Source organism: Methylobacterium nodulans ORS 2060 (assembly GCF_000022085.1).
Classification (GTDB): domain Bacteria; phylum Pseudomonadota; class Alphaproteobacteria; order Rhizobiales; family Beijerinckiaceae; genus Methylobacterium; species Methylobacterium nodulans.
In genome coordinates this window covers 4837542-4893523 of sequence record NC_011894.1, presented here as the reverse complement: position 1 = coordinate 4893523, position 55982 = coordinate 4837542, and the positions used below count along the sequence as shown (strand labels likewise).

The 55982-nt window shown below is 69.6% G+C and carries 52 protein-coding genes and 1 pseudogene (2 of these 53 cut by a window edge); 28 read left to right on the top strand and 25 right to left on the bottom strand.

Annotated features, from left to right (window positions below):
* On the bottom strand, positions 1-639 hold the 5' portion of the coding sequence (locus MNOD_RS22685; RefSeq protein WP_015931302.1) for a class II aldolase/adducin family protein. The gene continues 54 nt to the left of window position 1, outside the view; only the first 639 of its 693 coding nucleotides appear in the window; the start codon lies at positions 637-639; its stop codon lies off the left edge, out of view.
* A 440-nt stretch (positions 640-1079) separates the two neighbouring features.
* On the opposite strand from MNOD_RS22685, the gene MNOD_RS22680 reads away from it, so the two are divergent.
* From MNOD_RS22680 to asd, 4 genes are all read left to right on the top strand, one after another.
* Positions 1080-1769 (top strand): class I SAM-dependent methyltransferase, encoded by a 690-nt coding sequence (locus MNOD_RS22680; protein WP_015931301.1) that lies wholly within the window; start codon positions 1080-1082, stop codon positions 1767-1769.
* Between the two features lie 50 nt (positions 1770-1819).
* Positions 1820-2428: a hypothetical protein gene (locus tag MNOD_RS22675; protein WP_015931300.1), complete on the top strand. Its 609-nt coding sequence runs from the start codon at positions 1820-1822 to the stop codon at positions 2426-2428.
* Positions 2429-2526: 98 nt separating this feature from the next.
* Positions 2527-4248, top strand: coding sequence for an aminotransferase class III-fold pyridoxal phosphate-dependent enzyme (locus MNOD_RS22670; RefSeq protein WP_015931299.1), 1722 nt, complete (start codon positions 2527-2529; stop codon positions 4246-4248).
* 204 nt (positions 4249-4452) lie between these two features.
* Positions 4453-5328, top strand: a complete 876-nt coding sequence (gene asd, locus MNOD_RS22665; protein WP_015931298.1) for an archaetidylserine decarboxylase — start codon at positions 4453-4455, stop codon at positions 5326-5328.
* On the opposite strand, the gene MNOD_RS22660 is transcribed toward asd, so the two are convergent.
* The gene (locus MNOD_RS22660) at positions 5323-5934 is read right to left on the bottom strand and encodes a 2-dehydro-3-deoxy-6-phosphogalactonate aldolase (protein WP_043751877.1); all 612 of its coding nucleotides are present in this window, start codon (positions 5932-5934) and stop codon (positions 5323-5325) included. The two genes, asd and MNOD_RS22660, sit on opposite strands and share 6 nt — an antisense overlap.
* Before the next feature lie 2 nt (positions 5935-5936).
* On the bottom strand, positions 5937-6818 hold the full coding sequence (locus MNOD_RS22655; RefSeq protein ID WP_015931296.1) for a 2-dehydro-3-deoxygalactonokinase: 882 nt from the start codon (positions 6816-6818) through the stop codon (positions 5937-5939).
* A 297-nt stretch (positions 6819-7115) separates the two neighbouring features.
* Between MNOD_RS22655 and MNOD_RS22650 the strand changes: the two genes are divergently transcribed.
* Positions 7116-8522, top strand: a complete 1407-nt coding sequence (locus MNOD_RS22650; RefSeq protein WP_015931295.1) for an amidase — start codon at positions 7116-7118, stop codon at positions 8520-8522.
* A gap of 137 nt (positions 8523-8659) precedes the next feature.
* Here the strand turns inward: MNOD_RS22650 and MNOD_RS22645 are convergent, their stop codons facing one another.
* Positions 8660-9091: a low affinity iron permease family protein gene (locus MNOD_RS22645; RefSeq protein WP_015931294.1), complete on the bottom strand. Its 432-nt coding sequence runs from the start codon at positions 9089-9091 to the stop codon at positions 8660-8662.
* 285 nt (positions 9092-9376) lie between these two features.
* Here MNOD_RS22645 and mgtE point away from each other — a divergent pair, with 285 nt between their 5' ends.
* Positions 9377-10747: a magnesium transporter gene (gene mgtE / locus MNOD_RS22640; protein ID WP_015931293.1), complete on the top strand. Its 1371-nt coding sequence runs from the start codon at positions 9377-9379 to the stop codon at positions 10745-10747.
* A gap of 155 nt (positions 10748-10902) precedes the next feature.
* Positions 10903-11697 (top strand): annotated as a pseudogene (locus tag MNOD_RS43835) (IS481 family transposase); the annotation flags it as partial.
* 77 nt (positions 11698-11774) lie between these two features.
* On the opposite strand, the gene MNOD_RS49305 reads toward MNOD_RS43835, so the two are convergent.
* Both MNOD_RS49305 and MNOD_RS49300 read right to left on the bottom strand, forming a co-directional pair.
* Entirely contained in the window at positions 11775-12719 is a 945-nt protein-coding gene (locus tag MNOD_RS49305) for a hypothetical protein (protein ID WP_244424549.1), read from the bottom strand.
* Positions 12676-13833 carry a recombinase family protein gene (locus MNOD_RS49300; protein ID WP_015927093.1) on the bottom strand — a complete coding sequence of 386 codons (1158 nt, stop codon included), beginning with the start codon at positions 13831-13833 and terminating at the stop codon, positions 12676-12678. Before MNOD_RS49300 ends, MNOD_RS49305 begins: the two co-directional genes overlap by 44 nt.
* A 595-nt stretch (positions 13834-14428) precedes the next feature.
* Here MNOD_RS49300 and MNOD_RS22625 point away from each other — a divergent pair.
* Both MNOD_RS22625 and MNOD_RS22620 read left to right on the top strand, forming a co-directional pair.
* Positions 14429-14728 carry a hypothetical protein gene (locus MNOD_RS22625; RefSeq protein ID WP_050783263.1) on the top strand — a complete coding sequence of 100 codons (300 nt, stop codon included), beginning with the start codon at positions 14429-14431 and terminating at the stop codon, positions 14726-14728.
* A gap of 389 nt (positions 14729-15117) precedes the next feature.
* Complete coding sequence (locus tag MNOD_RS22620; RefSeq protein ID WP_012631098.1) at positions 15118-16065, top strand: IS110-like element ISMno7 family transposase; 948 nt, start codon at positions 15118-15120, stop codon at positions 16063-16065.
* 69 nt (positions 16066-16134) lie between these two features.
* On the opposite strand, the gene MNOD_RS22615 is transcribed toward MNOD_RS22620, so the two are convergent.
* The 5 genes from MNOD_RS22615 to MNOD_RS22595 form a co-directional block, all read right to left on the bottom strand.
* Positions 16135-17415 (bottom strand): O-acetylhomoserine aminocarboxypropyltransferase, encoded by a 1281-nt coding sequence (locus MNOD_RS22615; RefSeq protein ID WP_015931290.1) that lies wholly within the window; start codon positions 17413-17415, stop codon positions 16135-16137.
* A gap of 187 nt (positions 17416-17602) precedes the next feature.
* Positions 17603-18070: an arsenate-mycothiol transferase ArsC gene (locus MNOD_RS22610; protein ID WP_015931289.1), complete on the bottom strand. Its 468-nt coding sequence runs from the start codon at positions 18068-18070 to the stop codon at positions 17603-17605.
* 38 nt (positions 18071-18108) lie between these two features.
* The gene (locus tag MNOD_RS22605; RefSeq protein WP_015931288.1) at positions 18109-18597 is read right to left on the bottom strand and encodes a UPF0262 family protein; all 489 of its coding nucleotides are present in this window, start codon (positions 18595-18597) and stop codon (positions 18109-18111) included.
* A gap of 99 nt (positions 18598-18696) precedes the next feature.
* Entirely contained in the window at positions 18697-19992 is a 1296-nt protein-coding gene (hisD, locus tag MNOD_RS22600; protein WP_015931287.1) for a histidinol dehydrogenase, read from the bottom strand.
* Positions 19993-20358: 366 nt separating this feature from the next.
* Positions 20359-21285: a LysR family transcriptional regulator gene (locus tag MNOD_RS22595; RefSeq protein WP_015931286.1), complete on the bottom strand. Its 927-nt coding sequence runs from the start codon at positions 21283-21285 to the stop codon at positions 20359-20361.
* Positions 21286-21520: 235 nt separating this feature from the next.
* Between MNOD_RS22595 and MNOD_RS22590 the strand changes: the two genes are divergently transcribed.
* Together MNOD_RS22590 and MNOD_RS22585 are read left to right on the top strand one after the other, a co-directional pair.
* Entirely contained in the window at positions 21521-22909 is a 1389-nt protein-coding gene (locus MNOD_RS22590; protein ID WP_015931285.1) for a UbiD family decarboxylase, read from the top strand.
* A 6-nt stretch (positions 22910-22915) separates the two neighbouring features.
* Positions 22916-24637 carry a GMC family oxidoreductase gene (locus MNOD_RS22585; RefSeq protein ID WP_015931284.1) on the top strand — a complete coding sequence of 574 codons (1722 nt, stop codon included), beginning with the start codon at positions 22916-22918 and terminating at the stop codon, positions 24635-24637.
* Positions 24638-24662: 25 nt separating this feature from the next.
* Here MNOD_RS22585 and MNOD_RS22580 read toward each other — a convergent pair whose 3' ends face one another.
* From MNOD_RS22580 to MNOD_RS22560, 5 genes are all read right to left on the bottom strand, one after another.
* Complete coding sequence (locus MNOD_RS22580) at positions 24663-25475, bottom strand: MBL fold metallo-hydrolase (protein WP_015931283.1); 813 nt, start codon at positions 25473-25475, stop codon at positions 24663-24665.
* 167 nt (positions 25476-25642) lie between these two features.
* Entirely contained in the window at positions 25643-27334 is a 1692-nt protein-coding gene (locus tag MNOD_RS22575; protein WP_015931282.1) for a cation acetate symporter, read from the bottom strand.
* Entirely contained in the window at positions 27331-27639 is a 309-nt protein-coding gene (locus tag MNOD_RS22570; RefSeq protein ID WP_015931281.1) for a DUF485 domain-containing protein, read from the bottom strand. Before MNOD_RS22570 ends, MNOD_RS22575 begins: the two co-directional genes overlap by 4 nt.
* Before the next feature lie 83 nt (positions 27640-27722).
* The gene (gene acs / locus MNOD_RS22565; protein ID WP_015931280.1) at positions 27723-29672 is read right to left on the bottom strand and encodes an acetate--CoA ligase; all 1950 of its coding nucleotides are present in this window, start codon (positions 29670-29672) and stop codon (positions 27723-27725) included.
* Between the two features lie 130 nt (positions 29673-29802).
* Entirely contained in the window at positions 29803-30099 is a 297-nt protein-coding gene (locus MNOD_RS22560; RefSeq protein ID WP_157091532.1) for a hypothetical protein, read from the bottom strand.
* A 236-nt stretch (positions 30100-30335) separates the two neighbouring features.
* Here MNOD_RS22560 and MNOD_RS22555 point away from each other — a divergent pair, with 236 nt between their 5' ends.
* The 12 genes from MNOD_RS22555 to MNOD_RS22500 all read left to right on the top strand — a co-directional run bounded on the left by MNOD_RS22555 (position 30336) and on the right by MNOD_RS22500 (position 44252).
* Positions 30336-31517: an acetyl-CoA C-acetyltransferase gene (locus MNOD_RS22555; RefSeq protein WP_015931278.1), complete on the top strand. Its 1182-nt coding sequence runs from the start codon at positions 30336-30338 to the stop codon at positions 31515-31517.
* Between the two features lie 215 nt (positions 31518-31732).
* Entirely contained in the window at positions 31733-32461 is a 729-nt protein-coding gene (phbB, locus tag MNOD_RS22550; protein ID WP_015931277.1) for an acetoacetyl-CoA reductase, read from the top strand.
* A 62-nt stretch (positions 32462-32523) separates the two neighbouring features.
* On the top strand, positions 32524-33858 hold the full coding sequence (locus MNOD_RS22545; protein ID WP_015931276.1) for an MFS transporter: 1335 nt from the start codon (positions 32524-32526) through the stop codon (positions 33856-33858).
* Positions 33859-33993: 135 nt separating this feature from the next.
* Positions 33994-35058, top strand: a complete 1065-nt coding sequence (gene cyoA / locus MNOD_RS22540) for a ubiquinol oxidase subunit II (protein WP_244424809.1) — start codon at positions 33994-33996, stop codon at positions 35056-35058.
* 38 nt (positions 35059-35096) lie between these two features.
* Positions 35097-37100 (top strand): cytochrome o ubiquinol oxidase subunit I, encoded by a 2004-nt coding sequence (gene cyoB / locus MNOD_RS22535; protein ID WP_015931274.1) that lies wholly within the window; start codon positions 35097-35099, stop codon positions 37098-37100.
* Between the two features lie 10 nt (positions 37101-37110).
* Positions 37111-37734, top strand: a complete 624-nt coding sequence (cyoC, locus tag MNOD_RS22530; protein ID WP_085984994.1) for a cytochrome o ubiquinol oxidase subunit III — start codon at positions 37111-37113, stop codon at positions 37732-37734.
* Entirely contained in the window at positions 37731-38123 is a 393-nt protein-coding gene (cyoD, locus tag MNOD_RS22525; RefSeq protein WP_015931272.1) for a cytochrome o ubiquinol oxidase subunit IV, read from the top strand. Before cyoC ends, cyoD begins: the two co-directional genes overlap by 4 nt.
* A 28-nt stretch (positions 38124-38151) precedes the next feature.
* Positions 38152-39015, top strand: a complete 864-nt coding sequence (locus MNOD_RS22520; protein ID WP_015931271.1) for an SURF1 family protein — start codon at positions 38152-38154, stop codon at positions 39013-39015.
* A 74-nt stretch (positions 39016-39089) separates the two neighbouring features.
* Positions 39090-41045, top strand: a complete 1956-nt coding sequence (locus MNOD_RS22515; RefSeq protein WP_015931270.1) for a PHA/PHB synthase family protein — start codon at positions 39090-39092, stop codon at positions 41043-41045.
* Positions 41046-41666: 621 nt separating this feature from the next.
* A complete protein-coding gene (locus MNOD_RS22510) occupies positions 41667-42647 on the top strand; it encodes an IS110-like element ISMno29 family transposase (protein ID WP_015927424.1) in 981 nt (326 codons plus the stop codon).
* 293 nt (positions 42648-42940) lie between these two features.
* Entirely contained in the window at positions 42941-43363 is a 423-nt protein-coding gene (locus MNOD_RS22505; protein WP_015931269.1) for a DUF4186 domain-containing protein, read from the top strand.
* A gap of 247 nt (positions 43364-43610) precedes the next feature.
* Positions 43611-44252 (top strand): transglutaminase-like cysteine peptidase, encoded by a 642-nt coding sequence (locus tag MNOD_RS22500; RefSeq protein ID WP_015931268.1) that lies wholly within the window; start codon positions 43611-43613, stop codon positions 44250-44252.
* Here the strand turns inward: MNOD_RS22500 and MNOD_RS22495 are convergent.
* The 4 genes from MNOD_RS22495 to MNOD_RS22480 form a co-directional block, all read right to left on the bottom strand.
* Positions 44236-44505, bottom strand: coding sequence for a hypothetical protein (locus MNOD_RS22495; RefSeq protein WP_015931267.1), 270 nt, complete (start codon positions 44503-44505; stop codon positions 44236-44238). The genes MNOD_RS22500 and MNOD_RS22495 overlap by 17 nt on opposite strands.
* A 206-nt stretch (positions 44506-44711) precedes the next feature.
* A complete protein-coding gene (arfB, locus tag MNOD_RS22490) occupies positions 44712-45137 on the bottom strand; it encodes an alternative ribosome rescue aminoacyl-tRNA hydrolase ArfB (protein ID WP_015931266.1) in 426 nt (141 codons plus the stop codon).
* Positions 45138-45223: 86 nt separating this feature from the next.
* A complete protein-coding gene (locus tag MNOD_RS22485) occupies positions 45224-46339 on the bottom strand; it encodes an alkene reductase (RefSeq protein WP_015931265.1) in 1116 nt (371 codons plus the stop codon).
* Positions 46340-46498: 159 nt separating this feature from the next.
* Positions 46499-46999, bottom strand: coding sequence for a MarR family winged helix-turn-helix transcriptional regulator (locus tag MNOD_RS22480; RefSeq protein WP_015931264.1), 501 nt, complete (start codon positions 46997-46999; stop codon positions 46499-46501).
* Positions 47000-47232: 233 nt separating this feature from the next.
* Between MNOD_RS22480 and MNOD_RS22475 the strand changes: the two genes are divergently transcribed.
* On the top strand, positions 47233-47658 hold the full coding sequence (locus tag MNOD_RS22475; protein ID WP_015931263.1) for an organic hydroperoxide resistance protein: 426 nt from the start codon (positions 47233-47235) through the stop codon (positions 47656-47658).
* Between the two features lie 156 nt (positions 47659-47814).
* On the opposite strand, the gene rdgB is transcribed toward MNOD_RS22475, so the two are convergent.
* The 3 genes from rdgB to MNOD_RS22460 form a co-directional block, all read right to left on the bottom strand.
* The gene (rdgB, locus tag MNOD_RS22470) at positions 47815-48447 is read right to left on the bottom strand and encodes an RdgB/HAM1 family non-canonical purine NTP pyrophosphatase (RefSeq protein WP_015931262.1); all 633 of its coding nucleotides are present in this window, start codon (positions 48445-48447) and stop codon (positions 47815-47817) included.
* A 7-nt stretch (positions 48448-48454) separates the two neighbouring features.
* Positions 48455-49168 carry a ribonuclease PH gene (gene rph, locus MNOD_RS22465; protein WP_015931261.1) on the bottom strand — a complete coding sequence of 238 codons (714 nt, stop codon included), beginning with the start codon at positions 49166-49168 and terminating at the stop codon, positions 48455-48457.
* Between the two features lie 111 nt (positions 49169-49279).
* Positions 49280-49567 (bottom strand): hypothetical protein, encoded by a 288-nt coding sequence (locus tag MNOD_RS22460; RefSeq protein WP_015931260.1) that lies wholly within the window; start codon positions 49565-49567, stop codon positions 49280-49282.
* Between the two features lie 180 nt (positions 49568-49747).
* On the opposite strand from MNOD_RS22460, the gene hrcA reads away from it, so the two are divergent.
* Genes hrcA through pdeM form a run of 3 tightly spaced genes read left to right on the top strand, consistent with a single transcriptional unit; the run spans position 49748 to position 54150 of the window.
* On the top strand, positions 49748-50851 hold the full coding sequence (gene hrcA / locus MNOD_RS22455; protein ID WP_015931259.1) for a heat-inducible transcriptional repressor HrcA: 1104 nt from the start codon (positions 49748-49750) through the stop codon (positions 50849-50851).
* A gap of 44 nt (positions 50852-50895) precedes the next feature.
* Positions 50896-53388: a ligase-associated DNA damage response DEXH box helicase gene (locus tag MNOD_RS22450; RefSeq protein WP_043751868.1), complete on the top strand. Its 2493-nt coding sequence runs from the start codon at positions 50896-50898 to the stop codon at positions 53386-53388.
* A gap of 48 nt (positions 53389-53436) precedes the next feature.
* Entirely contained in the window at positions 53437-54150 is a 714-nt protein-coding gene (gene pdeM, locus MNOD_RS22445) for a ligase-associated DNA damage response endonuclease PdeM (RefSeq protein ID WP_015931257.1), read from the top strand.
* Positions 54151-54438: 288 nt separating this feature from the next.
* Here the strand turns inward: pdeM and nth are convergent, their stop codons facing one another.
* Entirely contained in the window at positions 54439-55185 is a 747-nt protein-coding gene (gene nth, locus MNOD_RS22440) for an endonuclease III (protein ID WP_015931256.1), read from the bottom strand.
* A 20-nt stretch (positions 55186-55205) separates the two neighbouring features.
* Here nth and MNOD_RS22435 point away from each other — a divergent pair, with 20 nt between their 5' ends.
* A complete protein-coding gene (locus MNOD_RS22435; RefSeq protein ID WP_015931255.1) occupies positions 55206-55742 on the top strand; it encodes a DUF2244 domain-containing protein in 537 nt (178 codons plus the stop codon).
* A 27-nt stretch (positions 55743-55769) separates the two neighbouring features.
* Here MNOD_RS22435 and recD2 read toward each other — a convergent pair whose 3' ends face one another.
* Positions 55770-55982, bottom strand: the final stretch of a protein-coding gene (gene recD2 / locus MNOD_RS22430; protein WP_015931254.1) for an SF1B family DNA helicase RecD2. Its footprint extends 1995 nt past the window's final position; 213 of the gene's 2208 nt are visible here — the last part of the coding sequence; its start codon lies beyond the right edge, outside the window — the gene reads right to left on this strand; it ends in the stop codon at positions 55770-55772.

The following is a 55982-nucleotide window of genomic DNA, read 5'->3' as shown; positions in this document are numbered from 1 at the left end:
GCTGGCGAACCCCTTCAGCACCTCGTCGATCTCCGCGCGCGACAGGATGACGGGCCCGCCTTCCAGCTGCAGGCTGTAGAAATACTGCTTGGCCAGCGCTTCGAGCTCGACGGCGCGCCACATCGCCTTCTCCAGGCTCTCGCCGATCGCGATGATGCCGTGGTTGGCGAGCAGGCAGGCCGTGCGGCCCTCCAGGGCCTTGAGCGCCTCGCGCGACAGGGCCTCGGTTCCATAGAGCGCGTAGCCGGAGCAGCGCACGTCGTGGCCGCCGAACGCCGCCACCATGTAGTGACAGGCCGGGATCGACCGGCGGGTGATGGCGATCGTCGTCGCGAAGGTCGGATGGGCGTGAACCACTGCCTGGGCGTCCGGGCGGCTGCGCAGGATGTCACGATGGAAGCGCCACTCGGTGGAGGGCTTGAGCGGTCCCTCCCAGGCCGTCCCATCGCCGTCGAGGGGCATCGCCGCGATCATCGCGGGCGTCATCCGGTCGTAGGGCGTGGCGCTCGGCGTCAGCAGCATCCGGTCGCCATGGCGGGCGGAGATGTTGCCGGCCGTGCCCTGGTTCAGGCCATTGCGGTTCATCTCCCGGCACAGCTCGACGATCGTCTCCCGCAGCCGGCACTCGCGCTCGTCCATGCTCTCCCCTCCCGAAAGAGCCGTGGCTTATCACGGGGCCGGCGACACGGTCACCCGGGCGTGGCCGCCGCGACACGCCGCAAGGCTTTTCCGATCTCGGTAGTGAAGTTGAGCTGGCTCATCGCACAGGATCCGGCATGGTCCTGGCGTGGACGGCGCCGGCCGAGACGATAGAGAGCCGGCTTTGTCATAGTATCGTCATTGAATGGGGCGGACGGATTCGTGTCTCTGCCGCCGCAGGGGCGTGAACATCCGATGAAACGCCGCGGCTGTCGTATGACGGCATGAAGTCGTCATGTTTCTGTTAAGGACACCCTCTACCGCTCGCTTCGCACGAGAGGGGAAATGCCGGGGAGATCGGGCGCCGTCTGGGAGCGCCCCGTGGCCCCGCATCCGCCCGCCCCGCGGCAGTCCCCTGTCCGATCCGGAGAGCCGAAGCGATGTCCTCCATGCCCAACAGCCGCGCCGCCACGGCGGGCGCCCTGCCGGAGCGCGATCTCGACACCGATGCGGTCGCGAAGGCCTATGGCCGCTGGGCGCCCGTCTACGACATGGTGTTCGGGCGGGTCTTCGCGCGCGGGCGCAGCCTCGCGATCGAAGCCGCCGAGCGGGTCGGCGGACGGGTGCTGGAGGTGGGCGTGGGCACCGGCATCTCGCTGCCCGCCTACCGCCGCTCGACCCGCCTGTTCGGCGTCGACATCTCCGAGCCGATGCTGGCGAAGGCCCGGGAGCGCGTCCGGGCCCTGCGCCTCCAGAACGTCGAAGGTCTCGCGGTGATGGATGCCGAGCACCTCGATTTCCCGGACGGCGCCTTCGACGTCATCGTCGCGCAATACGTGGTGACGGCGGTCCCGAACCCGGAAGCCGCCCTCGACGAGTTCGCGCGCGTGGTCCGGCCCGGCGGTGAGATCGTGATCACCACGCGCATCGGCGCGGAAGGCGGCCTGCGCGGCTTGTTGGAGAAGCTGTTCTCGCCGGTGGCCAACCGCCTCGGCTGGCGGACGGAATTCTCATGGGCCCGCTACGCGAGCTGGGCCGAGCGCTCCGGCACCGTGACGATCATCGAGCGCCGCCCGCTGCCGCCGCTCGGCCATTTCTGCCTCCTCCGCATGAGGAAGGCCGCTCGCTGACGGCCGCGTCCCGGCCCCGACGACAACCCCCCTGACAGGAGACAGATTTGATGAGCAGCTTTCTCGAAGCGCTGCGGATTCAGCGCTGGGACGACCACCGCTACTATCATCACAGCCGGATCAACCAAGCCCTCCACCTGGTGAGCGCGGTGAGCTTCCTCGTCGCCTATGCGCTCGCCTTCAAGGACCCGGCGATCGCCGCGCTGATCGGCTGGCTCGTGGCGATGACAAGCCGTCAGGCGGGCCACCTCTTCTTCGAGCCGAAGGGCTACGACGAGGTCAACCAAGCCACGCATGAATACAAGGAAGAGATCAAGGTCGGCTACAATCTCCAGCGCAAGATCGTGCTGCTGGCGATCTGGGCGCTCTCGCCGCTGCCCCTCTACTTCGACCCGACCTTCTTCGGCCTGTTCGATGCCTATCAGACGCCGGCCGACCTGATCCGCCATGTCGGCCTGATCTGGCTGGTGCTGGCGACCGGCGGTCTCCTGTTCCGCACCGTCCAGCTGTTCTTCGTGCGGGACGTGCAGACCGGCCTCGTCTGGGCCGCGAAGATCCTCACCGACCCCTTCCACGACATCAAGCTGTACCACAAGGCGCCGCTCTACCTGCTCCAGGGCGAGCTGATCGATCGCGGCATGGCGCACAAGCACCGCTGAACCGGCGCGTCACGCTGCCCCCTCTCCCTGACGGGAGAGGGGTGCCGCACGCCGGGATGATCCCTGGACCCGTCCGACCTCATAGGCCCGCCGCCCCGATGAACATGCATTGGTCGCTCCTTGCTCTCGCTCCTTTCGGTGCGGCGGCCGCGGCCGGCGCGGCCGTCAGGCTCCGTCGCCGCCTCCAGCTCTCGCGCGCCAAGCATCGCTCGCTCACCGGCCATTCACGGATGGCCCGGCGCGTCGCCGGGCTGATCCCGTTCTACGAATACGGACCGGACCGCTACTTCCGCGCGGACGGCGCCCCCGAGGCGGTCGCCGCCCGGCGCCGCGCCGGGTTCGAGCGCCTCGCCGGGCTCTACCGCGAGCGCTTCGCCGAGACCCGGCGCCTCACCGCCGCGGTGCGGGACGGGCTCTCCGACCTGCAATTCACCAGCCTCTACCGGGTGCCCTTCCAGTTCGCCCGCCTGGCGCGCGAGCATCTCGGCGCCGGCGCCTTCCTGCGGGCCTCGGCAGGCGTCACGGTCACGGATCTCGACGGCAACGTCTTCTACGACGTCGCGGGATCCTACGGGGTCAACCTGTTCGGATACGACGCCTACAAGGGCTTTCTGGAGCGCGGTGCCGAGACGGTCCGCGAGTTCGGGCCGGTGCTCGGCGCCTACCACCCGGTCGTGGCGCGCAACGTGGAGCGCCTGCGCGCGGTCTCCGGCCTCGACGAGGTGTCGTTCCACATGTCGGGCACCGAGGCGGTGATGCAGGCGGTGCGCCTCGCCCGCTACCACACGCGCCGCTCCCATCTCGTGCGCTTCTGCGGCGCCTATCACGGCTGGTGGGGCGACGTGCAGCCCGGCATCGGCAATCCGCTGCCGGCGCGCGACACCTACACGCTGTCGGACATGTCGGAGGCGACGCTCCAGGTCCTGCGCAGCCGCCGGGACATCGCCTGCATTCTCGTCAACCCGCTCCAGGCGCTGCACCCGAATGCCGGTGCTCCGGCCGATTCCGCCCTCGTCGACAGCGCCCGCAGCGCCGGCTTCGACCGCGCCGCGACCACGGCCTGGCTGCGCCGGCTCCGGGAGGTCTGCACGGAGCACGGCATCGTGCTGATCTTCGATGAGGTCTTCGTCGGCTTCCGCCTCGCGCCGGGCGGGGCGCAGGAGTATTTCGGCGTGACGGCCGACATGGTGACCTACGGCAAGACCGTCGGCGGCGGGCTGCCGATCGGCGTGCTGTGCGGCCGGCGCGACCTGATGCGGCGCTACCGCGACGACCGCCCGGTCGACATCTGCTTCGCCCGCGGGACCTTCAACTCGCACCCCTACGTGATGGGCGCGATGGAGGCCTTCTTCGCGCATCTGGAGCGCCCCGAGACGAAGGCGCTCTACGAGGGGCTCGATGCGCGCTGGCGCGCCCGGGCGGAGGACCTCAACCGCCGGCTCGCGGCCGAGGGCCTGCCGGTCCGCATCGCCGGGCTGTCGACGATCTGGACCGTCCTCTATACGCGCCCGTCGCGATACAATTGGATGCTGCAATACTACTTGCGCGCGGAAGGGCTCGCCCTGTCCTGGGTCGGCACCGGCCGGCTGATCTTCAGCCTCAACTACACGGATGCGGATTTCGCCGCCGTGGCGGAGCGCTTCGTGGCGGCCGCGCGGACCATGGAGGCGGATGGCTGGTGGCACCCGCTGCCTCAGACCGACCGTCAGATCCGCCGCGGCGTGCTGAAGGAACTTTTCGCGGTGCGCCGGGCCGAATGGTTCGGGCGGCGGGCGCCGCGCCCGGACAGGGAACTGTCCGACGCGCCTCTGGGCGCCTAATACGGCATCCGATTGATCCGTTCGGAGACAGGCGGGCGCGGGAACCCCTCTCCCGTGCGGGAGAGGGGTTCCCCGCGCCCTCTTGTCTCCAAACGGATCAACCGGAAGCCGTATGACGCAACCTCGGCTTTCGCCCCCTCACCGGTCCGGACGGAGCGCCGGATCCCACCCCAGACGGACACGCTCCGGGAACCGTATCGCGGGATGACGACACTCCGGTCCGCCCTTGCCCGTATCGCCGCGCAGGAAGACCTCAACTTCCTGCTCACGAACCGCATCCCCCGCCGCCTCGCCACTCGGTTCATCGGCTGGTTCAGCCGGATCGAGAACCCGCTCGTGCGCGATGTCTCCATCGGGATCTGGCGCCTGTTCTCCGATCTCGACCTGTCGGAGGCGAAGACGACGCGGTTCCGCAGCATGCACGATTGCTTCATCCGCGAGCTCAAGGACGGCGCCCGGCCGATCGCGGCGGACCCGTCGGTGCTGGTGAGCCCCTGCGATGCGATCGTCGGTGCGAACGGCCGCATCGAGGGCACGCGGGTGTTCCAGGTGAAGGGCTTCCCCTACAGCCTCGCCGACCTCGTTCCGGATGCCGCCACGGTCGCGCAGTTCCGCGACGGGAGCTACGTCACGCTCCGGCTCACGGCCGGGATGTATCACCGCTTCCACGCGCCGCACGACTGCCGCGTGGAATCCGTGACCTATATCGCGGGCGATACCTGGAACGTGAACCCGATCGCCCTGAAGCGGATCGAGGCCCTGTTCTGCAAGAACGAGCGCGCGGTCGTCCGCACGCGGCTTGCCGCGACCGGACATGCGGTGGCACTCGTCCCGGTCGCCGCGATCCTGGTCGCGAGCCTGCGCTTCCGCTTCCTCGACATCGGGCTCGATCTGCGCCTGAAGGGGCCGTGCACCCTCCCCTGCGATGCGGCCCTGGCGAAGGGTCAGGAGATGGGCTGGTTCCAGCACGGCTCCACCATCATCGTGCTGGCCCCGAAAGGGTTCTCGCTCTGCGACACGGTCCGGGAGGGACACCGCATCCGCTTGGGCGAGCCGCTGATGCGGCTGCCGGACCTATAGGGCGGCGACGAGCGCGCGGGCCTTGGCGGCGACCGCGTCGGGCGTGTCGCCCGCCTTGTAGAGGGAGGAGCCGCACCCATACCCGGCCGCGCCCGCCGCCCGCCACGCGGCGAGATTGCCCGCATCGACGCCGCCGACCGGCAGGAGCGGCACCTCGCCGGGCAGGACCGCCCGCAAGGCCCGCAGCGTCGCCGGCCCGCCGGCCTCTGCGGGAAACAGCTTGAGCGCGTCGGCACCCGCATCGATGAGCGCGAAAGCCTCGGCCGGGGTGAAGAAGCCCGGCATCGTGACCATGCCGCGCGCCTTGGCCGCGCGCACGAGATCGGGCGCCGCGTGGGGCGTGACCAGGAGGCGCCCGCCCGCCTCCGCCACGGCCGTCACCTCCTCGGTCCGCCGGATCGTCCCGGCGCCGATCAGCGCGCGATCGCCGAAGCGGGCGGCGAGCCGTCCCACGCTGGCGATCGGATCGGGCGAGTTGAGCGGCACCTCGATGATCACGATACCGGCCGCCACCAGCACCTCGGCCACGGCCTCGACCTCGTCCGGCCGCACGCCGCGCAGGATCGCCACCAGAGGGCAGCGCCCGAGCCAGTCCATCACGCCCATGCTCACGCCCATGCGAGTCCCTCCCCGATCAGGGCCAATCCGCGCGCCGCCGCGTCCGCATCGCCGGAGCGGGCCGCGCCGCCGCGGGCCGCGATCGCCCGTGCATAGAGCGTCATCAGCGGGCCTGCGCCGATGAGGTCGACCGTGCCGCCCCCGGGCGGCAGGTTCTCGCGCACGTCGTGCCCGATCAGCAGCCCCGACAGATAGCTCGCTCCCTCCGCCGGAGAGAGACGCCCGAACAGGCCGAGCGCACGCGTGCCGAACAGGTGATGCAGGAGTCCGCCGGCATCCTGCGCCCGCCGAACGCCGGCATCGAATGCCTCCCCGGGGACAGGCTCACCCTCCATCATGCGGCCGAGGATGGTGTGTCCGCGCAGGGCCGCATAGGCCTCGCCGGTCAGGCCGGTGGTGAATCCGCAGATGCGTCCGTCGCGCACCCGCACCCATTTGCTGTGGCTGCCGGGAAGGCAGAGCAGGCCCTCGCGGCGACCGGCGAGCGCGCCGAAGACCTGCACCTCCTCGCCGCGCATCACTTCGGGGATCCCGGCCTCGTCGGCGGCACTCAGCCCGGGAACGATCCGCACCGTCACGCCGGGCTCGAAGGGCACCGTCTCCAGCCCGGCCCGGAGATCGTCGATCCCCGCGGGACAGGGCCGATAGGCCACCTCCCGCCAGCCCTGCCGGCTGCCCACCATGCCGGAGAGCAGCACGCGCCGCTCGCCCGCATCGATCCAGTCGCCGACGAGCGCGCGCAGGGCCGCGGCGAAGGTCATCGGCGGGACATGCAGGATGCCGCTCCCCGTCTCCCGGCTTTCCCGGATCGCCCCCGCCGGATCGAGCCGGTAGGCCCGGGCGCTGCTCGTTCCCCAATCGATCGCGATCATGACCCGAACCCTGCCCGGCCGGGATCCACGACGCAATGGGGCATCGGCCCGGATCGGGCGACCTGCCTGCTCCGGCCGGCAAGGCCCATGATGCGCCCGATCGAGCGACCCGCAGGAGATCGCGGCCGCCACCCGCAGCGCGCATGAGCGGCTCGTCGACAATCCGCCCTGGCTGTGTATCGTTCACGAACTCGATGCGCGGGCAATGTTGCCCAAGGTGAAGGGCTTCGTGTCGCCCCAGTCCTGGTTCGTCGACCTCACCCTTCTCAGCCTGCAAGAGCGCGGGACCGCCCCTCGATGACCGACTTTCTTCCGACGGAGACCGATCCCACCCTCATGTCCGCCGCGAGCCTCGCGCGGGCGATCGCCGCGCGGCGCCTTTCGCCGGTCGCTGCGGTGGATGCATTCCTGTCGCGCATCGCGCGCCTGGACCCGGCCCTGCACGCCTTCGTGGAGGTTTACGGCCCGGATGCGCGTCTCGCCGCGGAGGGGGCCGACCGGGCGATCCGCTCGGGTCATGCCGTGGGGCCGCTCCACGGCGTGCCGGTGGCGGTCAAGGATCTCATCGACATTGAGGGCCGGATCACCACCGGCGGGTCGATGACGATGCGCAACCGGCGCGCCACCGCGACCGCCACGATCGTCAGGCGCCTGATCGCACAAGGCATGATCCTGCTCGGCAAGACCCATACGGTGGAGTTCGCCTTCGGCGGCTGGGGCACCAACCAGCGGATGGGAACGCCGCGCAACCCCTGGGATCCGGCTCATCCGCGCACGCCGGGCGGGTCGAGCAGCGGCTCGGGCGTGGCGGTGGCGAGCCGGCTGGCTCCCTGGGCGATCGGCACCGACACGGGCGGCTCGGTTCGCCTGCCGGCCTCGTTCTGCGGCATCACCGGCCTCAAGGTGACGGTGGGGCGGGTCAGCACCCACGGCGTGCTGCCCCTCTCCACCACCCTCGACACGCCCGGCCCGATGGCGCGCAGCGTCGAGGACGTGGCGCTCCTGTTCAACGTCATCCAGGGTCCGGATCCGCTGGACCCTATCACCCGCGGCATCGCGCCGGTCGACCCGATGCCCGTTCTGGAGCGCGGCGTGCGCGGCCTGAGGCTCGGGCGGATGCCCGCGGCAGAGCGCGAGGGCTGCGCCGCCGACGTGCTGGCGGCCTATGACCGCGCCCTCGAGCTGCTCGACCGCGCGGGCGCCGAGATCGTCGATATCCAGCTGCCCTTCCGTTTCGTGGATTTCGTCAACGCCGCGGCGATCCTCCAGGCCGAAGCCTATTTCCACAACGGTGCGATCGCCGAGGACTTCGCCGCTCCGCTCGACGAGGACGTGCGCGCCCGGATCCTCTCCGGCGCTGCGGTCTCGGCCCGCGACTACCTGCGCACGCGACGCCTGCAGCAGGACATGAGACGGGCCTTCGACCGGGCCATGTCCGGACTCGACGCGCTCCTGACGCCGACCACCGAGACGGCGGCGATCCGCCTCGACGCGGTGGATCAGGCGGTGATGCCCTCGCGCTTCACGCGATTCGGAAATTTCCTGGAACTCTGCGCCCTCGCCCTGCCGAACGGCTTCTCGGCGGAGGGGTTGCCGCTCTCCCTGCAGGTCGTCTGCCGCGGCGGCGACGAGCCGATGGCGCTGCGGATCGGGCAGGCCTACCAGCAGGCGACGGACTGGCACACGCGCCTGCCGCCGGTGTGAGGGCCGGCTCCGCGCGGGGGCCTGGAGCAGGATCCGTTCATGGTGGAACGGATCTGCTCCAGGCTTTTGATTGTGCCGCATTGTCTGCGACGAACCGGCATCCACTTCGTCGGAAAATGCTCTCGCCGCGAGCCTCCTCAGCGGCCTGCGGCGCTCGCCGCCGCACGCTCGGCCTTCACGTTGGCGGCCTCCTGCGCGGCATCCGCCGCCCGGGCGGCGCGGGCCCGCGCCTCGCAGCACGCCCGCAGCGAATCGAGCTCCTCCTCGGTCAGATGCTCGATGCCGATATAGACGTTCTGCGCTGCGCTCGCGCGGATCAGCTCGTCGAGCTTGGCCTGAATCGCCGCGCCGTCCCGGTTCTGGGTGTTCTGGATCAGGAACACCATCAGGAAGGTGATGATCGTGGTGCCGGTGTTGATGATGAGCTGCCACGTATCCGAGTAGTGGAAAAATGGGCCGCTCACGGCCCAGAGCACGATGACGATCAGGCTCAGCGCGAAGGTCGCGGGCTTTCCGGCCGCCCGGGCAACCGACGCGGCGAAATCCGAGAAGCTGCGACCGGGTGCCATCCGAGGCTCCTCTCTGAGGCGGGATTGCAGCACCCGCTCGCCCTCTCACAATCACTCACCTGAGCGGTGGTTCCGGGCCCTTGACGGCGCGCGCGCGCGGGCGCAGGGAGCGGGCCGCTCGCGGTCGCTCCGGCGCTGCGACCCCCATCTCGGGACACCCACCCCCCATGCCGAGCGACAGTCACAGTCGACCGCCCGTGCCGTTCCCCGCCGTCGATTGACCGCTCGCGCCTGAGCGGCTCACCGCGACCGGCCGGGAACGGCAGGTCGACAGGAAGGTGAGCCATGATCGAGACCCTGCCCCTCGACGCGATGGTCGATCCGGCCGCGCTGGCGGCGCGCCTCGCCGACGAGAGCGCCGCCGACATCGTGGAATCCCTGAACGAGGAGGCGCCCGAGGTCGCGGCGGCCATCCTGCTGAGTCTGCCCTCCGAGCGGGCGATCGAGGTGCTGGACCAGCCCGAACTCGCCTGCGCCGCGGACATCATCGAGATGCTGCCGCGCGACCGCGTGGCCTCGTATCTCTCGGGCATGTCGGCCGACCGGGTCACCGACCTGTTCAAGGAGATCGAGGAGCCGGGCCGCTCCGACCTCCGCGCGCGCCTCGACGCGGAGACCCGCGGCGCCGTCGACCGGCTCATCGCCTATCCGGAGGAGAGCGTCGGCTCGATCATGACGACCGAGTTCGTCGCCGTGCCGGCGACCTGGACGGTGCGGCAGACGCTGGATCACATCCGCGTCGTCGAGCGCACGCGCGAGACCGTCTACTCGATCTTCGTCCTCGATCCCCGCACGCGCGCCCTCACCAAGGCCGTGCCCCTGCGCCGCCTGCTGTCGGGAGATCCCGGCGATTCCATCCTCTCGGTGGCGCCCACCCGCCGTCCGGTGGTGCTGACGGCGGATGCGAGCCGCGACGAGGCGGCGCGGCTGATCTCGAAATACGACCTCCTGGCGATCCCGGTCGTCGACGAGGCGAACCACGTCATCGGCATCGTCACCGTCGACGACGTGATCGACGCCATGATCGAGCGCCAGACCGAGCAGGTGCAGCGCTTCGGCGGCATGGAGGCTCTCGACGAACCCTACATGGACATCGGGTTCTGGCAGATGATCCGCAAGCGCGCCGGTTGGCTCTGCGTGCTGTTCCTGTCCGAGATGCTCACCGCGAGCGCCATGCAGGGCTTCGAGGGGGAACTCGAGCGGGCGATCGTGCTGACGCTGTTCATCCCGCTGATCATGAGCTCGGGCGGGAATTCCGGCTCGCAGGCGACCTCGCTGCTCATCCGGGCGCTCGCCCTGCATCAGGTGCAGCTGCGCGACTGGTGGCGGGTGGCCCTGCGCGAGGTCCCGGCCGGGATCACGCTCGGCGCGATCCTCGGCTTCATCGGCATCGTGCGGATCGTGGTCTGGCAGAAGACGGGCCTCTACGATTACGGCGAACACTGGATGCTCGTCGCCGCGACGGTCGGCACCGCGCTGATCGGCATCGTGCTGTTCGGCTCGCTCGCCGGCTCGATGCTGCCCTTCCTCCTCCAGCGCCTGGGCTTCGACCCGGCCACGGCCTCCGCGCCCTTCGTGGCGACACTCGTCGACGTGTCGGGGCTGGTGATCTACTTCACGGTGGCGCTGGTCATCCTGAAGGGCACGCTGCTCTGAGGGCCTGCGGGGCCGGGCACGGGGCGGTCGTCTCCCGGATGATCCATTCGACGACAAGAGGGCGCGGGATCCCCTCTCCCGTGCGGGTGTATAGACCGGAGACAAGGGTTACAGGTGTTCGGAGACATGGGTGACACAATGGCCAAGAGCAATCGATGCGGGAGCGTGTCGTGCCTTGGCAAGAGGTGTCAGTCATAGACAACCGCGCCGAGTTCGTGGGTCTGGCCCAGCAGGAGGCGGCGAACGTGGCGGCGCTGTGCCGCCGCTTCGGGATCAGCCGCAAGACTGGCTACAAGTGGCTGGGCCGGGCGCGGAGTGGCGCGGGCTTGGACGACCGCTCGCGGCGCCCGCACGCCAGCCCGGCCCGCACGTCCCCCGAGATGGAGGAGGCGGTGCTGGAACTGCGCACGGCTCATCCGAGTTGGGGTGGGCGCAAGCTGCGCCGACGGCTGCAGGATCAGGGCCAGGAGGTGGTCCCGGCCGCCTCGACGATCACCGCCGTGCTGGCGCGCCACGCCCGGCTGGGCCAACCCGATGCCCCCAGCATCCCGTTCACCCGCTTCGAGCACCCCCGGCCCAACGCTCTCTGGCAGATGGACTTCAAGGGCCACTTCGCCCATGCCGGCGGCCGCTGCCACCCTCTCACCGTGCTGGACGACCACAGCCGCTACGCGCTCTGCCTGGCGGCCTGTGCCGACGAGGTCACCGCGACCGTGCAGGGGCAGCTGAGTGCCACGTTCCGGCGCTACGGCCTGCCCGAGCGGATCAACCTGGACAACGGCAGCCCCTGGGGCAACGGACCGGGCCAGCGCTACACGCCTCTCACCGTGTGGCTGCTGCGGCTGGGCATCCACATCAGCCACAGCCGGCCCTACCATCCGCAGACCAACGGCAAGGACGAGCGCTTCCATCGCACCCTCAAGCGCGACGTGCTGCATGGCGCGTTCTACGCCAGCCTGGCGGCCTGCCAGCGGGCGTTCGATCGCTTCCGGCTGATCTACAATTGCTCATCAGAACGCACATCTCGCTATGCTGTTGATGCGAAGAGGCTTTGCTGCGCCGGATCCGGTACCGCGGGGTGTTTGCTGCGGTTCAGCGTCCCCTGCGCGAGGGCCCGGGCGGCCGGGCTGTCGAGAGCGGCTCGGCTGAACACCCAGGGTCCGTCTGCGAGAGGATGCACCGCATCGACCTCGCCCCGTTCCGCCGCCAGACGAAGCGTGCGCGCGGCCACCCCGACGAGGGCGGCTGCCTGGCTCAGGTTCAGCCAGGGCTCCTCTCCCTCTGCGCCCGCGCGGAACACCGGAATGCGGTAGTGCGAGCGCAGCGCCGTGACGCGCTCGCGCGTGAAGCGGTTGCCGTGCCCTGTCCTCACGCCGTTGCGATTGAGCACGCCCGCGATCACGTCGTCACGCGCGATCAGCGCCAGCGCGCGCACGGCCTCAACCACGTCGGCGGGCGTGCTGGTGCGCTGGCCGCGCCGGCGGCGTGGCAGGCGGTGCTCGGTGTGGGCGCCGCCCACCCAGTGCAGCGTCAGCACGATCTCGGCCCGCGCCTCGTCGAGGTCAGCAACGGCCTCGTGGAGGACAGTGCGCACGATCCGCTTCTTGAGCCGGGCATCCGTTGTCGGTGCCGACCAGATACCGCGCAGGTCCGCGGCCAGCGTCTCGAGCGCCGCAGGAGCGAGGGCGGGCCGCGGAGTGGCCGCTTCGTGCTCGGCGATGCGCGCCTCGCAAGCGCCCACTCGGGCCAGAGCCCGGTTCCAACGCGCCTCGAGTTCGCCGGTCACCAGGCGGTTCTCGGGATCAGCGGCATCGTACTGCCGGAAGGCGCGGTCGGCCGCGAAGCGTGCCGCCTCCAGGTCGCGCACCATGGCCGCGCGGGCCTCGTCGCGCCGCGTGTTCGCCTGTGCCTCGGCCGCTCGCGCCGCCTCAACCGCGGCCGGCTGCACGACAGACAGGAGCGCTGACTCCACCACGTCGTCGACGCGCAGGCCCCCAAAGGCGATGCAGTTCGGCTCGCCGTAGTCGATCCGCCCGCGCACGCAGGCGTAGCGCGGGATCTGTCCCTTGGCCCCCGTGTACTGCACGTTCAGCTTGCGCCCGCAGCGGCCGCAGCCCCGAGAGCAGCGCCGCGCCGAGCTTGGGCGCGCCGCGGGAACTTGCCGGGACGTTCTCGCTCACCATCGCCCGGATCGCCTCCGCCCGCTCCCACGCCACGTAACCTTCATGCGCGCCAGGCTTCAACGCCAGCCATTCCGAACGAGGCGTGCGCCGCGCCCGCGCCTTGGCTCCGGCCGCGTCGTAGCTGGCGGTGACGCGGCTGCGACCGTAGGCGTAGGCGCCGCCATAGGCGGGATTGGCAATGAACGCGCGAAGCGTCGAGTAGCGGGGGCGGCGCCAGACGACCGGACCGGCGTTGACGCGGGTCGGCAGATCGAGCCCGTGCTCCAGGAACCAGAGCAGCGCCTGACGCACGCTGCCGAGTTCGGCCACCTTGTCGATGGCAAGCCGGATCGCCGCCTGCACGCGCCGATCAGGATCCATCTCGAGCCGGGCTCCGACCTTGATGAAGCCCACGGGGGCCGCGACCACGAGCTCGCCGCGGTGGGCCTTCTCGTAGCGCGCCGCCAGCGAGCGCTGGCGCAGAAGGTCGAGCTCGTACTCGTTGAGGCTGCCCTTGAGCCCCAGGAGCAGGCGGTCGTTGCCGAGGCGAGGCGCGTAGATCGTCTCCTGATCAACAAGCAGGGTATCGACGACGCGGCACATCTCCACGAGCTGCTGCCAGTCGCGGCTGTTGCGGGCAAAGCGCGAGACCTCACGGGCGGCGACCGCGCCGACCTTGCCCAGGCACACCTCGGCGACCATGCGCTCGAAGCCGGCGCGGGGCGTCCCGCCGGCGGCCGAGCAGCCGAGGTCCTCGTCGATCACCTCGATCTCAGCAAAGCCGAGCCCCGCAAGCCGCTCGCGCATGGCGTACTGCAGCGCCTGGCTCTCACGGTTGTGCTGGACCTGATGCGCCGAGGACTGGCGGACGTAGAGCACGGCTTTGCGGGCCCGGTGCTGCGGGCCGATCTTCTCAGCGCTCATCGGGGCTGCCTCCGGCTCGGGCGCCCGGCTGCGGATCGGCGCCGCGGGCGTGCGCGACGAGCAGGTGGGTCAGGAGACGGGTGAGGGTCTGCTGGGTCGCCTCCGGCAGGTCGCCTCAGGCCGGCGGCGCTGTCGGGGTCGATGGCCCGCTCGTTAAACCGAGTTCGAGTTGCGGGTCCGACCGGCGCGGTCGGCGCGGAGGATGAGGCATGACGATCTCCCGGGGACTCGGGCGATGCTAGCCGGGCTCGGCTCGGGGCGCGGTGCTGGCCGCCCGTCGCAGCGGCGAGGAGGGCGTGCAAGCTCATCAGCGCGGACATGGCCGCGACCGGCTGCGCCGTCGCCTGCATCGTGCGGCACGCAACGGGATCGAGCATCCAGACCGGGAGTTCCTGAGGGCGGACGATGGGCGCGTCCGCGAGCGAGCAGCGCGCCGCCGCGCCGGTCGTGCGCTCGATCACCTCGTGGACGCAGACGGCGCGCCCGGCCCACGGGTGCCACGCGTAGACCACGACGACCTCGTCGCCCGCGCCGGTACTATGGGTCTTGTGGTGAGAGGTTGTACAACAGCGAGCGCCCGCACGAGGCCTTAGGCTTGGCGGTGCCGGCCAGCCGCTACCAGATCAGCCGGCGCGCTTATCCGGCCGAGCTGCCGGCGATCGAGTACGATCCGACCGATCAGGTGCGGCGCGTGCAGCGGGACGGCTGGATCAGCGTGCGCGGCCAGCTCGTGCGAGTGCCCAAGGCGTTCGTCGGCCAGCCGCTGGCCCTGCGGCCCACTCAGACCGATGGTCGGGTCGACCTTGTGTTCATCACCCACAGGGTGGGGCAGATCGACCTGACACAGCCAACACTCAGGGTGCAACCTGTCACCCATGTCTCCGAACACCTGTAACCCTTGTCTCCGGTCCGTACAGCGGGAGAGGGGTAGGGGTGAGGGTCCCGGACCGTGCCGCCATGAATCACTGAGCGTGGTGCTGGCAGCGGGACGGTTCAGGATACTTGCTGAAGCCTGAGGTCCCTCACCCCTGCCCCTCTCCCGCACGGGAGAGGGGTTCCCCGCGCGCACTCGTCTCGAAAAGATCAACCGGAAGCCGGATTACGCGCAGCCTTGTATCTCTGAGTTGCCCGCTGGAGCGATGCCAGCGAGGCTACAAGGTGAGGGTCAGCCCGCGTTCGCCTTGGGCTTGCAAGCCCGCGACAGAGCATGGTGCGGCCCTCACCTTCACAGTCCCGAACCCGGACAGCCGCTCGGGCCCGAGCCCGCATTTGCAAGGTAGGGTCATGGACGAACACCGCACCATCTTCGTCGGCATCGACGTATCCAAGGACCGCCTCGACGTTCATCTGAGACCCTCGGACGAGGCGTTGCATGTCCCACGGGACGCGAAAGGGCTGGATACCCTCGCTCGCCGTCTTGGCCGCCTCCCTGTCGCTCTCGTCGTCCTTGAAGCCACAGGCGGCTTCGAGGCGAGCGTGGCTGCAGCGTTGGCAGCGGTCGGGCTGCCGCTCTGCATCGTCAACCCACGCCAGATCCGCGATTTCGCCAGAGCCATGGGTCGTCTGGCGAAGACCGACACGCTCGACGCTGAGGTCATTGCCCTCTTCGCTGAACGCATCAGACCACCGGCCAGGCCCCTGCCGGAGCCGGAGAGAAGCCATTTTGCCGAGCTTGTGAGCCGGCGGCGGCAGATCATCGGGATGATCGGTATGGAGACGAACCGTCGCGATCAAGCCGTGGACAAGCAACTGATCCGGCGAGTCGACCGGCACATCGCCTTCTTGGAGCGGGAGCTCGTGGAGCTCGACCGCGACATCGACCGAGCCATCAAGGCCTCTCCGGTCTGGTGCGAGACCGAGGCGTTGCTCAAGTCCGTCCCCGGGATCGGTGACGTCACCGCGCGCACGCTTCTGGCTCAGTTGCCTGAGCTCGGCACCATTGGCCGCCACCAGCTTGCAGCACTCGTCGGCATCGCTCCGATCAACCGCGACTCGGGCCTGATGCGAGGCCGCCGGTCCATCGCGGGCGGGCGAACGTCAGTGCGGGGCGTGCTGTACATGGCCGCTCTGACCGCGATCCGGCGAGGCTCTCCCTTCCGGCCCTTTTATGAGCGGCTCACTCAGCGCGGTCGGCCGAGGAAGGTCGCCCTCGTGGCCGTAATGCGAAAGCTCCTGGTGACGCTCAACGCCATCGTCCGCGAACGCACGCCCTGGCGGCCACTCGCCGCTTGACCTTCAACACAGCCGCTCTGTCGCGCGGCCCCTCGGGCAACCTCCGTCGGGCCCTTGCCGGGCGGAGACCTACCCGGCGAGCGCCTGATCCAGGTCGGCGATGAGGTCCGCCGGATCCTCGATCCCGATCGACAGCCGCACGACCTCCGGGCCCGCGCCGGCCCGCACCTTCTGCTCGTCGGTGAGCTGCCGGTGCGTGGTCGAGGCCGGGTGGATCACCAGGGAGCGCGTGTCGCCGATATTGGCGAGGTGCGAGAACAGCTTCAGGTTCGAGACGAGCTTCACGCCGGCCTCGTAGCCGCCCTTGAGGCCGAAGGTGAACACGGCCCCCGCCCCGAGCGGGCAATAGCGCTTGTGGAGGGCGTGATAGCGGTCGGTCTCCAGGCCCGGATAGCTCACCCAGGACACCTCCGGGTGACGCTCCAGGTGCTGGGCGACCACGCGGGCATTGTCCGAGTGGCGCTGCATGCGCAGCGGCAGCGTCTCGATGCCGTTCAGGATCAGGAACGCGTTGAAGGGCGACAGCGCCGGGCCGAGATCGCGCAGGCCGAGGACGCGCACGGCGATCGCGAAGCCGAAATTCCCGAAGGTCTCGGACAGGACCATGCCGCCGTATTCGGGCCGCGGCTTCGAGAGCATCGGATAGCGGTCGTCGCCGGCCCAGGCGAAGGTGCCGCCGTCCACGATCAGGCCGCCGATCGAATTCCCGTGCCCGCCCAGGAACTTCGTGGCCGAATGCACGACGATGTCGGCGCCGTGCTCGAAGGGCCGGATCAGGTACGGGGTCGCCATCGTGTTGTCGACGATAAACGGGATGTTGTGCCGCTTGGCCACCGCCGCGATCGCCGCGAGGTCGGTGATGACGCCGCCCGGATTGGCGATCGATTCCACGAAGATCGCCTTGGTCCGCGGCGTGATCGCCGCCTCGAAGGAGGCCGGGTCGTCGGTGTCGGCCCAGGCCACGCTCCAGCCGAAGTTCTTGTAGGAGTGGTTGAACTGGTTGATGGAGCCGCCGTAGAGCTTGTTGGCCGCGATGAACTCGTCGCCCGGCTGCAGCAGGGCGTGCATCACCAGGAACTGGGCCGCGTGACCCGAGGCCACGGCGAGCGCCGCAGTGCCGCCTTCGAGCGCCGCCACCCGCTCCTCCAGCACCGCATTCGTCGGGTTGCCGATCCGGCTGTAGATGTTGCCGAAGGCCTGAAGCCCGAACAGCGAGGCGGCGTGGTCGACATCGTCGAAGACGAAGGAGGTCGTCTGGTAGATCGGCGTCGCGCGCGCGCCCGTGGCAGCGTCCGGCGCAGCCCCGGCATGGATCGCAAGGGTGTCGAAGCCGGGCAGGCGGTCGGTCATGAGGCGGCTCCTCGACGGGATTTTCCGTGCTCTCTAGAGGCTTCCGGGCGCTTCGGGAGCCACCCGGCAACCTCTAAGTCATTGATTGATCGGATGTCCGGACGGAGAACCGGGATCCACTTCTCCTGGACATCCTCTAGGACCCCGGCCCGGCGGGGGTCAAGGGTGGGCGGTGCCGGGGTCCGCTCTACTTCAGCCGCCGCCGGATCCGCGCGGCGAGGAGATCCCGCACGTCCCGGTAGGCGTCGAGCCGCTGCTCCCGGGAGCCCTGGACCAATGTCGGGTCCGGGGTCGGCCAATACTCGACCTCGGCCGCGAGCGTCCGGGTGAGCTCCAGGGCCGCGTGGTGGGCTTGCGGTGAGAGCGAGATGATCAGGTCGAAGTTGAGCCCCTCCCACTCCTCCAGCTCCTGGAGCGTCCGCGGCCGGTGCCGGTGGGCGTCGATGCCGATCTCATCGAGGGCCGCGATCATGAAGGGATCGACCGGCTCGCCCGAGCGCACCCCGGCCGACTGCACGTAGACGGACCGGCCGAAATAGTGGCGGGCCAGGGCCTCCGCGGCGGCCGACCGCACGGCGTTGAAGTTGCAGACGAACAGTACCGACTGCACCCGTCGTCCGGGCTTGCCGGCCGGGTTGCCCGGAGCCTCGGTCACGGGCCGCTCCCATCCGCGGCCACGCCAGCCATGGGATCTCAGCCCTTCCAGTGCAGGGCGAAGATCAGCGTGAACAGGCGCCTTGCCGTGTCGTGATCGATCTCGACCTTGCCTTCCAGTCGCAGCTTGAGCAGTTCGGACGCCTCGTTATGGACGCCGCGCCGGCCCATGTCGATCGCCTCGATCTGGCTCGGCGAGGCGGTGCGGATCGCCTTGAAGTAGCTGTCGCAGATCATCTCGTAGTCGCGGATGACGCGGCGGAACGGCGTCAGCGACAGGAGATGCGTCATCACGGGCTCGCCATCGGCGGTCGAGATCGCGAAGGCGAGCTTGTTCTCGACGAGGCCGAGCTTGAGGGCGTAGGGACCGCCGTCGTGGCTGGCGACCGCGAAGGTGTTGGCCTCCAGGATGTCGTAGATCGCGATGGCGCGCTCGTGCTCCTGGTCCGGGTTGCCGCGCCCGATCGAATCCTCGTCGAGCGTCACCGCGACGAGACGCCTGCGCGAATCGGGAGCGTCGCTCGACATTCTTTCATCCCCAGATGGTCGGCGTGCGCGGAACGGGCCGCGGCGTGGCGCTACCAGACGCGAGAGCGTGCGGCAGCGCAAGCCGGACCGTTGTGCAGGTCAAAGGTTGAGACGGATCGCCACCGAGCGGGCGTGGCCGTCGAGCCCTTCCGCTCGACCGAGCGCCACGGCGGCGGGGCCGAGGGCCCGCAGCGCTTCGGGGGAGCAGGACAGAAGCGAGGTCCGCTTCATGAAGTCGAGCACCCCGAGGCCCGAGGAGAACCGGGCCGAGCGCGCGGTCGGGAGCACGTGGTTGGGCCCGCCCACATAGTCGCCGATGGCTTCGGGGGTGTGCGCGCCGAGGAAGATCGCGCCGGCATTGCGCACCCGCGCGCTCAGCGCCTCCGCGTCCCGCGCCTCGATCTCCAGATGTTCCGGGGCGAGCCGGTCGACCAGCGGGATCGCGTCCGCAAGGCGCGCCACCCGGAGGATCGCCCCGTAATCCCGCCAGCTCGCCCGGGCGATCGCGACCCGCGGCAGGGTGGAGAGCTGCCCCTCGACGGCCACTGCCACGGCCGCCGCGAGAGTGTCGCTGTCGGTGATCAGGATCGCCTGCGCGGCCGGATCGTGCTCGGCCTGGGCGAGCAGGTCTGCGGCGACCCAGTCCGGATTGGCGCTGTCGTCGGCCAGGATCAGCACCTCGGAGGGGCCGGCGATCATGTCGATGCCGACCTGCCCGAACACCCGGCGCTTGGCCGCCGCCACGTAGGCGTTGCCGGGGCCGACGATCTTGGCGACGGGGGAGATGGTGGCCGTGCCGTAGGCGAGCGCGGCCACGGCCTGCGCGCCGCCGATGCGGAAGATCTCGTCGACGCCCGCGAGGCGGGCCGCGGCGAGCACCAGCGGGTTCGTGACCCCGCCCGGCATCGGCACCACCATGGCGAGCCGCTTCACGCCCGCGACCTTGGCGGGGATCGCGTTCATCAGCACGGAGGACGGATAGCTCGCGGTGCCGCCCGGAACGTAGAGGCCGACGGATTCGAGGGCCGTCCAGCGCCAGCCGAGGGTGACCCCGAGCGCGTCCGTCTCGCGGTGGTCGGCGGGCAGCTGCGCCCGGTGGTATGTCTCGATGCGCTCACGGGCGAGATGGAGCGCGTCGAGCGCCTCCCGGGGGGCCGCCGCCACGGCGGCATCCACCTCCTCGGGGGTGACCCGCAGCGCCGCGGCCGTGAACTCCGCTCCGTAGCCGTCGAAGCGGCGGGTATACGCGACGAGTGCCTCGTCGCCCCGCTCCACCACGGCGGCGATGATCCCCCGCACCGTCTCGTCGACGTCCTCCGCCACCTCCCGCTTGACGGAGAGGAGCCGGGCGAAGTCGGCGTCGAAGGCGGGATCGCGGGAATCGAGGCGCAGCATCAGGATGTCCGGGAGCGGGAACCGGTGTCGCGACCGCCCGATGGCAGAGAATCCGGAATCTGTCCAGGCGAAGCGGATTCCGGTTCTCCGGCCCCGGTGCTCCGTCCGGACCGCCAGCCCATCAAGGGTTTAGAGCCTCCCGGGGGCTTCGGAAAGCGCCTGCCCACGCGCAGGAGCGGGATCTCTTCGTCTGACCTCGCTCTCAGCAGGTTTCGGAAAGTGCCCGCGATTTTCCGGCAAGAACCTGCGATAGACCAAAAGCCTAGAGCCGGTCCCGACCTGACTGCATCGGGCCGGCGGCTCTCAAGCCTTTGATGTGACGCGCTCCCTTGCGCCGAACCGGCGTCCACTTCGGCGGGGAGCGCTCTAGCTGCCCGTGACGATGTGGGCCTGAAGCGCCGCCGCCGCTGCGGACAGCTCCTCGGACAGGATCTCGATGAACCGCGTGGCCGCGGGCGTGAGCGGGTTCTTGGGATGATGGATGATGACGAGCTGGCGGGTGATGCGCGGGGAGACGATCCGGTAGGCCCGCAGCGAGCCCGCGGCGAGCTGCCGGCTCACGGCGAGGCTGGGCAGGACCGTGAAGCGCGCCGAGCGCGCGACGAAATCGGCGATCGCGGACGGCAGGTCGAGCTCGATCTGCGGGTTGAGGGTGATGTCTTCCGCGCCGACCCGCCGGTCCAGTTCGAGGCGCAGGCCGTGCCGGGCCGAGGGCAGGACGAGGTCGAGGTCGACAAGGTCGCGCATGCGCACCGGGACCGGGATCGGCAGCGGCGTGTCGCTCCTGCCGACCACCACCATCTCCTCGTCGAGGAGGGGCTCCATCATCAGGCCGAGGCGGCGGTTCGGCTTGTTGATCACCGCGAGGTCGAGGCTGCCGTTGCCGACGCCCTCGATGAAGGTGCTGGAATAGCCGTCCGCCAGCGACAGCTCGACCTGCGGGTAGGCGGCGGAGAAGCGCGCGAGCACGCTCGGCACCACGCTCATCGAGAGCGACGACAGGATGCCCGCGGTGACACGGCCCGACACGCTCTGCGCGAGCCGTGCCATCGTGGCCCGGGCTTCGGCGAGGTCGCGCAGGATCGGCTGCACCAGCCGGTGCAGGACGCGGCCCGCCGCGGTCGGCACCATCGCCTTCGGCTGCCGGTCGAACAGGCGCTGGTCGAGTTCACGCTCGAGCTTGGCGATCTGCATGCTGAGCGCCGGCTGCACCACGTTCATCCGCTGTGCCGCGCGCGTCACGCTGCCCTCCTCGAACAGGGCGACGAAGTAGGAGATCTGGCGCAAATCCACGGACTGGGATCTCGGCTTCCAACAGCTCTCGGGGCCGGTATCCCCGTCCCGCGCGCGACGAACCGGCATCCCGCCGGCGGGATGCCGGTTCGTTCACAGGATCATACTGGCGCGGCGGCGGCAATTCAGAGTGGCTGATCGGCTCCATCAGCAATCATTATTTCTGTCGCCGGCTCCGGCGGCCTAACCAAACGGGGAAGACGGCGCCCGTAAGCGCCGCGACCGGGAGGATACGATGAGCGCGCCGACCCCAGCCCGATCCCTCCGCGACTGGCTCGCCCGCCTCGCCGAGAGCGGACGGCTCAGCGTGACGCGGCCCAACATCGGCCTGAAGCACGAGGCGGCCGCGGTGGCCAACCGCCTCGACGGGCGCAGCGCCAGCCTGTTTCCCCGCCCCGGCGGGCAGGACGGCACCATCGTCTCGGGCCTCGTCTCCAGCCGGGCCTGGATGGCCGAGGCGCTCGGGACGACCGAGGACCGCCTCGTGGCCCATTTCCAGCGCGCCTGCGCGGAGCCGCTCGCCTGGCGCGAGCAGGAGACCGGGCCGGCCCAGACGGTCGTGCACCGCGAGGGCATTGATCTCCTCCGGCTCCTGCCGGTGCCGACGCTCAACGAGCACGATAGCGGCCCCTACATCTCGGCCGGGCTGATGATCTCGCGCGATCCCGGGACCGGCGCGCAGAACGTCGCCATCCTGCGCTGCCAGATCAGCGGGCCGGACCGCATCGGCGTGCTCGTCCTGCCCCGCCACACCGACCATTTCTACCGCCGGGCCGAGGCTGCAGGCCGGGGCCTTGAGGTCGCGCTCGTGGTGGGCGTCGACCCGGCCTGCCTCCTCGCCTCCCAGGCGATCGTGCCGCTCGGCCAGGACGAGCTGGAGATCGCCGGCGCGCTCACGGGGGGCCCCCTCGACGTGGTGAAATGCCTGACGAACGAGGTGCGCGTGCCGGCCGAGGCGGAGATCGTGATCGAGGGGCGGATCCTGCCCGAGCTGCGCGAGCCGGAGGGGCCGTTCGGGGAGTTTCCGCAATATTACGGCGAGCGGGCCGAGCGCCACGTCATGCAGGTCGATGCCGTGACCCATCGCGAGCGGCCGATCTTCCACATGATCGTCGGTGGCGGCCTGGAGCACCTCCTGCTCGGGGCGATCCCGCGCGAGGCCACGATCCTGGCCACCCTCCGGCGCAGCTTCCCGAACGTCGAGGACGTCCATCTCTCGCTCGGCGGGGTCGGCCGCTACCACCTCTACGTGAAGCTGCGAAAGACCCAGGAGGGCGAGGCCAAGAACGTCCTGCTCGGCGCCTTTGCGGCGCATTACGACATCAAGCACGCGGTCGTGGTCGATACGGATGTCGACATCCACGATCCGAAGGAGGTCGAGTGGGCCGTCGCCACGCGCTTCCAGGCCGACCGCGACCTCGTGGTGGTCGCGCATGCGCAGGGTTCGAAGCTCGACCCCTCCACGCGCGAGGGCGTCGGCGCCAAGATGGGGCTCGACGCCACGGCGCCCCTCGATGCGCCGCCGATGAAGTTCAAGCGCATCGGCGTGCCGGGACAGGCCGAGGTCGATCTCTCGGCGGTGATCGTGCCGGACGCGGATTGGCGCGCCGCGGTGGGCGGCTGAACCGTCATGAGCGATCTGCCCTCGGCCGTCGACGTGCTGATCGTCGGCGGCGGCTCGGCCGGCTGCGTCATGGCCAACCGCCTCTCGGCCGATCCCGGCCGGCGCGTGCTGCTCGTCGAGGCGGGCCAGGATACGCCGCCCGGGCAGGTGCCGGCCGAGATCCTCGACAGCTACCCGATGCCGCTGTTCTTCGGCGATACCTATATCTGGCCGGGGCTCGACGCCGCCGTGACGCGCGGTGCGGACGGGCGGGTGCGGCGCCGGGCCTACGAGCAGGGCCGCGTGATGGGCGGCTCGTCGAGCATCAACGTCCAGGCTGCCAATCGCGGCCTCCCGCGCGACTACGATGCCTGGGCGGCGGCGGGCGCGGCCGGCTGGGCCTGGGAGGACGTCCTCCCGTATTTCCGCAGGCTCGAGACCGACCTCGACTGCGACGGCCCGCTGCACGGCCGGAACGGTCCCGTGCCGATCCGGCGCATCCTCGAACCGTCATGGCCGCCCTTCGCGCAGGCGGTGGCGCGGGCCTTCGACGCCACCGGCCTGCCCCGGCGTCTCGATCAGAACGGCGAGTTCGAGGACGGCATCTTCCCGCCTGCCTTCTCGAACCGGGACGACGCCCGGGTCTCGGCCGCCGCGGCCTATCTCGATGCCCGCACCCGGGCGCGACGGAACCTCGCCATTACGGCGCGGACCGAGGTGGCCGCCCTCGTGCTCGACGGGCGCCGCGTCGCGGGCGCCCTGCTGCGCCTTCCCGACGGGGGCCTGCAGCGGGTCGCGGCGCGGCGGGTCGTGGTCTGCGCGGGCGCGCTGCAATCGCCGGCCCTGCTCCTGCGGGCCGGGATCGGTCCGGCCGAGCACCTGCGCGCCTGCGGCATCACCGTGGTGGCCGACCGGCCCGGCGTCGGCGAGAACCTGCGCGATCACCCGGCGCTGACGATCGCGCAATACCTGCCCCGCCCCTTGCGGCTCCCGCTGAGCTACCGCCGGGCGAGCTTCGTCGCCCTGCGCTCATCCTCCGGCCTCCCCGGCTGCAGCGCCTCGGACATGTACCTCACCGCCTCCGCCCGCGGCGGCTGGCACGCGCTCGGCGCGAGCCTCGCCCTGTACTTCCTGTGGGTGAACCAGCCGCATTCGGTCGGGCGGCTGCGCCTGAACCCGGCCGATCCCTCCGGCTTACCGGATATCGATCTCGGCCTTCTCTCCGACCCGCGCGACCTCGACCGGCTGGCGGCTTCCCTGCGCGACCTGATCGGGCTTGCGGTCTCGCCCCACCTCAATCCCGACCCCGCGGCGATCTTTCCGGCGAGCTTCACCCCCGCGATCAAGCGGCTCAGCCGGGTCAACGCCCGCAACCGGCGCATCACCGCGCTGCTGGCGCGCCTCCTCGACGGCCCCGCCCCGCTGCGCCGGCTGATGCTGCGCCTCGTCTCCGGCGGCGTTGCGCTCGGCCGGATCGCGAGCGACGACGCGGCCCTGCGCGACTTCGTGCGCGACGCGGTCTTCGGCGTCTGGCACGCGAGCGGCACCTGCCGCATGGGGGATCCGGACGACGCGCGCGCGGTGGTGGACCCGAGCGGCCAAGTGATCGGCGTGGAGGGACTGACGGTCGCCGACGCCTCGGTGATGCCGAGCCTGCCGAGCGCCAACACCAACGTTCCGACGATCATGATCGCCGAGAAGATCGCCGATGCCCTCGCGTCGCCGCTGCGGGGCGACGATCCGACCTGACCTGCATCGGCCCCGGGAGCCGCGATCAGGGCTGCTCCTCGGCCAGCAGCTCCCGGTAGCGATCCGCGGAGCGGAGCACGGCAGCACGCCCGTCCCTCTCGATATGAAGGCCGAAGGCACCGTAGACGCGCTCGAAGCGCCGGCCGTCGAGCCGCGACGCGATCCGCGCCACGGTTCGGCCGGAGAGCGGAAACCGGTTCGGGTAGCTCCAGAGGAAGGACACGGTCCTGCGGTCCGCCCCGACCTGAAGGATGTCGCCGGCCATGAGCGCGCCCCGCCGGTCGGCGCCGGCCTGCCAATGCAGCACGGTCCCGCCGGGGAAATGGCCGCCGAGCCGGATCAGGGTCAGGCCCGTCCCGACGGCGCGTTCGTCCTCCTCCCAGAACAGGAGCCGGTGGTCGGGCCGCATCACCCATTCACGGTCGCGCGCGTGAAGATAGACGGGGGCGTCGAAGGCCGCCGCCCAGTCCTGCATGGTCGTGTAGTAGTGCGGGTGCGAGATCGCGATCGACGAAAGCCCGCCGAGCGCCCTGACGAGCGCGACGGTGGCGTCGTCGAGGAGCGCGAGGCAGTCCCAGAGCATGTTGCCGTGAGGCGTCCGGATGAGGAAGGCGCGCTGCCCGATGCCGAAGGACGGGACCGTCCTGATCTCGAACAGGTCCGGTTCGCGCTGCCGCCAGGCATTGCTGTGGGTGGCGGACAGGGCGTCGGGTGTCGTCCAGGACTGGCCGGTCGCCGGCACGTATTGCCGTTCCTCGTCGCAGATCGGGCAGCGCTCCGGCGGAATCGGCGCGTCGGGGAAGCTCGTCCCGCAGGTGACGCAGATCTGGATCGGCATCGAACCCTCCTGTCGATCACGGCGTGGTCGCCGCGGCGCCCTGGATCGATTGATCTATCGGGTGCACGCGATGTTCCGCCGGAAACGACCGAAGAGGCGATTTGTCGTGCCGATGATATCAACGGCCCGAGCTGCTGACGCAGCGGGGCCGTCGATCCATTGCGAAGTCAATGGGCGTGAGCGGCGGCGGCGCCGATGCCGGTCTCGGAGCGGACATACTGCGCCTCGAAGCTGTCGCGCTCCCGGCGCGCCCGGGCGCTGGCATCGAGCGACGACACCGCCCAGATCGCCAGGAAGGCCACGGGCATCGAGAACAGCGCCGGGTTGTCGTACGGAAACAGCGCCGTCGCAAACCCCAGCGTCGCCACCCACACCGCCTTCGACAGCACCACCATCACCACCGCGCTCACCAGCCCGATCAGCCCGCCCACCAGCGCCCCGGTCGTGGTCGTCCCCTTCCACAGGATCGACATCGCCAGAACCGGGAAGTTGCAGCTCGCCGCCACCGCGAAGGCCAGCCCCACCATGAAGGCCACGTTCTGGTTCTCGAACACGTAGCCCAGCCCGATCGCCACCAGCCCGATCGCCACCGCCGCCAGCTTCGACAGCCGCACCTCCTGCTGCTCCGAGGTCCGGCCCCGCGCCAGCACCTGCGCGTAGAGGTCGTGGCTCACCGCCGAGGCCCCCGCCAGCGTCAGGCCCGCCACCACCGCCAGGATGGTCGCAAACGCCACCGCCGAGATGAAGCCCAGAAACAGCGCCCCGCCGGTGGCGTTGGCCAGGTGGATCGCCGCCATGTTGGTCCCGCCGATCAGCCCCGCCACCCGGTCGTAGGCCCCCTCCGGCCCCGGCTTGAAGTAGCCCGGATCGCTCATCAGGAAGGTGATCGCCCCAAACCCGATGATGAAGGTCAGGATGTAGAAATAGGCGATCAGGCCGGTGGCGTAGAACACCGACTTGCGCGCCGCCCGCGCATCCGCCACCGTGAAGAACCGCATCAGGATGTGCGGCAGCCCGGCGGTGCCGAACATCAGCCCCAGGCCCAGCGAGAGGGCCGAGATCGGGTCGCTGACCAGCCCGCCCGGCGCCATGATGGCGTCGTGCTGGGGATGCTCCTGCACCGCGGCCGCAAACAGCGCCTCCGGGTTGAAGCCGTAGCGCCACAGCACCGCCGCCGCCATGAAGCTGGCCCCCGCCAACAGCAGGCAGGCCTTGATGATCTGCACCCAGGTCGTCGCCTTCATGCCGCCGAAGGCCACGTAGACGATCATCAGCAGCCCGACCAGCACCACCGCATAGAGGTAGTCGAGCCCAAACAGCAGCTGGATCAGCTTGCCCGCGCCCACCATCTGGGCGATCAGGTAGAAGGCCACCACCACCAGCGTGCCGGTGGCCGACAGCAGGCGGATCCGGGTCTGGTCGAGCCGGAACGAGGCCACGTCCGCGAAGGTGAACTTGCCCAGGTTGCGCAGGCGCTCGGCGATCAGGAACAGCACGATCGGCCAGCCGACCAGGAAGCCGATCGAGTAGATCAGCCCGTCGAAGCCCGAGGCGAAGACCAGGCCCGAGATGCCCAGAAACGAGGCCGCCGACATGTAGTCGCCCGCGATGGCGAGCGCGTTCTGGCCGGCCGAGATGCCGCCGCCGGCGGCGTAGAAATCCGCCGCCGAGCGGGTCTGGGCGGCGGCCCGGTAGGTGATGCCGAGCGTGCCGAGCACGAACAGCAGGAACATGCCGATCGCCGTCCAGTTCAGGCCCTGCTTCTGCACGGCGCCGAGATCCGGCCCGGCCGCCGCGGCGGCGGTGGCGGCGAGCGCCGCCAGGAGGAGAAGAAGGAGGGGCAGGCCGCGGCGGATCATCGGGCGAGGTCCCGGGCGAGGGCGCGGGTGAGGTCGTCGAAGCGGCCGTTGGCGCGCTGCACATACAGACCGGTGAGCCCGAAGGCCGCCAGGATCACGCCGAGGCCGAGCAGGATGCCGAGCGAGGTCACGCCCGCGCCGATCTTCAGGGCGAGAAAGCCCTTGGCGAAGGCCACCAGCAGGATGAAGCCGAGATAGATCCCCAGCATCACGCCGGAGAGCACCCAGCCGAACCGCGTCCGCTGCTCCACCAGCTCGCGGAACTTCGGGTTGTGCAGGATGCGCGCAGTGTCCAGGCCGGACATCGGGGTTCCTCCCTGTGGTGGGCGGCGCGGGCCGGGCCCGCCCGCGCGGCTGCCGACCCCCCGCCTGAGGCGGGGCGCAAGGCTCAGCCGGCGCGGTTCTGCCGGTTCTCGATCAGGTCGTCGACCACCGCCGGATCCGCCAGGGTCGAGGTGTCGCCGAGCGCGGCAAAATCGTCCTCGGCGATCTTGCGCAGGATGCGGCGCATGATCTTGCCCGAGCGGGTCTTGGGCAGGCCGGGGGCGAACTGGATCAGGTCGGGCGAGGCGATCGGGCCGATCTCCCGGCGCACCCAGGCGACCAGCTCCTTGCGCAGCGCCTCCGAGGGCTCCACCCCCTGCATCAGCGTCACGTAGGCGTAGATGCCCTGGCCCTTGAGGCTGTGGGGATAGCCCACCACCGCCGCCTCCGAGACCTGCGGATGCGCCACCAGGGCGGATTCGACCTCCGCCGTGCCCATCCGGTGGCCCGAGACGTTGATGACGTCGTCCACCCGGCCGGTGATCCAGTAGTCGCCATCCTCATCCCGCCGGCAGCCGTCGCCCGAGAAGTAGCGGCCCGGGAAGGTCGAGAAATAGGTCTGCACGAAGCGCGCATGGTCGCCCCAGACGGTGCGCATCTGGCCGGGCCAGGACTCGTCCAGGCAGAGATTGCCCTCGCAAGCACCCTCCAGCACCCGGTTGTCGCCGTCGACCACCACCGGCTTGACGCCGAAGAACGGCCGGGTGGCCGAGCCGGGCTTGAGCGGGGTGGCGCCGGGCAGCGGGCTGATCAGGATGCCGCCGGTCTCGGTCTGCCACCAGGTGTCGACGATCGGGCAGCGCTCCTCGCCGACCACCCGGTAGTACCATTCCCAGGCCTCCGGGTTGATCGGCTCGCCGACCGAGCCGAGGATGCGCAGGGAGGCGCGCGAGGTCCGCTGCACCGGCTCCGCGCCGGCGCTCATCAGCGAGCGGATGGCGGTCGGGGCGGTGTAGAAGATGCTGACCTGGTGCTTGTCGACCACCTCCCAGAACCGGGCGACCGACGGATAGGTCGGGATGCCCTCGAACATCAGGGTGGTGGCGCCGTTGGCGAGCGGCCCGTAGACGATGTAGCTGTGCCCGGTGACCCAGCCGACATCGGCGGTGCACCAGTAGACGTCGCCCTCGTGGTAGTCGAAGACGTACTGGTGGGTCATGGCGGCATAGACCAGATAGCCGCCGGTGGTGTGGACCACGCCCTTGGGCTGGCCGGTCGAGCCGGAGGTGTAGAGCAGGAAGAGCGGATGCTCGGCCTCGACATGGGCGGCCGGGCACTCCTCGGTGACCTCGCGGGCGGCGGCGTCGTAGTAGACGTCGCGCCCCGGCTCCATGGCGACGGCGCCGCCGGTGCGGCGCACCACGATGACATGGTCGACGCTGTCGGCGGGCAGGCGGGCGATGGCCGCATCGACATTGGCCTTGAGCGGGACCGTGCGGCCGCCGCGCAGGCCCTCGTCGGCGGTGATGATCAGGCGCGAGGCGCAGCCCTGGATGCGGCCGGCGAGGGAATCCGGGGAGAAGCCGCCGAACACCACCGAATGGATGGCGCCGAGCCGGGCGCAGGCCAGCATGGCGACGGCGGCTTCGGGGATCATGGGCAGGTAGATGGTGACGCGGTCGCCCTTGGCGACGCCGCGGTTGCGCAGGACGTTGGCCATGCGGCCGACCTGGGCGTGCAGCTCGCGGTAGGTGATGCGGCGGGTGTCGGCGGGATCGTCGCCCTCCCAGATGATGGCGACCTGGTCGCCGCGGCTGGCGAGGTGGCGGTCGATGCAGTTGTGGGCGACGTTGGTGATGCCGTCGGCAAACCAGCGGATGGAGACGTTGTCGGGTCCGAAGCTGGTCTCCTTGACCCTGGTATAGGGCTTGAACCAGTCGATCCGCTTGCCGTGCTCGCGCCAGAACCCCTCCGGATCGTTGATCGAGGCGTCGTACCACGCCTTGTACTTGGCTTCGTCAATGTGAGCCCGCGCACGCACCGCGTCCGGCACCGCGACGATCCGATGGTTCATGGCGCTCTCCCGTTGCTTGTTCTTCCCATTGCCCGATCACAATGCGATACGAGCCGGATCTCATTTTTTGTTGCCGTGATTTTCAAGTTCAGCCTCACATAGAGCGTAGTCCTTTGCAGCGGGCCGTTGTTCACGCGAGGATGTGACAATGGTCCATGGGATGAGCGACAAGGTCGATGCGCATGTCCGACGCCGATTGGGAATACTCAAGCGCTGATCCGCACCGGCCGCAAGCCGCATCGCCGGCCGCAGCAAGAAATGCAAAGCCCTGATCTTGGATAAATGAAACAATGACCCGTTTCATATCACAGAGCTGCACTTTCACGAGCATTGCACGCATCCACATGCCAAAACGCAGGAATTTGCGAGCTGCCGATGAGGCGTTTCTATTCTCTGAAAAGTGGCCGATCCAGCCAGCCTCAGTCATATTCAGCGGTCCAGCCGAACCATGCGGGCGCACGACAATTCTACCTGCCCGGCCTGTAAGCACCGAACAAGCCGCCGCCTTCTACAGTAACACTAGACTGCCTCGTTTCTGAGCGCTATTGCAAGCGGAGAAATCACGCCAAGAACCGGAACCGGCCGCGTGGCTTCGCTGTTGAGCCCGAACCCGTAAGGGCAGAAGGCCAGACGCACTGGCCCCGCGCTGATGAGGAAACGCGCATGGCAGAGAAGCAGGACATCGTCATCGTGGGTGCGGCGCGGACGCCGGTCGGCTCGTTCAACGGCGCCTTTGCGACCCTGCCGGCCCACGAGCTCGGGGCGGTGGCGATCCGGGCGGCGCTGGAGCGGGCCAAGGTGGCGCCGGCGGAGGTGGACGAGGTGATCTTCGGCCAGGTGCTGACCGCCGGGGCGGGCCAGAACCCGGCCCGCCAGGCGGCGATAGCGGCCGGGATCCCGCAGGAGGCGACCGCCTGGGGCCTCAACCAGCTCTGCGGCTCGGGCCTGCGCACGGTGGCGATCGGCATGCAGCAGATCGCCAACGGCGACGCCAAGATCATCGTGGCGGGCGGCCAGGAATCGATGTCGATGGCGCCGCATGCCCAGCATCTGCGCGGCGGCCAGAAGATGGGCGACCTGGCCCTGATCGACACGATGCTGAAGGACGGCCTGATGGACGCCTTCAACGGCTACCACATGGGCAACACGGCCGAGAACATCGCCCAGAAGTGGCAGCTCACGCGCGAGGAGCAGGACGCGTTTGCGACCCGCTCGCAGAACAAGGCCGAGGCGGCCCGCAAGGCGGGCCGGTTCAAGGCCGAGATCGTGCCGGTCCCGGTCAAGACCCGCAAGGGCGAGGTGGTGGTCGAGGCCGACGAGTACATCCGGGAGGGGGCGACCGTGGAGGCGATGGCCAAGCTGCGGCCGGCCTTCGCGAAGGAGGGCACGGTCACGGCCGGCAACGCCTCGGGGATCAACGACGGGGCGGCCGCGCTGGTGCTGATGGCGGCGGCGGAGGCCGAGCGGCGCGGCCTGACCCCGCTGGCGCGGATCGTCTCCTGGGCGACCGCGGGGGTGGACCCGAAGATCATGGGCACCGGCCCGATCCCGGCCTCGCGCAAGGCGCTGGAGAAGGCCGGCTGGAGCGCGGCGGAGATCGACCTGATCGAGGCCAACGAGGCCTTTGCGGCTCAGGCGCTGGCGGTGAACAAGGAGCTGGGCTTCGACGACGCCAAGGTCAACGTGAACGGCGGCGCCATTGCGATCGGGCATCCGATCGGCGCCTCGGGCGCCCGGGTGCTGGTGACGCTGCTGCACGAGATGCAGCGCCGCGACGCCAAGAAGGGGCTGGCCACCCTCTGCATCGGCGGCGGCATGGGCGTCGCCATGTGCGTGGAACGCTGACCGGACCCGCCGCATGGGCAGCGGGGGCGGCGCGCCCTCCGGGAGGGCGTTTGCCCTCCGCAGGACGGGCGCGCCGGCGCGCCCGGATGCCCGGACGGGGTCCGACCGGCCTCCTCCCGGGCAGACGAAAAACCAAGCACGACGAGACGGCCGGGCCCTTCTCGAAGCGCCCGCGGGTCTCTAGGGAAGGAAACGCATCCGCAAGGAGAGGGGACATGGCAGAACGCGTTGCTCTGGTGACGGGCGGCACGCGCGGCATCGGCGCCGCCATCGCGAAGGGCCTGAAGGCGGCCGGCTACACGGTCGGGGCCAATTACGGCGGCAACGACGAGGCCGCCAACGCCTTCAAGGCCGAGACCGGGATCCCGGTGTTCAAGTTCGACGTGGGCGATGCGGCCGCCTGCGAGGCGGGCATCCGGGCGGCGGAGGCCGAGCTCGGGCCGATCGACATCCTGGTCAACAATGCGGGCATCACCCGGGACGGCATGTTCCACCGGATGAGCTTCGAGCAGTGGCAGGCGGTGATCCGCACCAACCTCGACTCGATGTTCACCTGCACCCGGCCGGTGATCGACGGCATGCGGGCGCGGGGCTTTGGCCGCATCATCCTGATCTCGTCGATCAACGGCCAGAAGGGGCAGATGGGCCAGACCAACTACTCGGCGGCCAAGGCCGGGGTGATCGGCTTTGCCAAGGCGCTGGCGCAGGAGAATGCCAATAAGGGCATCACCGTGAACGTGATCGCGCCCGGCTACATCGCCACCGAGATGGTCAAGGCGGTGCCCGAGGAGGTGCTCAAGAGCAAGATCCTGCCGCAGATCCCGGTCGGCCGGCTCGGCGAGGCCGAGGAGATCGCCCGCGCGGTCGAGTTCCTGGCCGGCGAGCAGGCGGGCTTCATCACCGGCTCCACCCTCACCATCAACGGCGGGCAGTACTTCCACTGAGCCGAAATCCGGTCGCGGTGCGGGCCTGACTCTCCGGTATCGAGGCGATCGCGGGTGCTCTCATGACCACATCGGCACCACCCACATCGGCACCACTCGAACGTGACGCACGGCTGGTTTCGACCGACCACAGGGTCGATCCGAGCGAGATTGCGGTCGGCGTGGTGATCGGTCGGGCCTCCGAGTATTTCGACTTCTTCGTCTACGGCATCGCCTCGGTGCTCGTCTTCCCGAAGGTGTTCTTCCCCTTCGCGCCGGACCCGCTGACCGCGACCCTCTACTCCTTCGCGATCTTTGCGCTAGCCTTTGTCGCGCGGCCGATCGGCTCGGTCATCTTCATGGCCATCGACCGCCGGCACGGACGCGGCGTCAAGCTCACCATCGCCCTCTTCCTCCTCGGCGGCTCGACCGCGGCGGTGAGCTTTCTGCCCGGCTATGCCGAGATCGGCGCCTGGGCGATCTACCTCCTGGCCGGCCTGCGTGTGGCGCAGGGCCTTGCCCTCGGCGGAGCCTGGGACGGCCTTGCCTCGCTCCTCGCCCTCAACGCTCCGCGCGAGCGGCGCGGCTGGTACGCGATGATCCCGCAGCTCGGCGCGCCGGTCGGCTTCATGGTCGCGAGCGCCCTGTTCTCGTTCTTCCTCGTGAACCTGACCCAGGAGGACTTCCTCGACTGGGGCTGGCGCTTCCCCTTCTACTGTGCCTTCGCGATCAACGTCGTCGCCCTGTTCGCGCGCCTGCGGCTCGTCGCGACCGAGGAGTTCGCGCGGCTGATGGAGCTAAGGCGGCTCGAACCCGTGCCGGTCGCCGAATTGTTGCGCCACCATGCCCGGGAGGTGCTGATCGGCGCCTTCGTGCCGCTCGCGAGCTTCGCCCTCTTCCACCTCGTCACCATCTTCCCGATCAGCTGGATCACCCTGTTCACCGACCGCAACGCGGGCGAGTTCCTGATCGTCCAGTTCTCGGGCGCGATCATCGGCGCGGGCGCGATCGGGGCCTCGGGCCTCGTCGCCGACCAGATCGGGCGGCGCCGGACGCTGCTGCTCAGCGCCAGCCTGATCGGGGGCTTCGCCCTGGCGAGCGTCGTGGCTCCCCTCATCTTCGGCGAGAGCGCGATCGGGCAGACGATGTACGTCACCATCGGCTTCGCGCTGCTCGGCCTCTCCTACGGGCAGACCGCCGGCGCCGTGACATCGCGGCTCGGCACGCGCTACCGCTACACGGGTGCGGCGCTCACCTCCGACCTCGCCTGGCTGTTCGGGGCGGGCTTCGCGCCCCTGGTCGCGCTCTGGCTGTCGAGCCAGTACGGGCTGGCCTGCGTCGGCCTCTATCTCCTGTCGGGTGCGGTCTGCACGCTCGCGGCCCTGGCGCTCGATCGCTCCGAGATGCGGCAGATGTGAGCCGCCCCGCATCACCCCTCGTCAGCCGGGAGATCGAAAGCCGTGACCCTCAGCGTTCCCCCGCCACCCCGCGCGATCTCCACCGGTGCGCCCTGGCGGTCCCTGCGCGGCCTCGCCCTTCTCCTCCTGCTCCCGATGCTGGCCGGCTGCAACCTCGTCGTGATGCAGCCCTCCGGCGACGTGGCGGTGCAGCAGCGCAACCTCGTACTCGCCTCCACCGGCCTGATGCTCCTCATCATCGTGCCGGTCATCGTGCTCACGCTCCTGTTCGCGTGGCATTATCGCGCCGCGAACAAGGAGGCGGTCTACGATCCCGACTGGCACCACTCGACGCAGCTCGAAGTGGTGATCTGGACCGCCCCGCTGATGATCATCATCGCGCTCGGGGCGCTCACCTGGATCAGCACCCACACGCTCGACCCCTACCGCCCGCTGACGCGGCTTGCGCCCAACCGCCCGGTGCCGGCCGACGTCAAGCCGCTCACCGTCGAGGCCGTGGCCCTCGACTGGAAATGGCTGTTCTTCTATCCGGACCAGGGCATCGCCACCGTCAACGAGCTCGCCGCCCCGGTCGATCGGCCGATCAACTTCAAGATCACGGCCGCGTCGGTGATGAACTGCTTCTACGTGCCGGCGCTCGCGGGCATGGTCTACGCCATGCCGGGCATGGAGACGAAGCTCCATGCGGTGATCAACAAGCCGGGTGTCTATGACGGCCTGTCGGCGCAGTACAGCGGCACCGGCTTCTCGCGCATGACGTTCAAGTTCCACGGACTCGCGCCGGAGGAGTTCGACGCCTGGGTCTCGAAAGCGAAAGCCCAGGGGTCGGACCTCAGCCGCGACGCCTACCTTCAACTTGAGAAGCCGAGCGAGGCGGAGCCGGTGCGCTACTACACCTCCGTCGCCGACGGCCTCTACAGTTCGATCCTCAATATGTGCGCGGTTCCGGGCAAGATGTGCATGAGCGAGATGATGCGCATCGATGCGGCGGGCGGTGCCGGCATCGAGAGCCGCGAGAATCGCGAGCGCCTGCGCTACGACAACCGCCACCTGGAGCGCGGGGACGAGGCGCCGGGAGCCACCGTGCCGGCCTCGGGCCGCGAGCCGCGCAGCGAAGCCCCGCGCGGCGGGGCGCATGGCGGCCATGAGGCACCCGGCACGGACCACGCGCCCGTCGCGCCGACGCAGCGCTCCCCCTGAACCACCCCGTCCGTCGGATTCTCGCACAGGGCGTTCGCATGTTCTCGAACCCAGATCTCCAGAAGCTGCTTCTCGGGCGCCTGACTCTCGAGGACATCCCCCTGCACGAGCCGATCCTGGTGGGTACCTTCGTGGCCGTCGCCATCGGCGGCCTCGCGGTGCTCGCCGCCATCACCTACTTCCGCTTCTGGGGCAGCCTCTGGCGCGACTGGATCACCAGCGTCGATCACAAGAAGATCGGCATCATGTACGTGATCCTGGCGCTCGTGATGCTGCTGCGGGGCTTCGCGGACGCGCTGATGATGCGCGCCCAGCAGGCCGTCGCCTTCGGCGCCAACGAGGGCTACCTGCCGCCCCACCACTACGACCAGATCTTCAGCGCCCATGGCGTCATCATGATCTTCTTCATGGCGATGCCGTTCGTCACCGGCCTGATGAACTACGTCGTGCCCCTGCAGATCGGGGCGCGCGACGTCGCCTTCCCGTTCCTCAACAATTTCAGCCTCTGGATGACGGTGAGCGGCGCGGTGACGGTGATGATCTCGCTGTTCGTCGGCGAGTTCGCCCGCACCGGCTGGCTCGCCTTCCCGCCCCTCTCGGGCGCGGACATGAGCCCGGGCGTCGGCGTCGACTACTACATCTGGGCGCTGCAGATCGCGGGCATCGGCACCACGCTGTCCGGCATCAACCTGATCGCCACCATCGTCAAGATGCGGGCGCCGGGCCTGACCATGATGAAACTGCCGATCTTCGTCTGGACTTCGCTCTGCACCAATATCCTGATCGTCGCGGCCTTTCCGGTCCTCACCGCCACCCTGGCGTTGTTGTCGCTCGACCGCTATGTCGGCACGCATTTCTACACCAACGACCTCGGCGGCAATCCGATGATGTATTTCAACCTCATCTGGATCTGGGGCCATCCGGAGGTCTACATCCTGATCCTGCCGGCCTTCGGCATCTTCTCGGAGGTGACCTCGACCTTCTGCGGCAAGCGCCTGTTCGGCTATGCCTCGATGGTCTACGCCACGGTGGTGATCACCATTCTGTCATATCTGGTCTGGCTGCATCACTTCTTCACCATGGGCTCGGGCGCCAGCGTCAACTCGTTCTTCGGGATCACCACGATGATCATCTCGATCCCGACGGGGGCGAAGATCTTCAACTGGCTGTTCACGATGTATCGCGGCCGGATCCGGTTCGAACTGCCGATGATGTGGACGGTCGCCTTCATGGTGACCTTCGTGATCGGCGGCATGACCGGCGTGCTGCTCGCGGTGCCGCCGGCCGACTTCGTGCTGCACAACTCGCTCTTCCTGATCGCCCATTTCCACAACGTGATCATCGGCGGCGTGCTGTTCGGCATGCTCGCGGGCGTCAATTACTGGTTCCCGAAGGCGTTCGGCTTCCGACTCGATCCGTTCTGGGGAAAGGTGTCGTTCTGGTGCTGGGTCGTCGGGTTCTACGTCGCCTTCATGCCGCTCTACGTGCTGGGCCTGATGGGCGTGACGCGGCGCGTGCAGCACTTCGACGATCCGTCCCTGCAGGTCTGGTTCGTCACGGCAGCGATCGGCGCGGTGCTGATCCTGTTCGGCATTCTGGCGATCCTGATGCAGTTCGCCGTCAGCATCCTGCGCCGGGGCAAGCTGCGCGACCTCACGGGCGATCCCTGGGGCGGGCGCACGCTCGAATGGTCCACCTCCTCGCCCCCGCCTGAGTACAACTTCGCCTTCACGCCCGTCGTGCACGACCTCGATGCCTGGTGGGACATGAAGAAGCGCGGCTACAGCCGCCCGCTGATCGGCTTCAAGCCGATCCACATGCCCAAGAATACCGGGACGGGCGCCATCCTGGGGGCTATCAGCATCGCGTTCTCGTTCGCGATGGTCTGGTACATCTGGTGGCTGGCCGCGTTGAGCTTCGTCGCGATGCTGGCCGTCACGATCATCCACACCTTCAACTACAACCGCGACTTCACGATCCCGGCCGAGGTCGTGGTGCGGACCGAGGATGCGCACACCGCCGCGCTCGCCGGACGGGCCTGACGCCATGACCATGCACGCGAACACCGCCCCACCCGGCACCGAAGCGCCGCTGTTCTACGCCGAGGAAGAGCACGCGCACGAGAGCGGGACCCTGCTCGGGTTCTGGATCTACCTGATGAGCGACTGCCTCGTCTTCGCGGTGCTGTTTGCGACCTACGGCGTGCTCGGGCGCAGCTACGCCGCGGGCCCGTCGCCGAACGACGTGTTCAACCTGCCGATCGTGGCCGTGAACACCACGATGCTGCTCTTGTCCTCCATCACCTACGGCTTCGCGATGCTGGAGATGGACAAGGGCCAAGTCCGCGGCATGCAGCGCTGGCTCGTCGTCACCGGCCTGTTCGGGGCGGCGTTCATCGGCATCGAGCTCTACGAGTTCGCGCACATGATCCGCGAGGGCGCCACGCCCCAGCGCAGCGGCTTCCTGTCCTCCTTCTTCGCCCTGGTCGGCACGCACGGCCTGCACGTCACCTTCGGCCTGGTCTGGCTCAGCGTGCTGATGGTGCAGGTGGCGCAGCGCGGGCTGATCGCCGACAACATGCGCCGGCTCCTGTGCCTGTCGATGTTCTGGCACTTCCTCGACGTGGTCTGGATCGGGGTGTTCACCTTCGTCTACCTGATGGGAGTCCTGCGATGAGCCACGCCGCCGGAGACGCCGCGCCGCATGGGCATGAGCACGGGCATGGGGGAGCCGGCCACGGCACCTTCGAGGGCTACGTCACCGGTTTCGTGCTCTCGGCCATTCTCACGGCCATTCCGTTCTGGCTCGTCATGGCCAACGTGCTCGATGACCGCGTCCAGACGACGATCGCGGTCCTTGCCTTCGCGGTCATCCAGATCGTGGTGCACATGGTCTACTTCCTCCACATGAATACCAGGTCGGAAGGAGGCTGGACCGTCCTGGCGCTGATCTTCACGGTCACGCTGGTGGTGATCACGCTGACCGGGTCGATCTGGGTGATGCACCACCTGAACACCAACATGATGCCGCTGTCGGCCGAGCATGTGCGCCACGGGATGCCCTGACCGGAACCGGGTCGGACGCCTGGGTGCGATGTCGCCCCGGGACCCGGCGTCGGCGTGCGGGGCGGGCCCGGACCGCGCCGGGACCCCAGGCCGGTGGACGGCGCGCGAGATCGTCTTGGCCGTGCTCGCGCTCGGCCTCGCCGCCGGGCTGGCAGGGCTCGGGATCTGGCAGCTCCAGCGCCGGGCCTGGAAGCTCGACCTGATCGCGCGGGTCGAGCAGCGCGTCCACGCGGCGCCCGTTCCCGCCCCGGCCCGCGCGGATTGGGCGCGCGTGACGGCGTCCGGCGACGAGTATCGGCGCGTGCGCATCACCGGCCGCTTCCTGAACGACCGCGAGACGCTGGTGCAGGCTCTGACGGCCCTGGGCGCGGGATACTGGGTCGTCACGCCGCTGCAGCAGGCGGATGGGACGATCGTACTCGTCAACCGCGGCTTCGTGCCGCCCGCTCTCCGCGAGCCCGGGACGAGGCGCCGGAGCGAGGCCGCGGGAACCATCACCGTCGTCGGCCTGTTGCGCCTGTCGGAGCCGAAAGGCGGGTTCCTGCGGAGGAATGATCCGGAGGCGGGCCGCTGGTATTCGCGCGACACGGCGATGATCGCGGCGGCGCGCGGCCTTCCCGACGCCGCGCCGTATTTCGTCGACGCCGATGACCTGGGCGGCGCAGGCGGCTGGCCGCGAGCCGGGCTGACCATCGTCCGGTTCCCGAACAACCACCTTCTCTACGCCGCGGTCTGGTTCACGCTCGCGCTGATGGTGCTCGCCGGCCTCGTCTGCGCCCTCCTTCGGGGACCGGGCGAGGAGGGCGAAACCGCGGAGCGTTCGACGGAGGCGCCAGATCATGTCGAGCCGACAGCGCGTTGTCAGGAATCGGCAATGACGGGCACACTCTGATCATCCGGTCCGGGGGAAAGCCGACCCCACCGGCAACGGACATCGCCACGAGACGAAACATCGGAGGAACCGCCATGGCAGACCAGACCACGGGCGCCGGGACGACGCCATCGCCCACGACGGAAGCAAGCGGCAGCGACCGGGCTTCGCCCAGCCCCGACATGATGCTGAGCCTGTGGACGGGATGGATGGAGCAGATCTCGGCCGCGCCGCAGGGTCTCCAGAACCCGGTCTGGCCGCCGGCCGTCCCGCCCTTCGGCGCCGTCCCGCCCCTCCTGTCCGAGGATCAGCTCGCCAGGCGCCTGACCGAGGACCCGCTTCTGCGGTCGATCGACCAGATCTGGAATGCCAATCCGCTGCGCGAGGTCGTGCCGATCGACTGGGCCGGGATCGCCTGGGCCCTGCGAACCGTCTGGCTCCGATCGGTGAACAAGCCCGAGGCCGCCGCTTCGCTGATGGATCTCGGCCAGGGCGTGTGGAAGTCGCTGCTCACCGCTTGGGAAGAGGCGGGGCAGAACTGGCTCGGCCTGTTCGGGCTTTCATCCGCGTCGGCTCCGGCGGCGGCACGGCCCGACAAGCGGTTCTCCGCCCCCGAGTGGCGGACGAACCCCGCCTACCTCGCCCTGAAGGAGCTCTATCTGCTCGCTTCCGACTGGCTTCTGGAACGCGGCAATATCAGCGATCTCGACGAGGCCGAGCAGCACCGCCTCAATTTCCACCTGCGCCAGTTCGTCGATGCCATGAGCCCGGCGCTGGTGCTGACGTCGAACCCCGTCGCCCTGCGCAAGGCCCTGGAGACGGGCGGCGCGAGCCTCGCCGACGGGGCGCGCAATCTCCTCGCCGATATCGCGGCCGGGCGCCTCAGCATGGTCGATGCGAATGCCTTTGCACCGGGGCGCAACCTCGCCCTCACGCCCGGCAAGGTGGTTCACCGCAACGCGCTGATCGAACTCATCCAGTACTCGCCCACGACGGAGCAGGTTCATCAAACCCCCCTGCTGATCGTGCCGCCCTGGATCAACAAATTCTATATCCTCGACATGCAGCCCAAGAACAGCATGGTGCGGTACCTGGTGTCCCAGGGCTTCACCGTGTTTCTGATCTCGTGGAGGAATCCCGATGCGTCGATGGATGGGATCGGCATCGAGGACTACATCGATCTCGGGCCGCTGGAAGCGAGCGAGGTGATCCGCGAGATCACCGGCAGCGAGACCGTGAACGCGATGGGCTACTGCATCGGCGGGGTTCTGCTGACGCTCACGCTCGCCATCCTGGCGGCGAAGGGCGACCAGCGCTTCAACTCGACGAGCTTCATGGTGTCGCCGCAGGACTTCTCGCGGATCGGCGACACCGCGGTGTTCATGGATGAACCGACCCTCGACCTGATCGAGCAACAGATGATGGAACGCGGCTATCTCGACAGCCGCGCGATGAGCAACATGTTCAATCTGCTGCGCTCGAATGATTTGATCTGGTCGAACGTCGTCAACAATTACCTCCTTGGCAACAAGCCGCCTGCCTTCGATCTGCTCTACTGGAACAGCGACGGCACCCGAATGACGCGGGCGGCCCACAGCTGGTATCTGCGCAACACCTATGTCGAGAACAACCTGATCAAGCCGGGCAAGATCAGCCTCAAGGGGGAGACCGTCGATCTCGGACGGGTCAGGCAGGACACCTATGCGGTCGGCTGCGAGAAGGACCACATCGTGCCATGGGACTCGGCTTGGCGCATCACGCAGCTGTTCGGCGGGGCCGTGCGCTACGTGCTGGCGTCGAGCGGCCATGTGGCGGGCGTCATCAATCCTCCGGGCGGCAAGGGCGAGTATCGCACGGCCGAAGGTGACAAGCCCGCTGCCACGCCGGAGCAGTGGCTGAAGGGCGCGAAGCGACACAGCGGCAGCTGGTGGCCGGACTGGTCGGCCTGGCTCTCGGCCCGGTCGGGCCCCTTGGGCGCGCCGCCGGCCCTGGGCAGCGCCCAGCATCCGCCCCTGCAGGACGCGCCCGGGACCTACGTTCTGCAGACTTAAGACCGCTCAAGCTGAACTGGAGTCGATTCTCGGCGAAGCGATGCCTTTTTGAGATTTTGGCACCGTGGCAACCCTGATGAATTGGCTACGGCACTCACCATGATCCCAACGGCCCGGTGCGTCAGCATCTTGGGCCGTTGGGATCACTTGCGGATACGCTCAGTTTGAGTTGCTAAAGAGAAGTTGATCTGCGTGAAAGCTGCCACGCTCCTCATGCTGAGGCGCCAGCGATGGACGATCGCACCGGCAGCCTCTCGGCCTGAGTTCACCCTGGCTGTGCCGCCCCTGACGGATCAAACCTCAGGACGAGCCATACGGATCAGCGCACCCCAAGACGGTGCGTGGCCGATCGAGACCGCGGCAGCCGAGGCGAGGACGTCCGCCTGACCTGTCCGGAGACGACCGGTGATCGGCGCGCCCGGCCTCTCGTCGCCCGCTCCCTCTTGCATGTTTGACGGGCCGACCAGCGCACCAAGCTGTGAGGTGCGTCGCGGCCGGTGGCCACCGGCCGCGACGCGGGCGGCCGGGATCGATCTCCCTCTAGGATTGGCACCGTGGGAAAGCAGGATCCGGCCGCCCTCTGGCTCTTGTCCTGAACAGATGCTGGGGAGCAAGTCCCGTATGCAAGGCAAGGAAGTGTCCAAACAAGAGACCGCGGGCAAGTCTAGCGTGGGGATCGACGTCAGCAAGAGCTGGCTCGACGTCCACGTCCTCCCCTCCGGCCAAGCCCAGCGGTTCGCCAATACCGAGGTCGGCATCCGGCAGCTCAAGCGCTGGCTTGGGCGCTTTGCTCTGGGGCTGGTCGTGGTCGAGGCCACCGGCAAGTGGCACCGCCAGACCCGCCGCAGCCTGCATGCCTCGGGCCTGCCGGTCGCCGTCGTCGATCCGTTTCGGGTGCGCATGTTCGCCAAGGCGCAAGGCATCTGGGCCAAGACCGATCGGCTCGATGCCCGCGTGCTGGCGCAGTTTGCCGCGGTGATGGCCCCCCCGCAGCGCCCGCCGGCCTCGGACGCGCTCGAAGCGCTCCAGGAACTGGTCGCGGCCCGCGACAGCGCCGTGGCCGAACAAACCGCCCTCAAGAACCAGCTGGCCGCGGCCGCAAGCCCGTTCCTGATCCGCCAGCTCCAGGACCGTCTGGCCAGGATCGCCGCGGACATCGAGGCCCTTGCCGGCGAGATCCGCCGGCTCATCGCGGCCGATCCCGGACTGGCCCGGCGGCATGCCATCCTGGTCTCGATCCCCTCGATCGGGGACACGATCGCGGCCACCCTGGTGGCCAGCCTGGCCGAGCTGGGCACCTGCAGCAGCCGGCAGATCGGCCTGCTGGCGGGCCTGGCGCCGGTCGCCGACGATTCCGGCGCGCGCCAGGGCGTGCGGGTCATCTGGGGCGGCCGCCCGCCCGTGCGCCGCGTCCTCTACCTCGCGGCGCTCTCGGCCGCCCGCCACAACGCCGGCCTGAAAGCCTTCCACGAACGCCTGATCGCCAACGGCAAGAAGCCAAAGTGCGCCATCATCGCCGTGGCCCGCAAGCTCGCCGTGCTGGCCAACAGCCTCATCGCTCAGGACCGCCTCTGGACGCCAAATCAGCCCCAACAGGCTTGACGCCAAACACAGATGCTTTCCCGGACGACTGCAGCGGCAGCGGAATGCGACCCGGGATCCAGCACGAAAAGTCGCGCAGCGACCGCTGATGGTGCGTTGTCGATTGAGGACCGAAATTGGCTGCCACGGGCGGCAGCGCTCAGTCAGCCGGTTTCATCCGTCAGGATCGGCCCGAGAGGGAACAGCCCTGGCGGCTCATGCCAGATCTTCGGAGCCGCGGGCGTCCGGATCTCCCCGCCCGTTCTCATCGCGATCGGGGCCCGGTATATCCATCAGACAGCGGAGACGGTGGGATGAGGGCACTCGAGGACGTATTCGACCGACTCTCCCGATCCGCGTTCCGGCAGCGGTTCACGCTCGCGCCCGCAGAGCAAGCCTACCTGCGCGAGAAGGGCCTGCCGACGGTGATGGCCCATGCGCGGGACTTCGTAGCGCGGCGTCTCGCGCCGGCCGCACCCGCCAAGGACGGTAAGCAGACGCCCTTTCGCGGGCATCCGGTCTTCGTGGCCCAGCACGCCACGGCGACCTGCTGTCGAGGCTGCCTGTCCAAGTGGCACGGCATCCCGTCCGGACGCGAACTCAGCGCGGCCGAGCAGGATCATGTGGTCGAGGCGATCGGGCACTGGTTGCGTGCCCGAAGCGACGACGCCGGGCCCGCAGCAGCGGAGGAGCTTCCGCTGTTCGCCCGGGAGAGAACGGATCGGAGCGGCGCATAGAGCCCAGCCTGCGAACTCGCTGCGGGGCGTGAGCGGCCGAGGAGGATCGGCGCGGGCAGGCCCACGCGGTTCGATGCCGACCGCCCGCTCCACCCCCCGTTCCTGGACCACCGGTCCGACTGTCAGCGCCGCGCGTCCGCCGCCATGGGGCGCTCGTCCCACGCGTTAACCTTTTCTTTACCGTTCCGTTGTCGCCGCGCCGTTCCCGTGTCACGAAGGCTTAACCGAAGCTTAACGGGGCGGGCAGATGCGGAGCGCGGATCAGGGCCGGAGCCGGAGCGTCCTCAAGGCCGCCATGCTCCTCGCCAGCCTTCTGGCGGCGCCGGCCGCGCTCGGCCAGACCCTGGCCGCCCTCCCCCGGGCCGGGACGCTGCCCGCCGTCTCGGGCGAGGCGAAGCCGATCCTGGCCTGGACGGACTTCTGCCGCCGCTATGCGTCGGAATGCGCGGTGGATGTGAGCGAGCCGGACACGATCACGCTGAGCCCGCGGCTGTGGCAGACCATCACCGGCGTGAACCGCAGCGTGAACAGCCGCATCCGCCCGCTCACCGACCAGGAGCATTGGGGCGTGCCCGACCGCTGGGACCTGGCCGAGGACGGCAGCGGCGATTGCGAGGATTACCAGCTGCTCAAGCGCAAGCTCTTGGCCGAGAGCGGCCTGCCGCGGCGGGCGATGCGCATGACCGTGGTGATCGACGAGAAGGGCGAGGGCCACGCCGTGCTGATGCTGCGCACCGACCGCGGCGACCTCGTGCTCGACAACAAGACCAGCGCGGTGCTGCCCTGGCACCGCACCGGCTACACTTTCATCAAGCGCGAGGCCCAGGATGCCGTCGCCTGGGTCTCCCTTGGCCGCGCGGTCGGACCGGTCGTCACCGCGAACCGCTGAACGCTGCCGGCCGGGTTGCGGCCTGCCGGGCTTCCTCGGCGAAGGCCGCGGTGGCGTGCGCCCATGGGGTCGGCAGGATCACGCGCACCGGCGCGGGGGCCGAGGCGGCCCTCGCTTCGAGAGCGACGGGGTCGAGCCCGGGTCGCAGACCCAGGGCCGCTGCGCCGTCGCCGCCGGCCACCATCAGCATACCCAGCCACAGAGCACCGACGCCAAGAGCGTCCGCCCCGAGCCGCAACCATCTCCGTCCCATCGGATGACCTCGTCCCTGATCGCGGCAGCCTTGTTGAGAGCCGGCGCTCGCGTCGCAGACATCATCATCCGCACGGCTTAACGGTGCCACCTCGCCGACCAGGACGCAGCCTCGTCTTCGATGCAAAGACGGATCGTGCTGAATCGTTTGTCAGCCGTCTTGGCGAAGGGCCGAGATGGTGGGGGCGATCAGGGTGAAGTCTTCGTTTACTCTGGTCCCGGCTTGCTTGCGCGCAGGCGCTTGACGTTCCCGCGCCGCGTCTTCGTATCGAGGCGGCGCGTCTTCGAGGCGAGCGTGGGACGGGTCGGGCGGCGCGGCTTGGGCGGCACCGCCGCCTCGCGCACCAGTTCGGCGAGCCGCTCGCGCGCCTCGGCGCGGTTGCGCTCCTGCGTGCGGTGGGCCTGTGCGGTGATGACGAGGATGCCGTCGGCGGTGAGCCGCCGGCCGGCCAGCTTCATCAGGCGGATCGCCACCGCGTTGGGCAGCGACGGGGAGCGGCGCACGTCGAAGCGGAGCTGCACCGCCGTCGCGACCTTGTTGACGTTCTGCCCGCCCGGGCCGGAGGCGCGCACGAAGCTCTCCTCCAGCTCCGCCTCGTCGATGGTGATGGAGGGCGTGCATTCGAGGTCCACGGCGCGTCTCCCGCTCGGTCGGGCGAGAGATGACCCGCGCGGGCGCCGGGCACAAGGCGGATGCCCGCGCGGGGATCGCTTGCCGCTCAGGCTGCGGCGTCGAGGGCCGGATAGTCGACGTAGCCCCGGGCGTCGCCGCCATAGAAGGTGGCGCGGTCGTAGCGGTTGAAGCCTGCGCCCCGGCGGATGCGCTCCGGCAGGTCGGGATTGGCGATGAACAGGCGGCCGAAGGCCACCGCATCGACCTCGCCGCCGGCCAATGCGGCGGCCGCGCTCTCCGGCGTGAAGCCGCCGGCCGCGATCAGCGGACCGCCGAAGCGCGACTTGAAGCGCGAGGCGGCATCCGGAGCGTTCGGGTCGAGGGCGTTCACGTCGCTGCTCTGGTCGGCGCGCGGCTCCACCACATGCAGGTAGGCGAGGCCGCGCCGGCCGAGCTCGGCCGTCACGTGGTCGAAGAGCGCACCGGGGTCGCTGTCCTTCATGCCGTTGAAGCTGCCCCAGGGCGAGATCCGGATCCCGACCCGGTCCGCGCCGATCGCCGCCGCCACCGCGTCGACGATCTCGAGCTGGAATCGCGCCCGGTTCTCGATCGAGCCGCCGTAGCGGTCGGTGCGCCGGTTGGTGGAATCCTGCAGGAACTGGTCGATCAGGTAGCCGTTCGCGGAGTGGATCTCGACCCCGTCCGCACCCGCCGCCCGCGCGTTGAGGGCGGCCTGCCGGAACTGGCCCACGATCGTCGCGATCTCGGCCTCGTCAAGCTCGCGCGGCGTCTCGAACGGCACCGCGTTGAAGCGGATATCCATGTGGTTGCCCGGCGCCGCCACCGGCGAGGGCGCCACCGGCAGGGCGCCGCCCGGCTGCATCGAGGAATGCGAGATGCGGCCCGTATGCCAGATCTGGATGAACAGATGGCCGCCCTTGGCGTGAATCGCCTCGGCGACGCCGCGCCACCCCTCGATCTGCTCGGGCGTGTAGATGCCCGGCGCTCCCGGATAGCCGCGCGCCTGTTCGGTGATATCGGTCGCCTCGGCGATGATGAGCCCGCCGCGGCTGGCACGCTGGCCATAATATTCCGCGTTCAGGGGCTGGGGCACGTCGCCGGGCTGGCGCGAGCGCATACGGGTCAGCGGCGCCATCACGACGCGGTGGTCGAGCCGGATCGCACCGAGGGTGAGCGGCCGAAAGAGCAGATCAGTCATCATGGAAATCGCGAACTCCGGGAGCGGAGCCATGACACGGCCCCGGCTGTCCTGTCCGGGCGGAGCCGGACGGCTCTCAAATGGTCAGCCGGCGGCGCGCCGAAAGGCTCCGGCTGCGCTCTCCCGTTCAGGCAGTGCGGTATCGCACATGCCGCAAGCCGGTCAGGACGGGCCGCGTTCGAGGGTCGCGTGGGCGTGAAGGGCGTCGCGCAGGGCAATGATCTCGTCGCGCAGGGCCTTGAGGCGTTCGGGCGGATGGCCTGTGGCGCACAGGATCTCGTCCGGGAAAGGCAGCGCCTTGTGGCGCAGCGCGCGCCCGGTCTCGGTGAGCGTGATCCGCATCAGCCGCTCGTCGCTCTCGTCGCGGGCCCGCCGCACCAGGCCCGCAATCTCCAGCCGCTTCATCAGGGGCGTCAGCGTGCCGGAATCGAGATAGAGCCGCTGGCCGATCGCCTTCATGGTCTGCCCGTCCTCTTCCCAAAGCACCAGCAGGACGAGATATTGCGGGTAGGTCAGGCCGAGGCTGTCGAGCAGGGGCTTGTAGATGCGGTTGAAGGCATGCGCCGCAGAATAGACCGCAAAACAGATCTGGCTGGCGAGGTGGAGATCGCCGGAAGCCGGATCGCCCCGCGACGCGGGATCCTCGGCGTGGGAGCCTGACATGTCGGTCTCCTTCCTCCGCGGCCGGCCCCTGTGGCGGCCAGCGCCACGCCACCGTATGGATTGCGTACCATCCCCGATGCAGCCCGCGGGAGGATTGCCCGGAAGGATACGCGTCCGGCTCGAAGAAAACAAATTGCGCGCAATAAATTGGCGCGCTATATCGGGTCCGCCGGCTCGCCGGAGCCGTTCGGAGCCTCCGGGCGGCTCCGCCCGGACATCTACGGAGAATACCGATGCCCGTCGACGTGAAGTACACGACCCAGGCCACCGCCACGGGCGGCCGCGACGGCCGCGCCAAGACCGCGGATGGCAGCTTCGACGTGAAGCTGACCACGCCGAAGGAGCTCGGAGGGGGCGGCGGCGAGGGCAACAATCCCGAGCAGCTCTTCGCCGCCGGCTATTCCGCCTGCTTCCTCGGCGCGATGAAGTTCGTGGCCGGCCAGGAGAAGATCCAGGTGCCGGCGGACGCGACCGTCACGGCCACCGTGGGCATCGGCCCGCGCTCGGAGGGCGGCTTCGGCATCACCGCGAACCTCAAGATCTCGCTGCCGGGCCTCGACCGCGCAACCGCGCAGGCACTGGTCGAGAAGGCGCACCAGGTGTGCCCCTACTCGAACGCCACCCGCGGCAACGTCGACGTCGGGCTTCAGGTCGTCTGATACCAACGGGCCTTGAAAAGGACCGTTGGTCCCGTTCTCGAATTGTCGCCAAGCCTCGTCACAAAGCCTTTGGCTTGGTGTCGACAATTCGAGATGGCTCAACGGCCCGCCGCGTCAGCACTTGGCTTACGTCAGCAGCCCGGGCCGTTGATATGATCAACCCTCGCGGCGCAGGCAGGACGCCGCGAGGCTCAGGAAGGCGCGCGCCCTGTGCGACAGGGCGCGGCCGTTCTCCCAGTCGATCCCGTGCTTTTCCTCCGAGCTGAGCTCCCCGAAGGTGAGCGGGCTCTCGTCGGGCTTGAACATCGGATCGTAGCCGAATCCGAGCGTGCCGCGCGGCGGCCAGACCAGCTCGCCGAACACGCGGCCCTCGAACAGCTCCTCGTGTCCGTCCGGCCACGCGACGACGAGCGCCGACACGAAATGCGCCCGGCGGTTCGTCGCGCCGCGCTGCGCCAGCTCCCGTTCGATGCGGGCCATCGCGGCGGAGAAATCCTTCGAGCCGCCGGCCCAGCGGGCGGAGAACAGGCCGGGCGCCCCGTCGAGGGCCTCGACGCAGATTCCCGAATCGTCCGCGAAGGCCGGCAATCCCGTCGCCGCGGCGGCGCTGCGCGCCTTGATCGCCGCATTCTCGGCGAACATGGTGCCGGTTTCCACGGGCTCGGGCAGGTCGAGCTCACCCGCCGAGACCGCCTCGACGCCGAAGGGCGCGAGCAGCTCGCGCATCTCCTTCAGCTTGCCGCTGTTGTGGGTCGCGATCACGACCCGTCCGGAGAGCAGGCGCGCCATCGGTCGTCTAGCCCACGGCCTGCTTCTGCAGGGCGACGAGCTGGGCGACGCCGCTCTTGGCGAGCCGCAGCAGGCCCAGGAACTCCTCCTCCGAGAAGGGCGTGACCTCGGCGGTTCCCTGCACCTCCACGATGCCGCCCGAGCCCGTGATGACGAAGTTCGCATCGGTCTCGGCGGCGGAATCCTCCGCATAGTCGAGGTCGAGGATCGGCGTGCCCTTGTGGATGCCGCAGGACACGGCGGCCACGTGGTCGCGCATCGGATCGACCGAGATGATCGAGCGGCTGCGCATCCAGGTGAAGCACTCGTGCAGGGCCACCCAGGCGCCCGTGATCGAGGCGGTGCGGGTGCCGCCATCGGCCTGCAGCACGTCGCAGTCGATCACGATCTGGCGCTCGCCGATGGCGGGCAGGTTCACCACCGCGCGCAGCGAGCGGCCGATCAGCCGCTGGATCTCCTGCGTGCGGCCCGAGGGCTTGCCCGCATTGACCTCGCGCCGGTTGCGCTCATGGGTCGCGCGCGGGAGCATGGCGTATTCGGCGGTGATCCAGCCCTTGCCGGAGCCGCGCAGCCAGGACGGGCCGCGTTCCTCCAGCGAGGCGGTGCACAGCACCCGGGTCTCGCCGAAGGTGACGAGGCAGGAGCCCTCGGCGTAGCGCGCGACGCCCCGCTCCAGCGTGACCTTGCGCAATTCCTCCGGCGCACGCTTGGACGGACGCATGGGGCTCTCCTTCGATCGGCACGGGGTCGCGCTCATAGGCGCTGGCGCGCCGGGCGGCAAGCGGGGAGCCCGGAGACCATGCCGGTCTCCGGGCCGGAAACATGCGCCGGGTTAGTAGCGCCAGTGGCGGCGATGATGATGGCGGTAGTGGTGGCGGCGGTGGTGGTAGGGCCGCCAATGGTGATGATGGTGGCGGCGCCAGCCGTAATGGTGCCCGCGCCCGTGCCCGCGCCCGTGGCGGATCTGGACGATGCCGGAATCGACGGATGCCGCCACTGCGGGCGCCGGCGCGAAGGGAGCCGCCTGGGCGCTGCTGCCCGCGCCGGCGAGACCGGCGACGACGAAGGCTGCGGCGGCGGTGAGATGTCGGCCGCGGATCGCGATGCGGGATGTCAGCATGATGGCCTCCGAGGTTTCCTCCTGCCGACCCGGGGCATGCCTGTCCCAAGGCCGGGAGGAGAAGGATGGGGTCGCGCGGCTGAACGGCAACTGACGGAGCGGCGACGGAGCGCGGGCTCCCACGCTTGCGCGCGCGCCGCGCCAGCCTCACATTAAGACGTCAGTCGTTCCAAGTGGTTGATGAACACGCGCGATCTCCCCCCTCTGCCGGCCGGGCCCGGCCAGGCTCGCAGCCTCGCCGAGTTGAACGAGCGCTCGCGCGAGATCTTCCGCCAGATCGTCGAGAGCTACCTCGCCACGGGCGAGCCGGTCGGGTCCCGCAATCTCGCCCGCATCCTGCCCATGACGCTGTCGCCGGCCTCGGTGCGCAACGTGATGGCGGATCTGGAACAGGCCGGGCTGATCTACGCCCCCCATACCAGCGCCGGCCGCCTGCCCACGGAGACGGGCCTGCGCTTCTTCGTCGACGCGCTGCTCGAACTCGGGGATGTCGGCCAGGAGGAGCAGGGGCGGATCGAGGCGCAGATGCGCGCTGCCGCCTCCCGCCACACCTTCGAGACCGCCCTGACGGAAGCCTCCGTGATGCTGTCCGGCATCTCCCGCGGGGCCGGCGTCGTCGTGACGACGAAGCAGAACGCCAATCTGCGCCATGTCGAGTTCGTGCGGCTCGATCCGGGCCGGGCCCTCGTGGTGCTGGTCTCGGAGGACGGATCGGTCGAGAACCGCCTCGTCGACCTGCCCCCCGGGCTGCCGGCGGGCGCCCTGCAGGAAGCCTCCAACTTCCTCAACGCCCGCATCCGCGGCCGGACGCTCGGGGAAGTGCGCGCCGAGATCGAAGCCAGCCGGGAGGCGATGAAGCGGGAACTCGACGCGCTCACCGAGCGGCTGGTCGATGCGGGGCTCGCCCGCTCGGTCGGTCCGAGCGAGGAGCGCCATCTCATCGTGCGCGGGCAGGCGAATCTCCTGGAGGATCTGCGCGCCGCGGAGGATCTGGAGCGGATCCGCCTCCTGTTCAGCGATCTCGAGAGCCAGAAGGACGTCATCGACCTCCTCACCCGGGCCGAGGGGGGCGAAGGCGTGCGCATCTTCATCGGCTCCGAGAACAAGCTCTTCTCGCTCTCCGGATCCTCGATGATCGCCGCGCCCTTCCATGACGGGCGCCAGAAGATCGTCGGCGTCGTCGGCGTGATCGGGCCGACCCGGCTCAACTACGCCCGCATCGTGCCGATGGTCGATTTCACCGCCCGGGTGATGTCCCGGATGCTGGAGAACGGGCGGGTGTGAGCCGCCGCAGCGCGGTTCCGGCGGGGCGCGAGGCCCTCTCGCCCGTGCGGGATCCGGATGCGCTCCCGGCCGCCTTCGCCGACTGGTTCGCCTCGCGCGGCTGGACCCCGCGGCCGCACCAGCTCGCGCTGCTTGGCGCCGCGCAGGCGGGCCGCTCCGCCCTCCTCGTCGCCCCGACCGGGGCCGGCAAGACGCTGGCGGGCTTCCTGCCGACCCTCGTCGACCTCGCCGGCCGCGAGGCCGCGGCGCGGCGCGGCCTGCACACCCTTTACGTCTCGCCCCTGAAGGCGCTCGCCGTCGACATCGCCCGCAACCTCGAAGCGCCGGTGGCCGAGATGGGCCTCGGGCTTCGCATCGAGACCCGCACGGGCGACACGCCGGCCCACAAGCGCAGCCGCCAGATCGCGCAGCCGCCCGACATCCTGCTCACCACCCCTGAGCAGCTCGCGCTCCTGATCGCCCACCGCGAGGCGGAGGTTTTTTTCGCCGGCCTCAGGCGGGTGGTGCTCGACGAACTCCATGCCCTCGTCACCTCGAAGCGCGGCGACCTCCTCGCGCTCGGCCTCGCCCGGCTGCACCGGCTCGCCCCCGGGCTTGCCGCCACGGGCCTCTCCGCGACCGTGCGCGAGCCGGACGCGCTCCGGCGCTACCTCGTCCCGCAGGCGCCGGAGCCGCGCAGCGCCGATCTCATCGTGGTCTCGGGCGGGGCGAAGCCGGACCTGCGCCTGCTGGAGGCGACGCGCCATCTGCCGCTCGCCGGCCACACGGCCTCGCTGGCGATGCCGGCCATCTACGACCTCATCCGCCGGCACCGGATGGTGCTCGTCTTCGTCAACACGCGGCTTCAGGCCGAGTACACCTTCCAGGAGCTGTGGAAGCTCAACGAGGATGTGCTGCCGATCGCGCTCCACCATGGCTCGCTCGACGCGACGCAGCGCCGGCGGGTCGAGGCGGCGATGGCGGAGGGCCGCCTGCGGGCGGTGGTCTGCACCGCCACCCTGGATCTCGGCATCGACTGGGGCGACGTCGACCTCGTGGTGAATGTCGGGGCGCCCAAGGGGGCGAGCCGGATCATGCAGCGCATCGGCCGCGCCAACCACCGCATGGACGAGCCGTCGAAGGCCTATCTGGTCCCGGCGAACCGGTTCGAGATCCTGGAATGCCGCGCCGCCCTCGACGCCGTCGAGGAGGCCGCCCAGGACACCCCCGACCCCCGCATCGGGGCGCCGGACGTGCTCGCCCAGCATGTGCTCGGGATGGCCTGCGCCGGGGCCTTCGCCGCCCCGGACCTCTACGAGGAGGTGCGGTCGGCCGCCCCCTACGCGGACCTCGCCTATGAGGATTTCGAGCAGGTCGTCGATTTCGTCGCGACCGGCGGGTATTCCCTGCGCGCCTACGAGCGCTTCGCCAAGATCCTGCGCGGGCCGGACGGGCTCTGGCGGGTGCGCGACGCGCGCACCGCGCAGCAATACCGGATGAATGTCGGCACCATCATCGAGGCGACGACCGTGAAGGTGCGCCTCGCCCGCGGCGTGCGGGGGAAGCCGGGCATGATCCTGCCCGCGGGCGGGCGGATCCTCGGCGAGATCGAGGAGGATTTCGCCGAGACGCTCACGGTTGGGGACACCTTCCTGTTCGCCGGCGAGGTGCTGCGCTTCGAGGGGCTGCACGAGGACGAGGCCCTGGTCACCCGCGGCCCCGCCGGCACTGATCCGGCGATCCCGAGCTATGCCGGCGCGAAATTCCCGCTCTCGACCTTCCTGGCCGCCCGCGTCCGGGAGCTGATCGCCGATCCCTTCGAGTGGGACCGCCTGCCCGCGCAGGTGACCGATTACCTGCTGCAGCAGCGCCGCCGCTCGATCCTGCCGGGCCCGCGCGATCTCCTGGTCGAGACCTTTCCGCGCGGCAACCGCCACTATCTGACCTGCTTTCCCTTCGAGGGGCGTCTCGCCCACCAGACGCTCGGCATGCTGCTGACCCGCCGCCTGGAGCGGGCGGCTTTACGCCCCCTGGGCTTTGCGGCGAACGATTACGGGCTCGCGATCTTCGGCAGCCGGGACGTCGCCGAGCGGATCGGGCGCGAGCCGGGCTTCCTCGACCGCCTCTTCGCCGAGGACATGCTGGGCGACGACCTCGAAGCCTGGCTCGATGAATCCGCGATGATGAAGCGCACCTTCCGGCAATGCGCGGTGATCGCCGGGCTGATCGAGCGCCGCCATCCCGGCCAGCGCAAGACCGGGCGTCAGGTCACGATCTCGACCGACCTGATCTACGACGTGCTGCGCAAGCACGAGCCCGGCCACCTGCTGCTGCGGGCGGCGCGCCAGGATGCGGCAACCGGACTCCTCGACGTGCGCCGCCTCGGCATGATGCTGTCGCGCATTCAGGGGCGAATCATCCACAAGGCGCTCGACCGCGTTTCGCCGCTCTCCGTGAACGTCATGCTCGAGATCGGGCGTGAGCGGGTCTACGGCGAGGGGGCCGACGAGATTCTGGCCGAGGCCGAGGCGGCTTTGCTCGACGAAGCGCTTGCCTGACCTGATCACACGAGCCAGCGCGCCCGGGCTCCCGAGGACGAAGACACCGTGACGCCGGCCCTGAAGCTCGAGAAGACCCGGAAAACCCCTGCCCTGATCCTCGCCGGCGAAGCCCTCACCCTCGATCTGAGCGGCGTCCTCTGGATTGAGGCCCATCGCACCCTGGTAGTGTCGGACCTGCACCTGGAGAAGGGCTCGTCCTTCGCGGCCCGCTCGGGCCAGTTCCTGCCGCCCTACGACACCCGCGAGACGCTCGCCGCCCTGCACGAGGTGGTGGCGCGCTTCGACCCGGCCTGCGTCGTGGCGCTCGGGGATTCCTTTCACGATGCGGGCGGGCCGGGGCGGATGGATCCGGGCGACCACGCGCTGATCGCCGCCCTGCAGGCGGGATGCGACTGGGTCTGGATCAACGGCAATCACGACCGCGCCGTGCAGGACGGCGTCGGCGGGCGCTTCGCCGACACGCTCCGGATCGGTGGATTGACGCTCCGGCACGAGCCCGCGGCGGATGCCGCCCCGGGGGAGGTCGCCGGCCACCTGCATCCGGTCGGCAAGGTCGCCATGCGGGGGCGCGCCGTGCGCCGCCGCTGCTTCGTGACGGACGGGCGCCGCCTCGTGATGCCGGCCTTCGGCGCCTATGCGGGCGGCCTGAACGTGCGCAGCCCCGCCTTCGACGCGCTCTTCCCCGACGGCCTGACCGCGCATCTCCTGGGGGACGGTCGGCTGTTCGCGATCGGGCGGGCGATGCTGGCGCGGGAGTGATACAACTTTCGGTTGAGTTTGCCACAGGCTTCACCAACCCTGAGGGATGAAACCGGCCGCAAGGCCCCCGGATGGCAGCCCCACCGGCCCTCATGCTGAGGTGCTGCGTAGCAGCCTCGAAGCACCCCGGAACGCAGGTCCAAGGCTCCGGTGGCTGGGATCATCGGTCCGGGGTGCTTCGAGGCAGCCTACGGCTGCACCTCAGCATGAGGGCCGGTGGGGCTGCCACGCAGGTCAGGTTCTATTTAGACCGACGGCCCAAGATGCTGACGCATCGGGCCTTCGGTCTCAAACCGGCGCCGGCGTCTTGTCCGGATAGCGGCACAGATCCGCGATCACGCAGCGCCAGCATTCGGGCTTACGGGCCTTGCAGACGTAGCGCCCGTGCAGGATCAGCCAGTGATGGGCGTTGTGCCGGTAGGGTTCCGGCACGATCGCCTCGAGCCCTTCCTGCACCTTGTCGGTCGTGGGCCCGGGCGCGAGCGGGATGCGGTTCGAGACCCGGAAGATGTGGGTGTCGACCGCGATGGTCGGCTCGCCGAAGGCAACGTTGAGCACCACGCTCGCGGTCTTGCGGCCGACGCCGGGCAGCACCTCAAGCTCCTCGCGCCGCCGCGGCACCTCGCCGCCATGCCGCTCGACCAGGATTTGCGAGAGCGCGATGACGTTCTTGGCCTTGGTGTTGAAGAGGCCGATGGTGCGGATGTGCTGGCGCACCGCTTCCTCGCCGAGCGCCAGCATGGCGGCCGGATGGTCGGCTTTCGCGAAGAGGTCGCGGGTCGCGAGGTTCACGCCCTTGTCCGTCGCCTGAGCCGACAGCACTACCGCGACGAGCAGCGTGTAGGGATTGACGTATTGGAGATCCGAGCGCGGCGCCGGATTGGCGGCGCTCAAGCGAGCGAAGATCTCCCGCAGCGTCGCCGCGTCGACCGGCTCGGGCGTCTTCGGCACCGCGGGCGCAGTGAGGGGCGCGACCAGCGCCGCTCCCGCTTTCGTCTTCACTTTCGAGGGAGCAGCCGGCTTTCGTCGCATCATGGCTGCCTTATATTGTCTGTATGGAGAGCGACAAGGCACAGGACGGACGCCTGACGCACCACCCTGACGGGCGCGATCCCGACGCGATCGAGCGTCCGGTCTTCGCGGCGGTGATCCGGCCGCATTGCTCGCTCGGCCGCACCGGCTTCCAGATCGTCATGGCCGCCTGCTGCCTCGTCTCGCTGGTGACGAGCCTCGTCTTCCTGCGTCAGGGCTTCTGGCCGATCGCCGGCTTCTTCGGCCTCGACATGGTCGCCCTCTGGTTCGCGCTCAGCGTCAGCATGCGGCGGGGCCGCTCCTTCGAGGAGGTGGTGGTCAGCCAGATCGAGATCCTGCTCGCCCGCGTGAGCCATCGCGGCGAGCGGTCGGAGTGGCGCTTCAACCCGCTCTGGAGCCGGATCCAGAAAGTGGAGGACGACGAGTACGGGCTGCAATCGCTGGCGATCGTCTCGCGCGGCCGGCGGGTTCTGGTGGCCCGCGACGCCTCCCCGCCGGAGCGCGAGACCATCGCGGAGGGCCTGTCCCGGGCCCTGGCGGAGGTGAAGAAGGGGTTCTGATCCGGGTTCGGTGGTTCGGAGACCGGATCAGGCTTGCGCGAGCCACTCCCGCAGCTTCGTGAATCGCGGCCGCATGGCGCCGCCCCGCACCGCGATCGCCACCGCCCGCCTCTGCGCCACCAGCACCACCAGCCGCTTGCCGCGCGTCACCCCCGTATAGAGGAGGTTGCGGGCGAGCATCGTGTAATGCTGGAGCGCCACCGGGATCACCACCGCCGGGTATTCCGAGCCCTGCGACTT

Coding starts and splice junctions, on each gene's coding strand:
- MNOD_RS22680 (WP_015931301.1), top strand. CDS start 1,080: ATGTCCTCCATGCCCAACAGCCGCGCCGCCACGGCGGGCGCCCTGCCG.
- MNOD_RS22675 (WP_015931300.1), top strand. CDS start 1,820: ATGAGCAGCTTTCTCGAAGCGCTGCGGATTCAGCGCTGGGACGACCAC.
- MNOD_RS22670 (WP_015931299.1), top strand. CDS start 2,527: ATGAACATGCATTGGTCGCTCCTTGCTCTCGCTCCTTTCGGTGCGGCG.
- asd (WP_015931298.1), top strand. CDS start 4,453: ATGACGACACTCCGGTCCGCCCTTGCCCGTATCGCCGCGCAGGAAGAC.
- MNOD_RS22660 (WP_043751877.1), bottom strand. CDS start 5,934: ATGGGCGTGATGGACTGGCTCGGGCGCTGCCCTCTGGTGGCGATCCTG.
- MNOD_RS22655 (WP_015931296.1), bottom strand. CDS start 6,818: ATGATCGCGATCGATTGGGGAACGAGCAGCGCCCGGGCCTACCGGCTC.
- MNOD_RS22650 (WP_015931295.1), top strand. CDS start 7,116: ATGACCGACTTTCTTCCGACGGAGACCGATCCCACCCTCATGTCCGCC.
- MNOD_RS22645 (WP_015931294.1), bottom strand. CDS start 9,091: ATGGCACCCGGTCGCAGCTTCTCGGATTTCGCCGCGTCGGTTGCCCGG.
- mgtE (WP_015931293.1), top strand. CDS start 9,377: ATGATCGAGACCCTGCCCCTCGACGCGATGGTCGATCCGGCCGCGCTG.
- MNOD_RS49300 (WP_015927093.1), bottom strand. CDS start 13,833: ATGAGCGCTGAGAAGATCGGCCCGCAGCACCGGGCCCGCAAAGCCGTG.
- MNOD_RS22620 (WP_012631098.1), top strand. CDS start 15,118: ATGGACGAACACCGCACCATCTTCGTCGGCATCGACGTATCCAAGGAC.
- MNOD_RS22615 (WP_015931290.1), bottom strand. CDS start 17,415: ATGACCGACCGCCTGCCCGGCTTCGACACCCTTGCGATCCATGCCGGG.
- MNOD_RS22605 (WP_015931288.1), bottom strand. CDS start 18,597: ATGTCGAGCGACGCTCCCGATTCGCGCAGGCGTCTCGTCGCGGTGACG.
- hisD (WP_015931287.1), bottom strand. CDS start 19,992: ATGCTGCGCCTCGATTCCCGCGATCCCGCCTTCGACGCCGACTTCGCC.
- MNOD_RS22590 (WP_015931285.1), top strand. CDS start 21,521: ATGAGCGCGCCGACCCCAGCCCGATCCCTCCGCGACTGGCTCGCCCGC.
- MNOD_RS22585 (WP_015931284.1), top strand. CDS start 22,916: ATGAGCGATCTGCCCTCGGCCGTCGACGTGCTGATCGTCGGCGGCGGC.
- MNOD_RS22580 (WP_015931283.1), bottom strand. CDS start 25,475: ATGCCGATCCAGATCTGCGTCACCTGCGGGACGAGCTTCCCCGACGCG.
- MNOD_RS22575 (WP_015931282.1), bottom strand. CDS start 27,334: ATGATCCGCCGCGGCCTGCCCCTCCTTCTTCTCCTCCTGGCGGCGCTC.
- MNOD_RS22570 (WP_015931281.1), bottom strand. CDS start 27,639: ATGTCCGGCCTGGACACTGCGCGCATCCTGCACAACCCGAAGTTCCGC.
- acs (WP_015931280.1), bottom strand. CDS start 29,672: ATGAACCATCGGATCGTCGCGGTGCCGGACGCGGTGCGTGCGCGGGCT.
- MNOD_RS22560 (WP_157091532.1), bottom strand. CDS start 30,099: ATGACTGAGGCTGGCTGGATCGGCCACTTTTCAGAGAATAGAAACGCC.
- MNOD_RS22555 (WP_015931278.1), top strand. CDS start 30,336: ATGGCAGAGAAGCAGGACATCGTCATCGTGGGTGCGGCGCGGACGCCG.
- phbB (WP_015931277.1), top strand. CDS start 31,733: ATGGCAGAACGCGTTGCTCTGGTGACGGGCGGCACGCGCGGCATCGGC.
- MNOD_RS22545 (WP_015931276.1), top strand. CDS start 32,524: ATGACCACATCGGCACCACCCACATCGGCACCACTCGAACGTGACGCA.
- cyoA (WP_244424809.1), top strand. CDS start 33,994: ATGCTGGCCGGCTGCAACCTCGTCGTGATGCAGCCCTCCGGCGACGTG.
- cyoB (WP_015931274.1), top strand. CDS start 35,097: ATGTTCTCGAACCCAGATCTCCAGAAGCTGCTTCTCGGGCGCCTGACT.
- cyoC (WP_085984994.1), top strand. CDS start 37,111: ATGCACGCGAACACCGCCCCACCCGGCACCGAAGCGCCGCTGTTCTAC.
- cyoD (WP_015931272.1), top strand. CDS start 37,731: ATGAGCCACGCCGCCGGAGACGCCGCGCCGCATGGGCATGAGCACGGG.
- MNOD_RS22520 (WP_015931271.1), top strand. CDS start 38,152: ATGTCGCCCCGGGACCCGGCGTCGGCGTGCGGGGCGGGCCCGGACCGC.
- MNOD_RS22515 (WP_015931270.1), top strand. CDS start 39,090: ATGGCAGACCAGACCACGGGCGCCGGGACGACGCCATCGCCCACGACG.
- MNOD_RS22510 (WP_015927424.1), top strand. CDS start 41,667: ATGCAAGGCAAGGAAGTGTCCAAACAAGAGACCGCGGGCAAGTCTAGC.
- MNOD_RS22505 (WP_015931269.1), top strand. CDS start 42,941: ATGAGGGCACTCGAGGACGTATTCGACCGACTCTCCCGATCCGCGTTC.
- MNOD_RS22500 (WP_015931268.1), top strand. CDS start 43,611: ATGCGGAGCGCGGATCAGGGCCGGAGCCGGAGCGTCCTCAAGGCCGCC.
- MNOD_RS22495 (WP_015931267.1), bottom strand. CDS start 44,505: ATGGGACGGAGATGGTTGCGGCTCGGGGCGGACGCTCTTGGCGTCGGT.
- MNOD_RS22485 (WP_015931265.1), bottom strand. CDS start 46,339: ATGATGACTGATCTGCTCTTTCGGCCGCTCACCCTCGGTGCGATCCGG.
- MNOD_RS22480 (WP_015931264.1), bottom strand. CDS start 46,999: ATGTCAGGCTCCCACGCCGAGGATCCCGCGTCGCGGGGCGATCCGGCT.
- MNOD_RS22475 (WP_015931263.1), top strand. CDS start 47,233: ATGCCCGTCGACGTGAAGTACACGACCCAGGCCACCGCCACGGGCGGC.
- rdgB (WP_015931262.1), bottom strand. CDS start 48,447: ATGGCGCGCCTGCTCTCCGGACGGGTCGTGATCGCGACCCACAACAGC.
- rph (WP_015931261.1), bottom strand. CDS start 49,168: ATGCGTCCGTCCAAGCGTGCGCCGGAGGAATTGCGCAAGGTCACGCTG.
- MNOD_RS22460 (WP_015931260.1), bottom strand. CDS start 49,567: ATGCTGACATCCCGCATCGCGATCCGCGGCCGACATCTCACCGCCGCC.
- hrcA (WP_015931259.1), top strand. CDS start 49,748: ATGAACACGCGCGATCTCCCCCCTCTGCCGGCCGGGCCCGGCCAGGCT.
- nth (WP_015931256.1), bottom strand. CDS start 55,185: ATGATGCGACGAAAGCCGGCTGCTCCCTCGAAAGTGAAGACGAAAGCG.
- MNOD_RS22435 (WP_015931255.1), top strand. CDS start 55,206: ATGGAGAGCGACAAGGCACAGGACGGACGCCTGACGCACCACCCTGAC.